Source organism: Tepidanaerobacter acetatoxydans Re1, from assembly GCF_000328765.2.
Classification (GTDB): Bacteria; Bacillota; Thermosediminibacteria; order Thermosediminibacterales; family Tepidanaerobacteraceae; genus Tepidanaerobacter; species Tepidanaerobacter acetatoxydans.
Genome location: NC_019954.2, coordinates 2,037,960 through 2,095,630, shown reverse-complemented (window position 1 = coordinate 2,095,630; position 57,671 = coordinate 2,037,960). Strand labels below are relative to the sequence as shown.

The following is a 57,671-nucleotide window of genomic DNA, read 5'->3' as shown; positions in this document are numbered from 1 at the left end:
CAACTGACGTTTTTAAAGGTACAACTGGCAGAATTTTGGGTATGAGCGGCTGTATTTTCAAAGGAACTTTTGAGTGAATGAAAAATATAAGCTATAATAAATGTGAATGTAATTTTTGATAGAGGGGTGTATGTGATGAAACTCGGAATTTGTCAGATGGCCGTTTCAGAAAAACTTGATGTGAATTTGAAAAAGATTATAGAATTTATAGAACAAGCTGCCGGACAAAACATTGATATTGTCGGATTTCCTGAAATGGCACTTACGGGATATACAGTAGAAGTTCTAACAAATAAGAATATGAATGATATGGTAAGTGAGGCTCTTTCACAGATCAGGGAAACTTGTGAGGGCTTTAATACTGCGGCCATTATTGGCCATCCCTATAAAAAAAGTGATAAACTTTATAACAGTACCTCGGTATTTTTACCCTGTGGAAACATTTATACATATGATAAAAAGTATCCAACAAATGCAGAATTGGAGTATTTCGAGCCGGGTAAAAAAGATCCGCTGATATTCGATTACAATGGCAAAAAAATCGGTGCCATGATATGTCGGGATCAAAACTACCCTAACCTTGCTGCAGAATTAGTTAATGGTGGAGCAAGCTTTATTTATATACTTTCAGCGCATTTTTATAATCCTAAAGAAGCTAGATGGAAGCTGGAAAAAAATCGTGCCATTCCCATAACGCGAGCAGTAGAAAATGGTGTTCACATACTGCTTGCAAATTTCATCGGCTCACATTTGGGGATGATAAGCTTAGGCAACAGTCTTATTGCCGACCCTGAAGGGGCAGTGGTAGCATCGGCCGGTGAAAGTGAGGAAACCTTGCTTTCAGTTTCTATATTATAAACAAAGTCAATTATTACAAAACTTAAATGCTGCAAATTCCAACTTTGATTTTGCCGTGAAACTTTCCTAAGGAGTTGCTATTTTCGTCGGAGATGTTTTCTAAAGTAGAATCGACTTTGTATCTTTTACCTATTTTTATTAGTCGAACTTGCCTATCAAATGAGTTTGGTATTCCAGAATAAAGAGTTTGATATATCAAACCAGCTTATAATCCAGTATAAATAGGCTTTATATGAATTCTTATATAAAATGAGTTCGATTTTACGAACCAATTTAACGTAATGAGATTATAAAAAATTTATCAAACTTTGAAAAATTTATTTCATCAAATCTTGCACATATAAGGCTTACTCAATGAATTGATCTCATGATTGTCGCTTATAACTATATTGGCACTATTTTTGCATGACTACAATATACAGAAAACTACTCATTTGTAGTAGGAGAGGAGGACAATTTTATTTATGCAGAGAGTAAAAGTTGCAATAATTGGCTTTGGAAATGTAGGTAAAGAAGTTATGGGAGCTGTCATTGAAAGCCCTGATATGGAGGTTGCAGGCATAGTCGAAGTTCCAAAAAAAGTTGAATGCATGAAAGGCAAATTTCATAATTTTCCAGTAACATCCAATGTAGAAAAATTGGATAAAGTTGATATTGCAATTCTTGCGGTAGATAGCCGATGTGTACCTCAGATAGCCCCGTATTATCTTGAAAGGGGGATAAATACTGTTGATGCTTTTGACATACATGGTGATTCCATTATTAGGCTTAGAGAGGAATTGACCTTAGTAGCAAAAGCTCATGATGCAGTGGCGATAATTTCCGCCGGTTGGGACCCGGGAACCAATTCGGTAGTTAGAACCATAATGCAGACTATAGCTCCAAAAGGCATAACATATACTAACTACGGGCCCGGGATGAGTATGGGACATACGGTGGCTGCTAAAGCAGTTGAGGGGGTGGCTGATGCGGTTTCGCTGACGATACCGGAAGGAAACGGTATTCATAAACGTTTGGTTTATGTAAAGATAAAGCCAGACTATGATTTTAAAAAAATTGAAGAAGCTATTAAGAATGATTCTTATTTTAAGCACGATACGACTATTGTTTATAATGTTGATGATATAGAAAACCTTATAGACATGGGGCATGGCGTCCATATTGAGCGCAAAGGGGTATCAGGGAGAACGCATAACCAGCGCATGGAGTTTATTATGCAAGTTACTAATCCGGCGGCTACGGCACAAGTTATGGTATCTGCAGCCCGAGCCAGCCTTAAGCAAAAGCCGGGAGCTTATACTTTAGCGGAGATTCCTCCCATAGATTACCTACATGGTAAAAAAGAGGAAATTATTCTCAAGTTGCTATGATGATGTTGTTAGCAGTTTAAAGGATGGAAGAGAAGAAATAAACAAAGCCTATAAGCAGCAAAGCTCAAAAAACTACCATTCTATTGGCAGAGCAAAATGCTAAAAAGGCTTTAGAGATAGCCGATAAAGCATATGTTTTGGAAACGGGCCGTGTGGCTCTACAAGGCTGCGGCAAAGGCATCTTGGCAAATCCAGCCGTTCAAGAAGTATATTTAGGAGTAAGGCATACGATAATTTAAAATGATAAATACTTAAAAATGGCGTTTCGTTCATCATGTAAATGTAAATCAGCGGAACGCTTTTGAATTTTGATATCAATGTGAAAATACATCTTGACAGAGTCAACTGAAAATTGTTAAAATATAAATGTCAGATGTCAGACTTTTAATATAAGAAAGGGGGCATGGTCATTTACATAATATGGATGCCTACTTATTTATAAAGGATTTACAAAAAATTACGGGGGGAATTTTGAGTGAAGATTCGCAAGTTATTAGCTTTAAGCTTGGTTGTTCTGCTGGTTTTAGGTCTTATGACCGGCTGTGGTCAAAAGGCTGAGCCTCCAAAAGAGGAAAAAGAGCAGCAAGAGCAGAAGCCTGAAGAGAAGAAGATTAAAGTCGGTTTAGTATATGATATTGGCGGCCGCGGTGATCTCTCATTTAATGATAGTGCTTATGCCGGATTGAAGCGGGCAGAACAGGAGTTTGGTTTAGAAGTTACTGATTTGGAACCTTCAAGCGGCGGTGAGGACCGAGAGCAGCTTTTGAGACTTTTGGCCGAGGACGGCTATGACTTGATTTTTGGTGTCGGGTTTATGTTTACAGACCATATTGCAAAAGTTGCCGAAGAATTCCCTGATGTAAAATTCGGCCTCATTGATGGGGCTGTGGAAGATATTGATAGCAGCTCTAACATTTCATGCCTATTATTTAAAGAACATGAAGGTTCTTTCTTGGTTGGTGCAGCGGCGGCGCTGAAATCAAAAAATGGCAAGGTTGGTTTCATCGGCGGTATGAAATCACCTCTTATTGAGCGATTTGAATACGGTTATTTAGCAGGGGCAAAATATGTAAATCCTGCTATTGAAACCTTTTCGGACTATGTAGGAACTACCGGCGAAGCTTTTAAGGATCCGGTAAAAGCTAAGGAATTAGCATTAAAGCAGATTAAAGCTGGTACTGATGTAATTTACCATGCTTCAGGGGCCTCGGGCGTCGGCATGCTGGAAGCGGCGGCAGCCAATAAAGTGTGGGCCATTGGCGTAGACTCGGATCAGTCTTTAACTGCAACCGATGAGCAAAAACCTTATATACTGACAAGCATGCTAAAGCGGGTTGATAATTCAGTGTATGAAACTATAAAGGATTTTATTGAAGGCCGCTTCGAAGGTGGATACAGAGTGTTTGGGCTTGACGATGACGGTGTAGGCTATGCGGTGAATGATTTTAATAAGGACCTCATTAGTGATATACAGCCGAAACTGGAAGAGCTTAAGGAAAAGGTTGTAAATGGCGAAATAAAGGTACCCGCGGACAAAAACGAATATGAAGAATTTTTGAAGACTTTAAAGTAAACAATGCTGCGGGGTGACTCTTATTCGGTCACCCCGTTGTTATTATTGAAAGAACCCCAAGGGAGGGAGAAATTTTGGAAGAAGCCGTTGTTTTAAAGAATATAACTAAGCGCTTTCCCGGAATTGTGGCAAATGACAGAATAAATTTGCAAATACAAAAAGGCGAAATCCATGCTATTGTAGGTGAAAATGGTGCGGGCAAAAGCACTCTGATGAAAATCTTGGCAGGCCTTTACCAACCAGATGAAGGTGAAATTTATATTTTTGGGAAAAAAGAAAGAATCTCTTCGCCTAATAAGGCTATTGAACTTAAGATAGGCATGGTGCACCAACATTTTATGTTAATTGACCGTTTTACAGTTTTGGAAAATATTATTCTCGGAGCTGAAAAAAAGAAAGGCGTTGCAATTGATAAAAAAACTTGCAGACAAACCATTAAAAAGCTTCTAGACTTGTACAATTTTAACTTGGACCTTGATGCGAAGTTAGAAAATATTTCGGTAGGCCATGCACAGCGAGTGGAGATAATCAAGGTTTTGTACAGAGGTGCCGATATACTCGTATTGGATGAACCAACAGCAGTTCTGGCTCCGCAAGAAGTTGATGAGCTTTTTGTGAATTTACGCAGGTTAAAAGAAGAAGGTAAAACCATCATTTTTATCAGTCATAAGCTGGATGAAGTGCTTAATATAGCTGATAATATAACAGTTTTGAGAAGAGGCAAGGCGGTAGGCACTGTTTCGGCAGATTCGGTGACAAAAGAAGAATTGGCCAAAATGATGGTAGGGAAACCTGTTTTAATGAAACTTGATAAAGCTGCAGCCGAAAAGAGTGATGTAAAGCTTTCACTGCACAATATAGTAATGAAGGGTAACGGCGGGAAGAATTCCTTAAATGGTGTTTCACTGGAAGTCTGTGGTGGAGAAATCTATGGTATTGTCGGTGTGGAAGGCAATGGCCAAAAAGAATTGGCTGAAGCCATTATCGGCCTTAGACAAGATTACCAAGGTGAGATAAAGGTTTGCGGCAAGCCAATTCATGGATTGTCTATAAAGCAGATAAGAGATTCAGGAGTGGCATTTATTCCGGAAGATCGCCATCGTCAAGGTTTAGTGCTGCCTATGAAGGTTTGGGAAAACAGTATTTTAGGCTTTCACAGAAAGGATAAATTTAAAAAAGGAATGTTTATCGATATTAAGAAAGCTGAAGAATTCACGTTGAATAATGTTAAGGAATTTTCCATAATGATAAGTTCAATACATCAAGAAATTGAAGGGCTTTCCGGTGGAAATCAGCAAAAGGTTATTTTAAGCAGGGAACTTTCTCAAGAACCTGAGGTCATTTTAGCTGCCCAACCAACCAGGGGGTTGGATATAGGTGCTATGGAATTTGTTCACCGACAGCTTTTGCAAAAGCGCCAGGAAGGCAAAGCAGTTCTTTTGATATCAGCTGATTTGGAAGAGGTTTTATCGCTTGCGGACAGGGTTGGTGTAATTTTTGACGGTGAGATTGTAGCCGAATTTGCACCTGAAGAAAAAACTTTAGAGGATATAGGAGTATACATGTTGGGCGCACATAGGAAAGCAGGTGAAAGTGCATGAAAAAGGATTATAACTATAAAATATTAGCGCTAAAGATAGCTGCACCAGTCATAGCTATGATTTTAGCAGCACTTATCAGCTCACTGATTATTTTAGCTATTGATAAAAATCCACTTCAAGTGTTTTATACTATGTTTAAGTTTAGTTTTAGCCGTCTTGACAGTATAGCGATTATTTTTTTTAATGCAACACCCTTGATATTTTCCGCCCTGGCTGTGTCTATAGGGTTTAAAATGGGGCTTTTCAATATAGGTATTGAGGGGCAATACTTAATAGGAACTTTTTTAGCCGCACTGGTAGGTTTTTCTCTAAAAGGGCTTCCTGCTATAATTCATCTGCCATTGGTCATAGCGGCAGGTATGGTCGGAGGTATGCTGTGGTCTTTTATCCCTATTTTTCTTAAAGTAAAGCGGGGTGTTCACGAAGTAATAAGCACAATAATGCTCAACTATGTGGCCTATTCACTGATACATTATCTCATTGCTGATGTTTTTAGAGATAAACATCAGTCATTGATAGAAGGTTTAGGCAGCGTGCTGGTAAGAACTCCTAAGCTTGCAGAAAGTGCTCTTATCCCAAAGATGCATGGATTTTTTGCTCTTTTTGGTGTGGAATTGCCAAAACATGTATATCTTAACTGGTTCTTTCCTATAGGTATCCTGCTGGCTATTGGGATATATTACTTAGTTCTATATACTCCGTTTGGCTATGAACTTCGAGCTGTCGGCCATAATCCCGAAGCTTCTAAAATCGCCGGCATAAAGCCGGACATAGTTTATTTAAAAGGCTTTTTACTAAGTGGAGCTGTTGCGGGTTTAGTTGGACTATCCGACCTTTTAGGATATTTTAAATATATGGACATGGATTTTCCCCAAGGATATGGATTTGATGGTATAGCAGTAGCCTTGATAGCTCAAAATAATCCCTTTGGGATTATAGCATCAGCGATGCTTTTCGGGTTTTTAAAACGCGGTTCAGAAGGAATACAGGCTCTCTTAAAGGTGCCTATGGATACCATTGTAATTCTGCAATCACTTATGATTATATTCATTGTTGTTATAACTAAAATTATTAATGACTATGTAAAACGCTTGGAAAAGAAGGAGGCGGCATAAATGCTTACAGCAGAACTTTTAGCATCAAGTCTTAGGATGGCCGTGCCCATATTACTTACGGCTATTGGTGCCGTCTATACCGAAAGAGCAGGTGTTGTTAATATTGGCCTTGAAGGTATGATGATTGTAGGTTCATTTTGGGCCAGCGTCGGGGCTTACTTTTATGGCCCTTTTGTGGGGATACTTTTTGCTATGCTGGCAGGTGCGTTTCTTGCGCTCATACACTCAGTGACGACGGTAACTTTTGGCGTCAATCAGGTTGTAAGTGGTGTGGCATTAAATATTTTGGCATATGGTGCTTCTAGGTTTTTGAGTCTGGTAATTTTCGGTAAAGCCACTACATCCCACCACGTATCGGGATTTAAACCGATAGACGTTCCTATACTGTCAGATATACCTTTTTTAAAACTGTTATTCACGGATATTTCACCAATTGTAATAACAGCATTGATTTTAGTGCCGATTTCAAAATACATCATCGATAATACGGTATTTGGTTTGCGATTGCGCGCAGTAGGGGAGAACCCTTTGGCTGCCGATACCCTAGGGATAAATGTATTTGCCATGAGGTATGCCGGTGTTATTATAAGCGGTATGCTTGCAGGGATAGCGGGAGCATATCTTACAATGGAGCATACGGGCATGTATGTTGAAGGTATGACACAGGGTAAAGGGTATATTGCCATGGCTGCCATGATATTTGGAAACTGGACACCAACAGGCACATTATGGGCATCACTGCTGTTCGGCTTTGCGGAGGCCTTAAGCTTAAGAGCCGGTGAAGGCAGTATTATACCATATCAGTTTATAAAAATGATTCCATATCTGCTGACATTAGCAGTTTTAACCGGTATAGTAAAGAAAGCTACGCCTCCTGCGGCTAGCGGTGAAGCTTATAATCGCAGTAATGGATAAGGAGATTGATGAAACATGAATATTAATGTAATACAGCTTATGTCACCACTTCATGGTGAAGAAAATGTTATAAACAGTTTAAGACCCTCTATGAACTTTTTGGAAGACAATTTTGACGTGAACTATAACTCGCAGGAAAATTCGGATGGAATTACGGTAGTTTGGGTTATGACCGGCGGTGTGGAAGGAAAATTCAAAGAAATATATCCGTGGCTCAAAAAACCAATAATTCTATTGGCTGAAGATATAAACAACTCATTGCCTGCAGCTTTAGAAATAATGGCATATGTTCGCAAACAGCAAGAGAAAGCATATATTTTACATGGCGGATTTGATGAAATAAAACAGGAAATAGAAAAACTTTATTTTTTACAAGAAGCGGCAAAAAAGATAAAAGATGCTAGGATAGCCAGCATTGGCGGGCCGTCTGATTGGCTTATAGCAAGCCATGTGGATTTTCATAAAGTTTCCGAAATATGGGGTTCTAACTTTGTGTATATACCAATGGAAGACTTATTAAAATCAATCAGTGAAATCGAAATTGCAAGCCAAGATGACTATTTTAGCAAAGCTGCTGCAGCAATTGGAATCCAAGAGACAGATGTGCAAGCAGCAGACAGGATTTATCGCGGTTTAAAGAAGCTTGTACAAGAAAAAAACATAACAGCTTTAACCTTAAAATGCTTTGACCTTTTAGACCCTCTTAAAAATACAGGATGCCTGCCGCTTGCTCGTTTAAATGATGAGGGAATTATTGCCGGCTGTGAAGGAGATATGCCTTCACTATTTACGATGTTGTTAGTATATATCCTTACAGGTAAGCGTTCATTTATGGCAAACCCTTCTAAAATAGATAAGAAGGCAAATACTATTTTATTGGCACATTGTACCGTTCCCACTAGTATTGTAGAAGAGTATTCTTTAAAAACCCATTTTGAGTCAGGCATCGGAGTAGCAGTGGCAGGCAAGTTTGCCGAGCAGCCTGTAACCGTAGTTAAACTTGGCGGTAGGGCTCTAGATAAGCTTTATATTGCCGAGGGTGCAATCGTAAGCAATACTTATGATGAGCATAGGTGCAGGACTCAAATAAAAGTTCAGATGGAATATGGATTAGATTCCTTACTGAAAAATCCGCTGGGTAACCATCTGATTATAGTACCTGGCAAAATTGAAACGCTATTTAGAGGATTTATGGATTACATGGAAATAATTTATTAGTGTTTTATAAGGAAGTGCGTATATGGCTTTTGCACCTAGGTACGAAATAGTTGTAAAAAAAATAAAAGAGATGATACGAACAGGTGAGCTCTTGCAAGGCGAAAAATTGCCTTCGGAAATCGAAATGGCTAAACGGCTAAATGTCAGCAGAGCTACACTAAGAGAAGCCTTTAGGATATTGGAAGATGAAGGCGTGATAAACCGATATCATGGCATTGGAACCTTTATTGCCAAATCTCCTATCATAAAAAGCGGTATGGAAGAGTTGATAAGTATAACAAAACTCATCGAAAAACAGGGTATGAAGCCAGGCACAAAGGATATAGAGGTATCGCTAACACAGCCGGGTGAGCGCGAGGCAACCATATTAAATCTTTTGCCAAATGAAAAGATATACCGCATTGAGAGAGTAAGAACTGCTGACGGAGAACCGGTTTTATTCTGTATTGATAGGATTCCGGAAAAATACGTGCATAAAAATTTTGAGTTTAAAGAGGAATCTCTATTTAAGTATCTGCATAAAGATTTAGGTATTTATATATCATATGCCGTATCGGATATAATACCTGTAAAGGCACAGGCAGCCGATGTCTATAAAAAGCTAAAGATGAAATCAAAGTCAAATGTGGCTTTGCTCTTGGAACAACTCCACTATGACGATAAAGACAATCCAATATTTTACTCGTCAAATTATTTTTCGCCTGAGAAGTTTCGGTTTTATATTGTCAGGAAGCGAATTTAACAACATTTAGAGGTGAATGTTTATGATACCGTTAGATGAGAAAGAGCTTGTGAGGAAGGCTTTATCTGCTATGAAAAATGCTTATGTCCCTTATTCTAAGTTTCCGGTGGGGGCTTGTGCGGTTACCGCCGATGGAGAAGAAGTTTTGGGGTGCAATATTGAAAATGCATCATATGGACTTACTATATGCGCTGAAAGAGTTGCACTTTTTAAAGCTTATTCAGAGGGAAAAAAAGATATTGTGGCTTTAGCGGTTGCTGCAAATGTAGATGAACCGGTTTCTCCCTGCGGAGCCTGTAGGCAGGTTATATCTGAACTTGCTCCCAAAGCTATCGTGTATCTTACCAACAAAGATGGCTCCAAAATTAAAAGAATGACAGCAGAGGAGTTACTGCCATATGGATTTAAGCTGTAGTTTAAGTCGGATTTTAGCTGCTATATTGCTATAAAAGGTAGGTGGTTATATGTTCTTTGTTCCCGACATTATAGAAAAGAAAAAGCGAGGATTAAAGCTTTCTAAAGATGAGATACAGTTTATTATTGATGGTTATGTAGGTGGAAGCATTCCGGATTATCAGATTTCAGCTTTACTCATGGCAATTTATTTTAAGGGCATGGATGAAGAAGAAACAACTGATTTAACCATGGCTATGGCTCATTCCGGTGAGATGGTAGATTTATCTTCTATCGATGGCATCAAGGTTGACAAACATTCCACCGGAGGTATTGCAGATACTACAACACTGGTTTTGCTGCCACTTGCATCGTCTGTGGGTATAAAGGTTGCCAAGATGTCGGGGCGAGGCCTTGGACACACCGGAGGAACAGTCGACAAACTGGAATCCATTCCGGGCTTTTGCTGCGAACTTGATACCAAAACTTTTATAGATTCCGTAAACACTATTGGTGCTGCGATAACAGGCCAGTCGAAGAACCTTGTTCCGGCAGACAAAATGTTATATGCTTTAAGGGATGTAACGGCAACAGTGGATTCCATACCGCTTATAGCAAGCTCTATAATGAGCAAAAAGATTGCCGGTGGTGCCGATAAAATAATTTTAGATGTGAAGTTTGGTAATGGTGCTTTTATGAAGACCTTTGAAGATGCTCAAGAGCTTGGGCAATTAATGGTGAAGATAGGGGAACTTGCGGGCAGGGAAACCGTAGCATATATTACAGATATGGAGCAGCCCTTAGGTCTTGCAATCGGCAACGCCATAGAGGTTGTAGAGGCGATAGAAGTGTTAAAGGGAAAAGGCCATGAAGACCTTCTTGAGCTTTGCCTTGAATTTGCTTCAGAGATGATGTTATTGGCAAAAATTGAAAGTGACAAAACAAAAGCTGTTCAAAAATTAAAAGATAGTATTGAAACAGGAAAAGCACTGGCTAAATTTAAAGAAATCATAGGCAACCAAGGAGGAGATTCTAGAGTAATACAAGATTACTCACTGCTGCCAAAGGCTAAGTATCAATCAGAAGTTGCTGCGGCAGAAGATGGCTATGTAAACAAGATTGATGCTGCGCGTTTAGGCCTTACTGCCATGAAACTTGGTGCCGGCAGACAGAAAAAGGATGATATTATAGATCCTGCAGTGGGCATCTGGATATATAAAAAAGTAGGGGATAAAGTAAAAAAAGGTGAAGTTTTTGCAAAAATTTTAGCTAATGACGAAGCAAAACTTAGCTGGGCTGTCGATGAAACACGAAAAGCTTTTGAATTTACCTTGGACTCTATAGAAAAAAGAAAGGTTATTTGGGCAAAAATTACAAAGGATGAAGTTTTAAAGTTTTAAAAAGGGATGGTCATTATGATAAATAGAGTTATCTTAATAGTGCTGGACAGTGTAGGTGTCGGCGAAATGCCCGATGCGGCAAAATACGGCGATGAAGGAAGCAATACTTTAGGTAATGTGGCAAAAGCAGTGGGTGGGCTTAATATGCCTAACATGCAAAAACTAGGTATTGGCAATATTATCGATGTTATGGGAGTGCCACCCCTTAAACAACCTGCGGGTGCATATGGCAAAGCGGCAGAAAAGTCCCCCGGAAAGGATACTACTACGGGCCATTGGGAACTGGCAGGGGTAGTGCTGGACAGACCCTTCCCCGTATATCCGAACGGCTTCCCTGCTGAAATAATTAATGAGTTTGAAAAAAGAACAGGCACGAAGGTTCTCGGCAACAAGCCGGCATCGGGCACAGAAATAATACAAGAACTTGGCGATGAGCACGTGAAGACCAAAAACCCAATTGTATATACATCGGCCGATTCGGTCTTTCAGATAGCTGCACATGAAGAAGTAATCCCATTGGAAAAGCTCTATGAGATGTGTAAAATTGCCAGGGAAATACTTCAGGGAGAACATGCGGTGGCTAGGGTCATAGCACGCCCGTTTATAGGAGAATCAGGAAATTACGTAAGAACATATAACAGAGCCGACTTTTCGCTAAAACCTCCATATGAGACCCTGCTTGATAAGGTTGTTGCCGCGGGCATGGAAGTTGTCGGAGTTGGTAAAATATGGGATATATTTGCTGGACAGGGTATAACTAAGGCAATCCATACAAATGGAAATATGGATGGTGTAAATAAGACCCTTATGGCTATGGATGAATTAGAGCAAGGTCTAATCTTTACAAACTTGGTAGATTATGACATGCTTTATGGGCATAGAAATGATGCTATAGGGTATGCCCGAGCTTTGGAGGATTTTGACAAGCGCCTGCCTGAAATACTCACAAAACTTAAAAAGGACGATGTGCTTATAATTACTGCCGACCACGGATGTGACCCGACTACCAAGAGCACTGATCACTCCAGGGAGTATGTGCCTATACTGGTTTACGGTGATGTAATCAAACCGGATGTAGACCTTAAAACTTTATCCTGTTTTTCAGACATAGGCCAAACCGTAGCAGATTTTCTAGGATGTGAAAAGCTAAGAAACGGCATTAGTTTTAAACGAGTTATAACTTATAACTTATAACTTATAATAATCGGAGGAATATATTGTAAAAAAATAATCTAGAATCAAGCAAAAAATCGTAATAAATTAAAGATTTAGTTTAAATTTAATTTAATCTACAGAAATATTAATTGCTTTCATTACTATCTATGCTGCCAGCAATAGCAGCGGAATGGAGGTTTATATGTCTTATTTGAAAGAGGTGCTCCAAGCCGTAGAATATATTAAAAAGAAGATAGATACACCGCCAAAAATTGGTATAATATTGGGCAGCGGTTTAGGGGAACTGGTCAACGAAGTACAGGATAGTGTTATCATACCTTATTCAGATATTCCGGGCTTTCCCGTATCGACTGTAAAAGGGCATGCTGGAAACCTTATTTTTGGAAAATTGATGGAAAAAGATGTTGCGGTAATGCAGGGCAGGTTTCATTTTTATGAAGGGTACCCCATATCCAAGGTGGTTTTGGGCGTTAGGGTAATGGGTCTTTTAGGAATCGAAACACTGTTTGTAACAAATGCTTCCGGAGGGATAAATTCCTCTTTAGAGCCGGGCGATCTTATGGTTATAAGAGATCATATCAATTTTACCGGGGAAAATCCCGCTATTGGCGAAGAAATCACAGAATTCGGCCCTAGATTTTTTGATATGACTTTTGCCTATGATCGTAAGCTTATAGCTAAAGCTCAGGAAGTATATATAAAAAATGAAGTGCCTTACAAGGACGGCGTATATGCATTTTTAAAAGGTCCCAGCTATGAAACCCCGGCAGAAATAAAAATGCTTTCTATTATCGGAGCTGATGCCGTTGGCATGTCAACAGTGCCTGAGGTTATAGCTGCGCGCCAGATGGGCATAAGGGTTTTTGGAATATCGTGTATTACAAATATGGCTGCGGGTATCTCAAAGAATAAGCTTTCACACCAAGAAGTAGTAGAAACTTCGCAAAGGGTGAAGGAAGATTTTATTAAGATAATTGCCGATATGGTAGCTGAAATATAGCTATAGAACAAGAAAACCGAGTGTTTTAGTGCTCGGTTTTTTTAATAGATTTAGTAAGATATAAGATACACTTTAAGCTTTAATTAATTTTATTAAAATAAGGATAAACCACAAAGCATATCTTTTACAGCTTATTGCATAGGAATTACTAACATGATAGAATAAGTGTGGTATTATATGGAACAACCTGGAGGTAAATATTATATGGAAAACGTGGTTATAGTAACTGACAGCTCCTGCGATCTTCCGGAGGAAGCCATAAGTGAGTATCCCATAAAGGTTTTGCCAATGCCCGTGTCCTTAAAAGATGACCCTAGTACAGATATTTCAAATTTAACACTTAAAGAATTTTACGACTCTATTCGAAAAGGGGAAATCATACCTACAACATCACAAGTAACAGTCCCAGTCTATATGCGGTGCTTTGAAGAGTGTATAAATCAAGAAAAGGTGCCGTTGGTTTTAGGCCTTTCTTCAAAACTTACAAGCAGTTACGAGTCAGCATTACTTGCAAAGGAAAATCTGAACACCAACGATGTAATCATCATTGATACTAAATGTGCCAGTTTAGGATTAGGGCTTGTGGTGCTAAAGGCCGCCCAGATGGCAAAAGAAGGGAAAGGGCCTCAAGAAATAGCCAAAGAGATAGAACATTATGCATTACATATGGAGCATATATTTACGGTGGATTCTCTAGAATATCTTAAACGCGGGGGAAGGATTTCTGCAACTCAGGCCTTTGTAGGAGGTCTTCTTAATGTAAAACCTGTTTTGCATTTTGTTGATGGGGCGATCCACCCATTAGAAAATGTCAGAGGCCGTCGGAATATAGTCAAGCGAATGATAGAAATTATGGCTCAAAGGTCTAAAAATCCTGAAAATCAATTAATCGGTATAAGCCACGGAGATAATGAAGAGCTGGCTATGGAACTTAAGGAAGCTGTTAAAAAGGAATTTGGAGTAAAAGATATTATGATATCTTGGATAGGTCCTGTAATAGGTTCTCATTCAGGCCCGGGAACAGTTGCATTGTTTTTTCAAAATGTATAAAAGTAAAGCATATAAGCCGTAAATTAAAAAAGTGCAAAGACAGGTAGAAATACATGAAAAATTATGTATTAACCTGTCGTTTTTCTTGTGTTTATATTATATAAAAGGAAGGATTTTAAGGAACATATGTAGAATTTAATATTATGTGTGAAATGCAGTATACAATAAACACAAAAACTCTGCATACTGCCCATCCCGGAGGGTTCGCATCATACTCGCCCAATTTCAACCTTGTAGATAAATTAAAAAGAGTATGATATAATTATTCCTGTTTGTGCACTGAGGCTCAAAACAGTTGCTGAGAAAAACAAATCAAAAATCTTCAAGTATAAACTTCTGCTTGGTGCTGCTGTAACACATGCAATGTGCCAATTGTCACAATTGGTAAGCAACTTGAAGAGCCTTACATATATCATATGTGTTTAATTAAAACAAAGGAGAGGAAAAATCAATGGCAAAAGTTATGAAATCCATGGATGGTAATAATGCTGCTGCTCATGTAGCATATGCATTTACCGAAGTAGCTGCAATCTATCCGATAACCCCATCTTCGCCCATGGCAGAGTATGTTGATGAGTGGAGCGCCCATGGAAGAAAGAATATTTTTGGGCAAGAAGTTAAAGTTGTTGAAATGCAATCTGAAGGTGGTGCTGCAGGTACAGTTCATGGCTCACTTGCTGCAGGCGCACTTACCACAACATTTACGGCATCCCAGGGATTGCTGCTTATGATTCCAAATATGTATAAAATTGCAGGCGAGCTATTGCCCGGTGTATTTCATGTTACCGCTAGAGCAATTGCAGGACATGCCCTGTCTATTTTTGGTGACCATTCAGATGTTATGGCATGCCGGCAGACAGGATTTGCAATGCTGGCTTCCGGAAGTGTTCAAGAAGTAATGGATTTAGCAGGTGTGGCACATCTGGCTGCTATTAAAGGAAGAGTGCCTTTTGTACATTTCTTTGATGGTTTTAGAACATCTCATGAAATACAAAAAATAGAAGTTCTCGACTATAAAGACCTGGCAAAACTAGTTGACTATGATGCGGTTCGGGAATTTAAAAAAAGAGCATTAAATCCGGAGAACCCGGTGGCTCGCGGCACAGCTCAAAACCCCGATATATTTTTCCAAGCTAAAGAAGCTGCCAATTCTTACTATCTTGCTATTCCGCAGATAGTAGAAGAATATATGAAAGAAATCAACAAACTGACCGGGCGTAATTATGATTTATTTAATTACTATGGCCACCCCGAAGCCGAGAGAGTAATTGTAGCTATGGGTTCAGTATGTGAAACAATTGATGAGACAGTAGACTACCTAATGGCACAGGGAGAAAAGGTGGGAGTTCTGAAAGTACATTTGTTCAGACCCTTCTCGATAAAGCATTTTCTGGCTCAGATGCCTAAAACCGTTAAGAAAATAGCTGTTCTCGACAGGACTAAGGAACCTGGGTCTTTGGGTGAACCGCTGTATCAGGATGTATGTACTACTTACATCAGCGATGAGAACCGGCCGATAATTGTAGGTGGTCGCTATGGTCTCGGCTCTAAGGATACTACACCAACTCAAATCAAAGCGGTCTTTGATAACTTAAAAGCCGATGCACCCAAAAACCACTTTACTGTTGGTATTGTAGATGATGTAACAAATACATCCCTTCAATTAGGAGAATATATTGATACTATTCCAGAAGGAACCAAGTGCTGCAAATTCTGGGGTTTAGGTTCAGATGGTACTGTGGGGGCTAACAAGAGTGCTATTAAGATTATCGGTGACAATACCGATATGTATGCACAGGCTTATTTTTCTTATGATTCCAAGAAATCCGGCGGAGTAACTATTTCGCACCTGCGTTTCGGGCACAAACCCATTCGCTCTACCTATTTAATAGATAAGGCCGATTTTGTTGCGTGCCATAACCCTGCATATATAGGTAAATATGACATCTTGTCAGGTCTTAAAGACGGCGGTACTTTCCTTCTAAACTGTCAGTGGTCTAAAGAAGAGGTTGATGAGAAACTTCCTGCTTCTGTCAAAAATTATTTGGCAAAGCATAATATAGATTTCTATATAATCAATGCTGTGGATATTGCACAGGAAATAGGCCTCGGCGGGAGAATCAATATGATAATGCAGGCGGCATTTTTCAAACTCACAAATATTATTCCGCTAGATGAAGCAGTTAAACATTTAAAGGAAGCTATAGTAAAATCCTACGGTCATAAAGGTGAAAAGATTGTAAATATGAACTACCAAGCGGTAGACAAAGGCATTGAGGCATTGACTAAAGTGGAAGTGCCTAATTCATGGGCCGACGCGACAGATGAGGCTGCTGCTGCCGTATCTAACGCTCCGGACTTTATCAATAATGTTGCTGATGTAATGAATCGCCAAGAAGGTGATAAACTGCCGGTAAGTGCATTTGTAGGTCGCGAAGATGGCACTTTCCCAGTAGGCACAACTAAATATGAAAAGCGCGGTATTGCGGTAAATATTCCTGAATGGCAGGCTGAATCATGCATTCAGTGTAATCAGTGTGCATTTGTTTGCCCACATGCTGCCATAAGGCCTTTCCTACTAAATGAAGAGGAAGTTAAGAATGCACCGGAAGGCTTTGTATCGAAAAAAGCGACAGGCCGCGGTTTAGATGGATTAAGCTTTAGAATTCAAGTAAGTCCTTTGGATTGCACCGGCTGCGGAGTATGTGCCAATACTTGTCCATCTAAGCAAAAATCACTGATTATGAAACCCTTGGAAAGTCAATCACACCAGATTCCTCATTGGGATTATGCTATGGAACTTTCAAAGAAGGATAATCCTTTGAATGTTGAAACTGTGAAGGGAAGTCAGTTTGAACAGCCATTGCTGGAATTTTCCGGTGCCTGTGCAGGCTGTGGAGAGACACCCTATGCCAGATTAGTTACTCAGTTGTTTGGCGACAGAATGATGATTGCTAATGCTACCGGTTGTTCTTCCATATGGGGCGGCAGTGCACCATCAATACCTTACTGCACTAATAAACATGGACACGGACCATCGTGGGCAAACTCCTTGTTTGAAGACAATGCTGAATTTGGCCTAGGTATGTATTTGGCAGTAAAGCAGGCCAGAGAAAAATTAGCTTTATTGATGAAGGAAGCCTTAGAGTTAGATATACCGGCTGAGTTAAAGGATGCTTTCAATTTATGGCTTAGCAACATGAATGATGTGCGTACTACCAAACAAGCTGCTCTTACTATTATTCCGCTGCTTGAAAAATGCAAAACCAATGACGAAAAAGCAAGCAAACTGCTGGCTGAAATCCTTGATAAAAAAGAGTATCTGGTGAAGAAATCTCAGTGGATTTTCGGCGGAGACGGGTGGGCTTATGATATAGGATTCGGTGGTCTTGACCATGTATTGGCTTCAGGAGAAGATGTAAATGTTCTGGTCTTTGATACTGAAGTATATTCCAATACAGGCGGACAGTCATCCAAATCTACGCCTACTGCTGCTGTAGCTCAATTTGCCGCTGCAGGTAAGAATACTAAGAAGAAAGACCTTGGACGCATAGCCATGAGCTATGGATATGTGTATGTTGCTCAGGTAGCCATGGGTGCCAACCAGAACCAACTTATTAAAGCTTTGATTGAGGCTGAAAACTATCCAGGACCTTCCTTGATTATTGCATATGCACCATGTATTAACCATGGAATCAAGGCCGGTATGGGTGCAAGCCAGCTTCGCGAAAAACAGGCTGTAGAAGCCGGATATTGGCATCTGTATCGCTATAATCCACTGCTTAAAGATGAAGGAAAGAATCCGTTTATTTTAGATTCTAAAGAGCCCACAGCAGACTTTAAAGAATTCTTGATGGGCGAAGTCCGTTATGCCTCTCTTACAAAGACATTCCCCGAAAGAGCTGAAAAACTCTTTGAAAAAGCGGAAATGGATGCAAAAGAACGATATGCAATCTATAAAAAGCTTGCTGAATAATTAGGAATAATTAGGGACGGTTCCAAATTATTCAAAAAGCCCCCTGCCTGATTTAATAGGCAGGGGGCTTTTTTGCTGCTCTATGCTCAATATCCAATTCAATATTCAATTTCCACTGTTTTGGTTGCCTGATTCCAACCGACTTTTGCGCCAAGGGCTTCACTGATAAATCTTACCGGCACCATTGTCCTGCCGTTCTGGATTATGGCACTGGTATCGAATACTACGGTTTTGCCATTTATATCGGCCTTGTTTTCTCCGATTTTTAATTTTATAATCTTATCTTCATTATCAATTATAACCATTCTGTTGTCATTATCCCAACTTACCTTAGCTCCGAGACTTTCGGAAACAAATCTTACCGGAACCATGGTTCTGCTGTCTTGATTTACATAAGGCAGTTCATCAGGAAAGTTAACCTCCCTGCCGTTTACCAGCACTGAAATATCGGTAATTGTAATCGGAAAGGATTTAGATATATCTCCTACCGAAACCTGAACCGATGCAGTGCCTGCATCTACGGCTTTAAAAGCAAGGGTTTTTGTATCAAATCCTATAGGCTTTTCATAAGCAACCTTCCATTCACAGGCGTAAGGATAACCCAAAGGTATTTTGCAGCCTGTAGGACTTATTCCGTAAATCTTGAGATTGGTGGCAACACCTGCTTTAACCGTTGAAGTTTCAGATATAATCTGCTCAACTAGCGGAATGACTTGATAATTTACAATTCCGCCGGAAACATTAAATATTGCCACAGCAGGTTCAGGTGAGTTTATACTGGGCACACAGACATAATGAACTCCATCTATCGCTTTGCTGCTAAATGCTGCCGCACCGCCGCCGCTCAAAACCCATACATTGGAGCCGGAAGATTCGGCATAGTCAGTAAGGACTTTTTTTAACAATTCTCCTTCCAAAGAATCGGAAAAACTTTCTGGAGTTCTGTCCATAATGATAAAAAGAGTTTTTGTCTTGTCAAGGGAGGCCAAATCTTTTTGCAGGCTTATCCATTGATTGTAGTTTGTTGAGCGAAGGCTGCCCTTTGTTGCATCTAAGAAAATAAAATTGGCATCTTTTTCAGATAACATCGAATAACCCTTACCGCTTATTCGATAATTTTTAAAATCTGCTAGTTGTTCTTTAAGCGAATTATCGTCGGCCCAAGGTTGGCCCGCTACTATACTTATGCTGGGATTTGACTTGTTTATAATTTTTGCGGCTAAAGACAATGTTTTATCATAATCCGTTCGACTACTATCTGTTAATGGCTTTGTACCTACCACTCCAAAGGTAAAGCCGCTGCCTTTTTGATTGGCTGCATCAGTCCAAATAGGTGTTTGAGGCAGAAGTGATTCATCGTAGTTTCCGGCAATCAGGGCAGTAAGTTCATCAAAATAAACGGTTCCTTTAGTGCTTTTTTCAGGATTTGTTTCTACAACATAGATCGTCTTTAAGGTGAAAGGCTGCTTGCCGGATGGAATTGATACCTCAATCTGCTTCCATCCTTCCCAGTCTATATTTTTAGCAAGGTCAAGGATGGTTTCTTTGCCTGAAGCATCTTGGATAGCAGCTCTAAGCCATTCGCCCTGATTTTCACCGTAAACCCATAATCTAAGTTTGGTAGAACCTGACGGAAGAGCTTTACCGCTGCTTCCGAAAGCAAGATAAGCAGCCCTGGTTGCAGTTCCGCTTGTAAAGTCATAATCTAACCTGCCGGAAGATTGACCGGAATATACCGGTTCAGGTGATGAAGTAATGCCGAAAGAACCTTTTACATCGGCCGGATATGAACTAAACGATTTTTCCGCTATACTTTCAAAATCATCTACTAAATTACTATAGTAACCGGTTTGAACCAATGCTCCGGCCTTTAGCCCGGAAAACTCAGCAATTACGGCACCGCTGCCTGCAGCTTGCCCGGCAGTAAATTCAAGACCGTTCATATAGCCAATGTCACCGACTATTTCCCATTTAATATCGACAGGGTCCAATAGAGTTTTAAACCCATCTGTATCAGTCACATAAACCTTGAAGGTAGTCTTTGCACCGGGATTTACTTGAACTTTTGAAGGTTCTACGGAAAGTGTTACACTGTCTTTTAAAACCCTTATATCTTCAGAAGCTTGAATACCGCCTAAAGTAGCAATAACTTGGCCTGCCCCACTCTTTTCGGCAGTAAACATATTACCATCAAAATAACCTATATCTCCGGTAACACTCCATTTGACCTGTTCTGGGTCGAAGTCGACGAGATTATAGTTTTTATCGTATGCCTTAACCTCGAAAGTCCTGTGGCCGCCTTGAGCGATATTAAAGGAAGATGCGGTTATTTTAAGACCGTGAACTTGACCTAAAGGAGCCTTTGAAAAGATTCCGACGGCATTAGTAATCAATCTTTGGACACCTTCGGATACGCTATTGACAACTTTTGTCTGAGATTCATAGAAAGGTTTTGCTACCATGGTAGATGATCCGCCGCCATCCAGGTTTAGCGCATAGTGAGCACCAAGTTTTAACATAAGCTCAGCTAATTCTTGCTGAGTCATCCCGCGGCTCTTTGCTTGACGGCCGTCAACCACCACCATTATCATGGTCTTTTTATCTGCAGTAAAACCTATTGCAGTTCGAGGATGTGTTCCGGCAATATTATGGGAAAAAGTTTTTGGTATTGTGCCATTATCTACTAAAACAGCACCACCGCCGAGAGCCATCTTTAAATTTGAAATGTCGGGTGTAATGGTTAAATCTAGTTCAACCGGATCACCTATGGTAAAATGTGTTTTCATAAAATTGGCGCCATCACCCCAAGCCATAAGCACTAAACCGTCTGTTGGAATTTCAGCGGTTTGACCTTCAGAAATGTTTGCAACACGGTTATCTTTTACTGTTAAAAAAGTTAGATTAGGTGCGCCGGCACCGGGTTTAGGTGTTGATTTTCCGAAGTCAGGTGTATACACGAAAATATGATTATAGCTGTCGCGTATCTTATTTACGCCATCTACAAAAAAGTAACTGCGATCGGGAGCTATAAGCCGGCCGGAAAATTCCATTTGTAATATTTCAGGAATCTTATCAAATGTAAGACCTATAGCGGACATCCCCGGAAGATTTAACGGCGAAGAAACCAGCTTTCCGTTACTTACCTGAGGTCCTATTGGAGCCGAGGGTGTAGCCATAATAAAAAAGTCTCCGTTAATTCCGGCTACAGCACCGTTATCCTGCACCATTTTATTTAAGGCGGCACGCGGGGAAAGACCTTCACTACCTATAATGGTATCAATATCTACATTATCCGATGTGAGGTCAGCTCTTAAAATATGAATTTTTTGCCAGCCCAGAGAAGTAAACAAAGTTTGTTCTTCATAGGTTACACCGCCTGTTACAGGAAAACCATCACTTGCTTGGTATAGAAGTATCTCCTGAGCAAAAGCAGGCATTAATGCCGCGGTGAAAATGAGGATAGTTACAAGCAAAGGAATAAAATAATTTTTCCAATGTTTTTTTGCTATATGTAGCATTTATTTCCCTCCATATGTTAAAATGACTTTTATAAATAAGTTTTTACAAATATCCCTCCTTGCTTCTGATCCCCCACAGCTATAGCTGTTCTATGCAAGCCACATACTTTTTTTCAAAAATAAGAACCTGCTAGTCTACTATACCATATATCCATTATATATTAGACGCATAAAAATGAGAAATGTTCCATCACCGCCAAAAATGTAGTAATATTAAAATGGCTATTATATAATAATGATAGTTCAGGTTTTTAGAGCATAACATGGCTAAACAGTCGGGTCTTTGACAGTTGAATAATAAAATAATCTCTAAAGCCATTGAAAAGGCTTTATTTTTTTGTCAATTTTTAAAAATATTTATTGAGTAATATTGAGTAATATGTTATAATTAAAGGGAAGGAGGAAAATTCATAATGAGATTATCTATTTCAAAATCTAAAAATTCTACATCACTTTATGTAATAGAGTCAATTTACGAAAATGGTAAACATTCAACTAGAGTTGTAGAAAAACTTGGTACTGTTAAAGAGTTAGAAGAAAAATTAAATGGTCAGGATCCTATTGAATGGGCTAAAGAATATATCAAAGAATTGAACAAAAAAGAAAAAGAACAAAAAAGAGACGTGATTGTAAAGTATAGCCAGTCAAAGAGAATCGAAAAAGGTGTTCAAAGGTCCTTCAATGGTGGATATCTATTCTTACAGCAAATATATCATCAGTTGGGATTACATAAAATTTGCAAAGATATTTCTACTAAGTATAAATTTACTTACAATCTTGATTCCATTCTTTCTAGGTTAATTTACGGTAGAATTCTTTTTCCATCCTCAAAACTTAACACCTATCAAGAATCAAAGTGCTTGATTGAACAACCTGATTTCGAATTGCAACATGTTTATAGGGCATTAGAGGTAATCGCTAAAGAAACTGATTTTATTCAATCAGAGCTCTACAAAAATAGTTTATCTATTTTTAAGAGAAATGACCATGTTCTTTACTATGACTGTACTAATTACTTTTTTGAAATAGAGCAAGAGGATGGTTTTAAACAATATGGTCCTAGTAAAGAGAATAAACCTAATCCTATTGTGGGAATGGGACTATTCATGGATGGAGATGGTATTCCTCTCGCATTTAACATTCATAGTGGTAACACAAATGAACAAATTACACTAAAGCCTTTAGAAGAAAAGATACTTAAAGATTTTGAACTATCAAAATTTATTGTTTGTACAGATGCTGGACTATCTTCAATAGAAAATCGTAGATTTAATGATAAAAAGGATAGAGCTTTTATTACAACCCAATCAGTTAAAAAATTAAAGAGATATTTAAAGCAGTGGGCTCTTGACCCTACGGGCTGGCATCTTCCTGGTGTAAATAAATTATATGATATCAGTCTACTTGATAAAGATGAGGACAACTATGAAGAATATAAATCAAAGACTTTTTACAAGGAACGTTGGATTAAAGAGGATGGGTTAGAACAGAAACTCATTGTCACATATTCTCTTAAATACAGAGATTATCAAAGGCAGATTAGGAATAGACAGTTAGAACGTGCCTCTAAATTAATTGAAGAAAGACCAAAGAGTGTTAATAAGAAAAATCAAAATGATTTTAAACGATTCATATCATCCACTAATGTTACAAAGGATGGTGAAATAGCTGATAAAGTAATCTATAGTATAAATCAAGATGCAATAGCAAAAGAAGAAATGTATGATGGGTTTTATGCTGTATGTACCAACTTAGATGAAGATGCCAGTATTATTACAAAGATTAATCATAGACGTTGGGAAATAGAGGAATGTTTTAGAATTATGAAAAGCGAATTCAAAGCTAGACCTGTTTATTTAAGTCGTGATGATAGAATACAAGCACATTTTACTACATGTTTTCTTGCAATAGTTATATATAGATATCTTGAAAAATATCTAAGCGAAGAATTTACAAGCTCTGAGATAATTCATAGCTTAAGGAATATGGATTTCAATTACATTCCTACTGAAGGGTATATTCCAACATACACAAGGACTGACTTAACAGATATCTTACATGAAGTATTTGGATTTAGAACAGATACTGAAATAGTCAGTTTAAGGGAAATGAAAAAAATATTAAAAGATACGAAAAAGAAAAAGATATTACGCAAAATTTAAAAAATCAAGAAACTCTGAAATGCCTTATTTGCAAGGCGTTCCAGAGTTTTGTTGTCTCGCAACTGTCAAAGATGAGATTATATATTAGACGCATAAAAATGAGAAATGTTCCATCACCGCCAAAAATGTAGTAATATTAAAATGGCTATTATATAATAATGATAGTTCAGGTTTTTAGAGCATAACATGGCTAAACAGTAAATGCTGTTTGCTGCTGGCTCAGATACTATATTCTACCATAATAACAATATTTTTAAAAAGGTGGCGAGTATCTATGATAGGAAGCTTTGAAAATTTTAGTCCTAAAATTTGCCAAACATGCTTTATTGCTCCTACTGCCGATATAATAGGTAATGTTACTATCAAAGAAAAATCGAGTATATGGTATGGTGCTATACTAAGAGGGGATGTCAATACAATTGAAGTAGGTTCTTATACAAATATACAAGATGGCAGCATTGTTCATGTAGCTGAAGATTATCCCACTATTATAGGCAATAATGTTACCATAGGGCATGGAGCAATTGCCCATGGCTGCATAATAAAAGACAGTGCTTTTATCGGGATGGGTGCCATTATTCTTGACGGAGCTGTTATAGGTGAAGGAGCATTAATTGGTGCAGGGGCGTTGGTAATCGAAGGTAAGGAAATACCGCCATATTCTTTAGCTGTAGGTGCGCCTGCTAAAGTTATACGACATTTGTCCGACGAATACATACAAATGACCAAAAACAGAGCGGTAGAATATGCAAAGTTGGCTGAGAAGTATGTAAATAAAGCATAAATTATTCTAATATTTATAAATGCTCAATGCCTACAGTTTAAAGCCTGTGAATGGTTCTAAGTAACAGATGGTATTGACCTGTGATTTGCGGATAAAATATAATGAAGCTACAACATGTCCACGTAATAAGGACAATTTTTATCAACAAACTAAGACTGGAACACTTATCACACAAAATATTTTATCTGGGAGGGTCAACAATGAAAAGATACTCTGTTGGTGTTGTTGGTGCCATGGGCGCTGTAGGCACGGAAATGCTGAAGATTTTAGAGCAAAGGGATTTTCCGGTAGGAAATATTAAACCGCTTGATGTAAAGGAAAATGAGGGCAAAAAAGTATATTTTAACGGCAGAGAAGTTGAGGTTCAAGTGGCCCAAGAAGGAGCTTTTGGAGATTTAGATATAGCTTTATTTTCGGCAGGTGAGGCTGCAAGCTGCGATTTGGCACCGGCAGCAGTTTCAGAGGGGTGCATTGTTATTGACAACAGTAACGCCTTTCGAATGGATTCCAAAGTGCCGTTGGTGATTCCTGAGGTCAATCCAGAAGATGTTATGTGGCATGAGGGCATCATTGCAAACCCCAATTGTTCTACTATTCAGATGTTGGTGGCTTTAAAGCCTCTGCATGACAGGTATACAATCAAAAGAATTGTAGTTTCAACATATCAAGCAGTATCAGGCAGCGGGCTGCCGGGTATTTTGGAGCTGGAAGAGCAAGTCAGGGCATATATTGAAAACCGAGAACTCAAGGTGAAAGTATACCCACATCAAATAGCATTTAATGCAATTCCACATATTGACACATTTACGGACAATGCTTACACTAAAGAAGAGATGAAGATGGTTCATGAGACCCATAAGATATTTCATGATGAAAAAATACGTGTAAGTCCCACTGCAGTGAGGATTCCGGTAATTCGATGCCACTCCGAAGCTATTAATATTGAAACCGAAAAACCTATCGAGGCACAAGAGGCGAAAGAAGTATTGAGCAAAGCCCCAAGCATTAAAGTCATAGATGATATATCAGCTAATGTATACCCTTTAGCAGCGGAACTTAAAGGAACAGATGAAGTATATGTAGGAAGGATACGGCAAGATTTTTCAGTGAAAAACGGACTTAATATGTGGGTGGTGGCTGATAATTTAAGAAAGGGAGCAGCATTGAATGCTGTTCAGATTGCGGAAACTCTGATTAAATATAAAAAAGTTTAGGAGGTAGATGAATGGCCATTATCGTGCAAAAGTTCGGGGGTACATCGGTCAAATCCCCTGAAAATCGCAAAGCCGTTCTAAATCATATTCTTAAAGCTAAGGAAAAGGGCTATGATGTAGTGGTAGTTGTATCAGCCATGGGACGTTTAGGTGACCCATATGCTACAGATACATTGATAAATCTTTTAAAAGCTCAGGGAGGAGAGATTTGCCCGAAAAAAAAGGACTTAATCATGTCTTGCGGTGAGATTATTTCGGCTGCCGTTATGGCATCTTACATAGAAGCTCAAGGTGTGAAAGCTGAAGCCATGACCGGGTTTCAGGCAGGGATACTGACAACTGCGGATTTTGGAAATGCTGAGATATTAAGAGTTGACCCTTTACCGATTACTGAAAAGTTAAAAGAAGGCAATGTAGTAGTAGTTGCAGGGTTTCAAGGTCAGACGGAAAAAGGCGAGATTACAACATTGGGCCGAGGCGGCAGCGATACTACCGCAGTAGTATTGGGAGGGTATTTAAAGGCGGACTTGGTGGAAATTTATACAGACGTTCCCGGAATAGCTGTGACAGACCCCCGTGTTCTCCCTGAAGCACCTTTTATTTTGCAAATATCCTATGATGAAGTTATTGCAATGGCTGAAAACGGTGCCAAAGTTATCCACCCAAGGGCAGTTAGAGCTGCTAAAGAGTTCGGCATGGCTTTGAGAATAAAATCTACTTTTGATGAGGGAGATGGCACCCTGGTGGGGCCAGAAGAAAGCGACCTTGTTATCTCAGGCATTACGTCTCAAAGTGGTTTCACCGCAGCCAAATTTGAAAGCGAAGATGAATTTAGCAGCGATGATATCAAAGAATTCCTTAAGCTCAGTTGTGACAGTTCAATATATTTAAGCAGTGTCGGAGAAAATATCATTTTAATCGAAGAAGAGAAAAAGGATATGGCTGCAAATCTTGCAAAAGAACTAAAAAGCAGTGCGGAATTTTGTCATGATATGGCCAAGGTTTCTGTTATCTGTAAATCAACAATCAACATTAAAGCTTTAACGGAAAGCATTGCTAATTTGCTTTTAAAAAATGGCGTGCAAATAGTTGCTGCAGCAAATTCAAACAACTGCAGCAAGTATATAATAAAAGGTAAGAATGCATCAAAAGCTGTAAGCATCATTTTTAATGAATATTTTTCTAGTAAAAATTGATTCAGGTGCAAAAATTCATTTTTTAGTTTAATTATCAATATTATAGTATGGGCGGCCCGTGGCCGCCCGCTTTTTTATTATTATAGTGTCAGATTTGTTGTGCACATGCAATATCCAAACTAGCAAAATTATTTAAAAAAAAGGATATTCGAATATAATGTCGAATATATTATGCTAATGTTTCTTATAAGAATACAAATGTGCATATATGGCGTACAAATTTACAACTATGTTTTTAACAGAAAAATCTTTAAAAACTATTGATTTTGAGCAGTTACTATATTACAATATTCATCATATAATAAAATGATGAGTAACGTTGCTCACCGAATAGCATATTCATATCATAATATTAAAAAATATATTAAGGGGTGCTGATAATGAAAAAATACAATGTAGCCGTAGTTGGAGCCACAGGAGCAGTAGGTCAAACAATATTGAAGATTCTAGAGGAGCGCAATTTTCCGGTTAAAAACATTCTACCTCTGGCTTCGGCCAGATCCAACGGCAATACGGTGGAATTTAATGGGGAAAAAATAAAAGTGCAAGAGGCAATGCCTTCTTCCTTTGCGGGTATAGATATAGCCCTTTTTTCTGCTGGTAGAGTTGTAAGTGTAGAACTTGCTCCAGAGGCTGTTAAACGTGGAGCTGTTGTAATAGATAACAGCAATGCTTTTAGGATGGATCCTGAGGTACCGCTGGTTGTTCCTGAGGTCAATCCCGAACATATCAAAAAACATAAGGGTATCATTGCTAATCCAAACTGTTCTACGATTCAGATGGTGATTGTATTAAAGCCAATACACGATGCTGCAAGAATAAAGAGAGTGGTTGTTTCTACTTACCAAGCCGTATCAGGCACAGGGCTTGAGGCCGTTGAAGAATTAAAGGAACAAATAAAGGCAATTCTAAATAGTGAAAATCCCAAAAATGAAATATATCCTTATCCGATAGCTTTTAATACACTGCCGCATATAGATGTTTTTGATGATACAGGTTACAGTCTTGAAGAATGGAAAATGCTATATGAAACAAGAAAGATACTGGATGATGATAGTATTGGAGTAACAGCTACTACTGTAAGGGTTCCTGTGCTAAATTGTCATTCGGAATCCGTGAATATCGAAACTGAAAAAAAACTTACAGCTAACATGGCAAGGGAAATTCTTTCAAAGGCACCGGGTATTAAGGTAATAGACGACCCGCAAATGAAACGCTATCCATTGCCTAATGAAGCATGTGGGAAGGATGAGGTATTTGTAGGAAGGATTAGGGAAGATTTTTCTGTAAATAACGGATTAAACCTTTGGATAGTGGCTGATAACTTGCGAAAGGGTGCTGCCTTAAATGCTGTGCAAATTGCTGAATGTATGTTGGATAATGCCCTAATATAGAATCTTTATTGAAGCATTAAGCTTGATAGTCCTTTTCCCGCCCATTTGAATATGATATAAAGAAGAATTGATTTTTATGTGAAAGTTTTTGTTCGGGGGAGGGAAAGGCAAATGAGGCAAGCATACCAACTAGAATGGGCAAGTAAGGACCTAGGACAGGAATCTCGAGTGGCTTTAGGAAATGTGGCCGGTTCTGGGAAAATGAACATTATTGCAGGAACTACTGCATCATCAGGGCAGCAATCGAATTTGTATGTATTTCAGTATAGAAATGAGAATTATCACCAGTTGGCTCAGGTATCATTAGGCAATAATGATACTCATTGGATAGGTTGCCATGATATAGATAAGGACGGTCTTGATGAAATAATTGTTGGTACAACATGTGGTATTTATATATATAAGATGCTGAAAGGCCAACTTATTAAGATTGCTGAAAGTACTCAAATAAGGGAAGCTGTAGTTAGCATAGCTGTAGCGGATATAGACAAAGATGGGAAATATGAGATTATAGCTGTAGTTAAAGGTAAACCTCAAATACTCATATTTCGCTATGATGAAAGATTAGTGCTTGTAAAGTCGGAGATTTTTAAGCATCAAGTTTGTTGTGTTGCGGCAGCGGATACCGATGGCGATGGCTGTCCTGAAGTGATTGTAAAAACCCATGGGCCACAGGGGTGCATGCTATATGTGCTGTCTTTTAGAAGCGGTCAGAGGTGTGAAAGGTGGAGCAGCCATATTCCCGATGCCGGGAAGGCGTTTCTTGCAGTTGGTGATTTTGACTTGGACGGAAAACACGAAATAGTCCTAGATTGTACCGGCAGTAAAGCCAGGGTTCTGCATCATGTGGGAGGCGCATATAAAACATTTTGGGATAGCCCTGCCCACGATCAAAGCATCAAGGATGTGGCTATATATGATATTGACGGTGATGGGCAGAAAGAATTGGTAGTAATTTGTTTAAGCAATGTTTATATTTACAGTTGGAAATCCGGAAAAATTATTTTGGAATGGACTCAGACAGTGCCTAACGGTGCCTTTTGTGTAGCAGCCGGTGAATTGAATCAGCAAGGCTATGGCGAGATAGTCGTAGGTACCATTTATGGATATATTTATGTATTCGAAGCCCGACGTGACCGCCATCATGGCAAACTTTGGATGGGAAAAGTTCAAGCAATAATTCAGGATACTGTGACTATACCTGACGGAAAACCCGATGCGGAACGCGGAGTTGAAGCCAAGGCTAAATTTTGCATTGATGAAGTAAGAGTGCTGTGTGACAAGATTATAGTCGATGGTGAAGTTATTGCCAAGATTCTTTATGTAGCTGCTTTACCAAGTCAGCCGGTGCACTTTTTTGAGGCGAGGATTCCTTTTTTGGAATTTATTCATCTTTGCGGCGCATCGCCAGGTATGCAGGCTCTGGTATATTTCAATGTAGAGCACATAAATGTGTGTGCGGTAAGCCCTAGGATGGTGAAAGTTACAATATTGTTTGAGATGCTTGTAAAATTAGTACCATTTTGTTATGACCCATAAAAGCTAAGATGGATACGGAGACTATTTATTATAGTAAAGCAGGTGGCCAATGGCCACCTGCTTTACTAATGAGTGTGACAAAAAAACGCATATTACTTGGTTTGCTGATTAATCTGTTCTATTTGTGCAAGACTATCTTGGCATTTTGTTATTGAATCAAACATTTTATCAACTGCTTGACTTTGGAGTAGACTATTTTGAGCTTGAGCCATAGAAGATATGGCTTGCTGCAAAGATTGGACCACTTGTGTATCAGTGGCTACTTGCTGCTGATGACAGTCCTTCTCCATCTGTTCAATCATTGTTTTATACTGCTCTATATTTATTTGAAGATTTGAAATGCCTAACTGTGCTGCCTGTTGAAGCCTTTGAGCATTACCATAAAGGGTTTCCAGGCGTCCGGAGTCGATAAGATTTGTAGAAGCTTGATTGAGAGTGGATTGAAGCTGCTGCTGTGACGACATCTGCTGTTCTCGAGCCGAATTTACCAAACAATTGATTTCTTGTGAAAACTGCTGATGCTGCGGATTTTGATATTGAGTATTTTTTAGCCGCTGGGTTTCATCGGCGATTTCCTGAATCCGGTTGACTGTGTTGGTGCCTAATTCTTGGCTGATTTCATTCATAACCTTGTCTGATTTATTGTTTTGTGCGGCATCTTTTTTATCTGTCATATAATTCCTCCTCGAAAATAGAAATCATCGTTAAATAATATTCCCTTTTTTCGTATTAACCATGCAGAGAATAGTTTAAAAGAAATAAGGATAGAATAAGATTGATCTAAAATCATCGCAAGGAGGATGCTCGTAAAAATGGTAAAAACTGTTATCGGAGTATTTGATAATTATGATCAAGCTGAAAAAGCCGTAGCACAGCTTAGGAAATCCGGATATGATACCAACGAAATATCAATTGTAGCAAAGGATAAACAGGCCGACCGAAATAGTGGCAACGGTGAAGATGATACTGCCTTAAATATGGGTACGATTGCCGGCGGCACTGCTACGGGCGGAGCTTTGGGCGGCCTTGCCGGTCTTGCCATGGGTGCAGGTGCTTTGGCAATACCGGGCTTCGGACCTATTATCGCGGCAGGACCAATTGCAGGGCTGCTGTCGGGGGCAGCAACAGGTGGTGTGGCTGGAGGCCTTATCGATTGGGGAATACCCGAAGAACAGGGTAAACATTATGAAGATGAAATTAAACAAGGGAAAATATTGGCCGCTGTAAGGACGCATGAACAGAAAGTCGAAAAGGCAGCTGACATTTTCAGACAAAATGGTGCTAGCGATGTTAATATAAAGTAATATAACCCAATAAATGTTTGTAATTAACAATAAGAGCAAGGAGAAACTGAAACCAGTTCCCTTGCTTTTTATATTTTACACTATTGCCTATTCCGATAACCTTCTCAATTAACTTACTTTATGTTACAATAATATTGATTCGACATATTTAGATAATTTATTACAGTATATTTCATAATATAAAATTTGTTTAAAACTCATGAAAAAAAGAGGGAAAATTAATGTTCTTATAGAATATATAAATATATATAATTATATAGTCAATATATTATTTACAATTATTTATATATGTTTAATTTTTTTAGGCTCCATATGTAGTAAAGTTTATATATATTATGTAGTGGCGGTCGCTGACCGCCCGCAAGTATAAAGTTTATTTTAGGGCATATATTTGGGGGTATAAAAATGCAGATGAATTTCAGTCTGAAACTATCACAAACCCAAAAGCTTGTCATGACTCCAGAGCTGCGGCAGGCTATAACCATTTTGCAACTTTCGACTCTTGAGCTAGACCAATATATAGAAAATCAGCTTTTAGAGAATCCGCTTCTAGATGTAAATGAAGATATTTTTAAAAATGATGATACTGCTGAAGCTGAAAAGGTCGAAGAAAAGGAAGACGACAATATTGATTGGGATGAGTATTTTCAAGACGAAGCTAACAGCACTCCGATTAGAGTGCAGCGTGAGCGAAAAGAAGAAGGAGTAGGGTATGAAAATTTTGTATCATCAACGCCTTCTTTGCAAGAGCATCTGATGATGCAACTGCATATTTCATCAGTATCAAAGACAGCTCTAAAAATTGGGGAGTTTTTGATAGGCAACTTAGACAAAAACGGCTATCTTGCAATAACTATAAAAGAAGTGGCCAGGCTTTTAAAAGTAGGGGAAAATGAGGTAGAAGAGGCATTGAAAATCATTCAATCATTTGACCCGCCAGGTGTCGGAGCCAGAAATCTGACCGAATGTTTACTTATACAAATAGAGCAAAAAGGTATTAATACTCCCAAAATCAAGGATTTGGTCAAAAATCACCTGATAGACCTTGCGGAAGCACGCTTTCCACGAATAGCCGAAGCATTGAATATCAGCTTGACTGAAGTTCAAAATTTAAAGGATATTTTAGTTACCCTTGACCCCAAACCAGGAAGAAATTTTACGTCTGCAAATGATGTCCATTATATAATTCCAGATGCGGTCATTGAAAAGGTAGGCAGCGAATACTTGGTAATCATGAATGATACTGTTTCTCCAAGGCTCTCAATAAACGCCTATTACCGTTCACTGCTGACTTCTGAAGATAAGGAATCGAACATCGCAAAGTTTTTATCTAATCGACTCGATTCAGCTTTATGGCTTATAAAAAGCATTGAACAAAGACGCATAACCCTTCATAAAGTAATACAATCTATTGCTGATGTTCAAAAAGATTTTTTAGATAATGGCCTTATGTATCTTAAGCCACTTACAATGAAGCAGATTGCCGATATGGTGGGGGTTCATGAATCTACCGTATCCAGAGCTATCAGCGGCAAATATGTTCAGACTCCCAGAGGGGTTTTTGAATTAAAATTTTTCTTCCAAAGCGGTCTTGACAATGTCAACGGTACCACTACTTCTTCGGAAAGTATCAAAAAAATGATGCAGGAAATGATTGAAGAAGAAGACCCCTACAATCCCTTAAGTGACCAGAAAATTGCAGATATATTGAAAGAGAAGGGAATCACTATATCCCGAAGGACAGTGTCTAAATATCGGGAAGAAATTGGCATATTATCTTCAACAAAAAGAAAAAGATATTAAAATTGATTTTTGAAGAAGGATTTTGGGATTTTTTGTTGAATTAGTTAATATAATATCAGCAATATTTCCCTTTAAATATTCTTATATTAGGTGTTTTTGTTCTAAACAAAAACCCATTTTTTTAGAAAGCTCGGGACAATAAATATGCACAAGGGACATAAATTGACCCTTTATAACAAAATATTTAAAGTTACAGTGAATTTGAATAAAATCCGAGCTGTTAAGTAAATCCTAAATAGGGGAAGTAGTTTTTTAAGTTTTCCAATCAATAAATACATAAAAATTATCATTTAAGGAGGAATTTTTTATGTCTATCAAAGTAGGTATCAATGGATTTGGCCGCATAGGCAGAAACGCCTTAAAGGCTGCATTCTCAAAACATCCGGAAATTGATATAGTAGCTATCAATGACCTTTACGACACAAAGACTTTGGCACATCTTCTAAAATATGATTCAGTATTTGGAACGTTTGATGCTAAAGTTGAGGCCAAGGAATCTTCCATAATAGTGAATGACAAAGAAATTAAAATTTTTGCGGAACGAGATCTAACTAATATTCCTTGGGGTGATCTTGGAGTAGACATTGTAGTAGAGTCTACCGGCGTTTTCACTTCAAAAGAGAAGGCAGTGGGCCATATTGAGGCGGGTAAAGCTAAAAAGGTTATCATCAGTGCACCTGCAAAAGGCGAGGATATTACTATAGTTATGGGAGTTAATGAGGAAAAATACAATCCAAAAGAGCATCATGTAATCTCTAACGCCTCATGTACTACCAACTGTCTTGCACCTGTAGCTAAAGTGCTCATGGACAACTTTGGAATTGAAAAAGGTCTAATGAACACGATTCACTCATATACTAATGACCAGCGTATCTTGGATCTTCCACACAAGGACCTTCGGAGAGCTCGGGCCGCTGCACTAAATATAATTCCAACTACAACAGGTGCGGCAAAAGCAGTGGCATTAGTAATTCCTGAACTCAAAGGCAAGTTGAATGGATTTGCCCTTCGGGTGCCCACACCCACAGTCTCTATTGTAGATCTTACCTGCCAACTTTCCAAGAGTGCAACGGTCGAACAGATAAATGAAGCCTTGAAACAAGCAGCGGAAGGCAAGATGAAAGGTGTCTTAGGATATACCGAAGAACCGCTGGTATCTATGGACTTCAAAGGATGTGAACTTTCATCCATTGTTGACGGCTTATCTACAATGGTGATCGAAGATGATATGGTAAAGGTTGTTGCATGGTATGATAATGAGTGGGGTTATTCAAACAGAGTCATGGACCTTGTTGAATATATAGCGGCTAAAGGATTCTAAGAGTGTAAGAACCATGGCTGGAAAATGCTTGCTTTCAGGCAGGTTTTTTCAGCCATTTCTTACATATGCTACTTTTTTAAGGAGATTAACATATGGAAGAATTGGTGAAATTACTACAGCAGATAGCTCCTGAAATAGCGCTTACTATAGAAAACCGCTATACCATACTGCGAAACATATACTTTAATCAACCAATTGGCCGAAGGGCTCTGTCATCGATTCTTTCATTGTCTGAACGGCAGCTCAGGACAGAAGTGAAGCGGTTAGAGGAGCAAGGGCTGGTTAAAATAAGCTCAAAAGGTATGGAACTGACCAATACAGGTGAAAATATAATCTTTAGATTAGAGCATTTCATATATCACTTAAGAGGTTTAAATCCTATAGCTCAGAGTATAAGACAACTGTTTAACTGCGGTTATGTTTCTATAGTTCCGGGAGATTCGGATGAAGATGAAACTATAAAGATGCAATTGGGCAAAGAAGCGGCGCAATATCTCAAGAAAACCATAAATAATGGTGATATTGTAGCAGTAACAGGCGGGACTACCATGGCTCAAATTCCTCGGGCTATGGAAAATATTTCCAGCCTTAAAGATATTACCGTAGTTCCGGGTAGAGGCGGTTTAGGAGAAAAGGTAGAAATTGAATCGAACACCATAGCGGCTGAACTTGCAAAAAAACTCAAAGCACAATATAAGCTATTATATATTCCGGATAATCTAAGCCCGGAAACCATGGAGTCGGTTATTAACGAACCGGGAATTCGAGAGATACTAAAGACTGTGCGCAGTGCCGATATTTTACTGCATGGCATCGGCGGAGCCGAGGAAATAGGACAAAGGCGCGGCCTGTCAGAAAAAGAAATCGCTGAAATAAGTAAAAAGGGTGCTGTGGCGGAAGCCTTTGGGTTTTACTTCAATAAAGACGGTAAGGTTGTCCATACTACTACTAGTGTGGGCCTTACCATAGCAGACCTTAAGAATATTAGGATTGTTATTGCTATAGCCGGCGGTGCAAATAAAGCTCCTGCCATACAAGCGTTTTTGAGATATCACAGTCCGACGGTTTTGATTACTGATGAAGGAGCAGCCCGAAAATTGTTAGAACTTGAAGGAGGTAGAGATGATGAACAAAAAGATGCTTGAAGACTTTGAAGTGAAGGATAAAAGAGTTCTGGTCAGAGTGGATCTGAATGTGCCTATAGATGAAAACGGCGATATAACCGATGATACCCGTATAAGGGCCGCATTGCCTACAATAAACTATCTTATAAGTAAGGATGCAAAGGTTATACTCGTATCACATTTTGGCAGGCCCAAAGGCAAGGTAAATCCAAAATACAGTCTTGCACCTGTAGCCAAAAGACTTTCAGAGCTTTTAGATAAAGAGGTGGTTATGGCGCCGGACTGCATAGGAGAAACAGTAGAAAATCTTGTAGCCCAAATGAAACCCAAAGATGTAATACTTCTAGAAAATGTCAGATTCCACGAGGGCGAGGAAAAAAATGATCCGGAATTTGCCAGAAAACTTGCCAAACTTGCTGATATCTTTATAAATGATGCTTTCGGCACGTCGCATCGTGCTCATGCATCTACCGTAGGTGTTGCAAAATTTCTGCCGGCAGGTGCAGGGTATTTAATGCAGAAAGAAATTGAGATAATGGGCAATGCTTTAGAAAATCCCGAAAGGCCTTTTGTGGCCATTTTAGGTGGTGCTAAGGTAGGAGATAAAATAGGAGTTATAAAGAATTTGCTGAGCAAAGTTGATGTATTGCTTATCGGCGGCGGTATGGCCTATACATTTCTAAAGAGTCAAGGTTATGAAATAGGTAAATCCCTGCTGGAATCGGACAAGATTGAACTTGCCGCATCGCTTTTAAACGAGGCGAAGGAAAAGAATGTGAAGCTGCTGCTTCCGGATGATGTGGTGGTTACTTCAGAATTAAAGGAAGGATTACCGTATGAAACGGTTTCAATAGCTGATATTCCAAAAGATAAGATGGGTGTCGATATAGGTGAAAAGACTCGGGAGAAATTCGCAGATATCATAAAAGAGGCTAAGACTGTTATATGGAACGGTCCGATGGGAGTCTTTGAGATAGAAGAATATGCTGCCGGAACTCTAGCTGTTGCAAAAGCAATGGCCGAATCAAAAGCCGTAACTATTATTGGCGGAGGAGATTCGGCTGCGGCAGTGGAACAGATGGGTCTTGCCAAGTATATGACTCATATTTCTACAGGCGGTGGCGCATCGTTGGAGTTTCTTGAAGGCAAGGAATTACCGGGAGTAGCTGCCTTAAACGATAAGTGATATTGGCAGCATCGGCATAAAATAAACCGGAGGTGCTTATTTATGTCCAGAAAACCCCTGATAGCGGGAAATTGGAAAATGAACAATACTAAAACAGAAACCATTAAGTTTTTGGAAAGTTTTTTGCCGAAGGCTAAAGGGCTTTCGGTCGATATTGTCATATGCCCACCCTTTACAAATCTTTTCGTGGCGGCTGAAAAGCTTGAAGGTACGGATGTTAAGCTAGGGGCACAGAACATGCACTGGGAAGACAAAGGTGCTTTTACCGGAGAGGTTTCACCAGTAATGTTAAAAGAGATTCCATGTGACTATGTAATTATTGGCCATTCGGAGCGCCGGCAGTATTTTGCAGAAACAGATGAAACTGTCAATAAAAAGATAAAATCTGCTCTGCAGCATGACCTTCTTCCTATAGTTTGTGTAGGGGAGAGCCTTGCTCAGCGTGAAGAGGGTATTACTATGTCATGGATAATGTCGCAGGTGGAGAATGCATTAAAAGATATATCTTCGCAAGAATTAGAAAAAATAGTATTTGCATATGAACCTATCTGGGCTATTGGGACAGGCAAGACTGCCTCGGCTGCTGATGCTCAGGAAGTAATCTCAGCCATAAGAAAGAAGATTGCACAGATGTACTGCAGTGATACTGCAGAAAAGGTTAGAATACTTTACGGCGGTAGTGTCAAACCGGAAAATATAAAAGAACTTATGCAAGAGGCCGATATTGACGGAGCCTTGGTAGGCGGAGCAAGCCTTAAACCGGACAGTTTTTATGCACTTTGCACCTTTAATCTATAGTAGGAGTTGAAAATAGTGTCGAAAAAACCGCTGATGCTAATGATTTTGGATGGCTGGGGATTAAACCCTGAAAAGAAAGCTAATGCCATATTAAATGCTAATACACCTAATTACGACCGATTGATAAACCATTATCCCAACACCATATTAGAGGCATCCGGGCTAGCAGTAGGATTGCCGGAGGGACAGATGGGTAACTCCGAGGTAGGACATTTAAATATGGGGGCAGGGCGAATTGTATACCAGGACTTTACCAGAATAAGTCAAGACATAAAGAACGGCGGATTTTTTAAAAATCCCGCATTGGTTTATGCAATGGATAACGCACTAAATAACAATAAAGCTCTTCACCTTATGGGGCTTTTGTCTGACGGTGGAGTTCATAGCCATATAGATCATGTTAAAGCACTGCTTGATATGGCAAAACAAAAAGGTTTAAAGAGGGTTTATTTACATGCTTTTTTAGACGGCAGAGATGTACCCCCAGCCAATGCTTTAAAATATATTAAAGAAATAGAAAATTACATGGATAAAATTGGTGTAGGAGCTATTGCCACCATATCAGGTCGCTACTATGCCATGGATCGAGATAAAAGATGGGAAAGAACCCAAAGAGCATATGATGCCATGGTTTTGGGTCAAGGTATGAAAGCGAGTAGTGCAGAACATGCCCTATTGCAAAGCTATGAATGTAAAGAAACGGATGAGTTTGTAACACCATCTGTTATTACTGATAGCTGCGGAGAACCAGTGGCGACGGTGCAATCGGGAGATTCAATTATTTTCTTTAATTTTAGACCCGATAGAGCCCGCCAGCTAACCTACGCTTTCTGTGATGAAGAGTTTAAAGGATTTCAGCGGAAAAAAGGGTATTTTCCCGTCTGTTATGTTTGTATGACCGAATATGACGCAACGATAAAGAATGTAATGATAGCATATGGCCCCGAATCAATGCATAATATCCTAGCTGAAGTGCTGTCTAAAAATGGTCTTACACAGCTTAGAATTGCCGAAACCGAAAAATACGCACATGTTACATTTTTTTTTAACGGAGGGTCGGAAAAGGCTTATCCCGGTGAAGACCGTGTACTGATTCCATCACCTAAAGTAGCTACATACGACCAAAAGCCCGAGATGAGTGCATATGAAGTAGCCGATGCAGTAATAGAAAAAATAATGGAAGATATTTACGATGTAATAATATTAAACTTTGCAAACCCGGATATGGTAGGCCATACAGGTATTTTTGAGGCAGCCGTAAGTGCCATAGAGGCAGTAGATAAATGCATAGGGAAGGTAGCAAAAATCATTGATGAAAAAGGCGGGACACTGCTTGTGACCGCAGACCACGGCAATGCCGAGCAAATGCTTGATTATGTGACCGGCGAGCCTTATACGGCACACACATGCAATCCGGTTCCGTTTATTCTTGTAAGTGATAAGGCATATAAGCTTAAATCAGGCAAATTAGCAGATATAGCACCAACTATGCTTGAACTGTTGGGAATCGTGCAGCCTGAAGAAATGACAGGAGAATCATTGATAGTATAAGTGCCAGGGAAACCTCTGAAAAAGTGAAACATTATTGCAAATAATAAAAACCGTCATCCTGAGTGATAGCGAAGGATCTATTCTTAGAGCGGCTTTTAAGATTCTTCATTCCACTTCGCTTCATTCAGAATGACATAAACCCGGGATTTTCAGAGGTTTCCTAGGCACTATAGATACAAGGGATAAACGTAGCAGGGGCTGTGTGCAGGATATAATGATTAATAAGGATAAAAAATTACTTTAATAATATAATTTAGAAAGGTGAATGCTTATGTCAATAATTTTAGATGTCTTTGCTAGAGAAATATTAGATTCGAGGGGTAACCCCACCGTAGAAGCAGAAGTTATACTTGAAGATGGAACTATGGGCAGAGCTGCAGTTCCATCAGGTGCGTCCACAGGTAAGTTTGAAGCGGTGGAGCTTCGAGATAAAGATGTGGCACGCTTTGGCGGTAAGGGCGTTTTAAAGGCGGTTCAAAATGTAAATGAGGAAATTGCTCCCGAACTGCGGGGCATGGATGTCCTTGATCAGGTGGCAATCGATCAGCTTTTAATCGACCTTGATAACACTCCGAACAAAGGCCGCCTCGGTGCCAATGCGATTTTAGGCGTATCCCTTGCAGCAGCTCATGCGGCAGCTAATTATTTAGGCGTCAGCCTGTATAAATACATCGGCGGTGCAAATGCCAAGGTACTGCCGGTTCCCATGATGAATATATTAAACGGCGGCGAGCATGCGGATAACAATATAGATTTGCAGGAATTTATGATTATGCCGGCTGGTGCTAAAAGTTTTGCACAAGCTCTCCAGATGGGAGCTGAAACATTCCACACATTAAAGAAAGTTTTAGGCGACAGAGGTCTGTCTACAGCCGTTGGGGACGAGGGAGGTTTTGCACCAAATCTTTCCTCAAATGAAGAAGCAATAAAATATATAATTGAAGCTATCGAGAAAGCCGGATATGTTCCCGGTAAAGATATATTCATTGCACTAGATCCTGCTTCTTCCGAATTTTATAATGACGGTAAATATCAGCTCAAAGGTGAAGGCTTAGAGTATGATGCAGCAGGCATGGTGGATTATTACGCACGCTTGGTAGAAAAATATCCTATAATCTCCATAGAAGATGGTATGGCTGAAGAAGACTGGGAAGGCTGGAAACTTCTTACAGATGCTATAGGCAGCAAGGTGCAGCTTGTTGGCGATGATTTATTTGTCACAAATACTGAGCGGCTAAAGCGCGGTATTGAAAAAGGAGTGGCTAACTCAATATTAATTAAGTTGAATCAAATCGGAACGTTGACCGAAACCTTAGATGCTATTTCTATGGCCGAAAGGGCAAAATATACAGCAGTAGTTTCCCATCGTTCCGGTGAAACCGAGGATACTACCATCGCTGATTTGGTGGTAGCGGTCAATGCCGGCCAGATAAAAACAGGAGCTCCATCCCGCACCGACCGGGTAGCTAAGTACAACCAACTTTTAAGAATTGAGCAGGAGCTTGATACCACAGCCCGGTATCTCGGCATCGGCGCATTTTATAACATTAAACGATAATAAACGATTGATTTTTATATGCATAGTTTTGCTTGATGTTGTCAGGTGATGCAGTTTGCTCTCTTGCATCATCTGACAACTATTGTTGCTATATATGCATACATATTTACAAAAAAAGTTGGCAGCGAGGGGGCTTTGTATGAAGGAGTTAATTGTATACCCCACACCATATTTGGTTAAGCAGCATACAGCAGCACAGTTGAAAGGCAAACAAGGAGTGACCGGAGAATATCCGGTCACTTATGAAATTTTTATAGAAAAATGCATAAAAGATAATATAGCCTCAAAGACCTTTTTAGGAGATTTTAAGAAAAACCTTATTATCGAAAGGATATTTAGGAAGCTTAAAAAACAGAATAAACTGAAATATTTTGATACACCCCGTCCGGGTTACATACACCGCATCGGAGAGGTCATAGGAGAACTCAAGCAACAGAATATCGATGCTGAAACTTTTGAAAACATTATAGATGAGAAGGCCTGTCATCAAGACATTTCAATACTCTATCAAACATATCAAGATTTTCTTGAAAGAAATCAATTCTATGATAAAGAAGACCGCTATATACTGTGTAAAAAACATGTCCGAAAAAGTAAATTTATTGCACATTATGATACTATACATTTCAATGAATTTCATAAATTTTCCATAATCCAGGAAAAAATCTTAGAAGCTTTAAGCAGTAAAGTTAAGATTACTGATTCCGATTTAACGGTAAATATGAGACAGGTAAAGGCAGTAAAGGCTCAAAACCGCAGGACTGAAATTATAAATCTTGCTCACGTTATTTTACAGGACCTGCAGGATGGGCTTTTGCCGGAAAATATATGTATTGTCTTGCGCAATAGAGGTGCCTATGAAAATCTCCTCCTTGATATCTTTGATGAAATGTGTATCCCAATCTCCTTGGATAAGCAGGCAGTCCTGCTGCAAAATCCATTTATCAAAGCACTATTAAGACTGCTTTTTTATGGGGAGCTTACCGACTATTTTTCTGAAGAATGGGCAAAAGATAGCTCGGCAAGCAAACCGATAAGCGAGTGGATAGCTGATTTGGAGAATTTTCTAGAAGTCCAGGGCTATCCTGAAAAGTTTTGCCATATTCATGATAATAACCTTGCTGTAGTAAAGCGTGATATAGATGCATTCCAGTCGCTTCAAGGTGTTTTGACTGAATTGAATGAAACCGATAAAATGATTTCTAAAGAAGCCGTATCATTTACTGATTTTGCAACCGTTTTAGATACTCACCTACAAAGTTGTGTTTATAGCTACAGCTCTTTGAAAAACGGAATATGGGTAATTCCTCCGGCCATGCTCAGAGGTTTAAGGTTTGATAAGATTTATGTTCCGGGCATGGTAGAGGGAGAATTTCCAAGAGATTTCCGACCGGATTGGCTTTTAAAGGACAAAGATAGGGCAGAATTCAATCGTAAAGGATATAAGTTTGATACGCTGGATTTATTACTTGAAAGAGAGAGGGAGTCCTTTGATTTTTTAATATCATCAAGTCAGGCAGGGTATTTTTCTTATCCGATGATATTAGAAGACAATACTTCTTTACTGATGTCAATTTACCTTGAAGAACTGTGCCAGAAGTCGGCTGCTACTATAGAAAATGTGAGGTTTGAGTCGGTGTATTGCGGTAAAAAGCTAGAAAACATCATTGCACAAGAGCGAGGAGTTATTACCGGGAATACGAAACAGCGGCTAAAGGAGCATTTTTGCAATACACCTTTCAGTACTACAGCACTTAATATGTATGGCGAATGTCCGTATAAATTTTTCCTCGCAAGAGTTTTAAATCTATCGCCTGTCGAGGAAGAAGACGAGTATACGGCAATAGCTAGGGGGACAGTTATACATAAAATACTTGAAATATTTTTCAAAAGACATCGGGAGAAATTGGACGCTGCAATGCTTGATGAATATACAAATGATATAAAGGCTCTTGCTGATGAGGTTATAAAGAACTATAATCTCCAAGACAGCTTTGCACACCCACTGCTGCTTGAAATTGAAAAGTGCGGAATTATAACTAATATTGTCAACTATTTGGCATGGCATATAAAACAGATGGGAGATTTTGTACCTGCCTTTATTGAACTTGGCTTCGGATATAAAAACGACTTTTCCCTGCACTTTGCTCCGGATATTCAGCTTGTGGGTAAAATCGACAGGATAGATGAGGATTCAAAGGGCAGATTGGTAATTTTTGATTATAAGGTAGGTTCAACACCGGATATAAATAAGATAGAAGACGGCACAAATCTGCAACTACCTATTTACATTATGGCGGCTGAGCAACTACTTAAAAAAACTGTGGCAGGCGGAGTATTTATTTCAATAAAAAAAGGTGCCGTTGATAATATCTTAGTTAAAGACGACGAGGATTTACCATTCATATCAAGGCGCCGGAAAAAAGGTATCTTGAGCCAGCAAGAATGGAATCATATGATGGAAGCAGTGAGAGCTACCATTAGGACATATGTGGATGATATAAGGGAAGCGAAGTTTTTGCTAAACCCCAAAAGATGTCCAAAGGTTGATGTTTACGGCAGTTTTTGTGATTTTACCGGAATATGTCCTTGGGAAGGTGAAGACTGATGGAATATACTCCTGAACAAAAAAAAGCCATTGAAACCGTAACGCAAAATCTGGTTGTAACAGCCGGAGCCGGAGCCGGCAAAACCAAGGTGCTTGTTGATCGAATTCTCTATATTTTAGAGCAAGGCCTTGTCGACATAGATGAAATTGTGGCCATTACATATACAAAAAAAGCGGCATTAGAAATAAGAGAACGCCTTCGCAAAGAGATGATAAAACGGAAAGATGAAGGTGATTTTTCAAGATGCCTGGAAAAATTGGGCGTTGCATATATCGGCACAATACACAGTTTTTGCATGAGACTTCTTATGGAAAACCCCGTAGAGGCCGGTATTGATTCTGATGCTAAAGTTATAGAAGAATATAGGTCTAAAGCATGGATGAAAGAGAGTATCCGAGAAACAATAATAGATAATCTTGAAAATAAATCTGTTTTTCAACTTACATCAGAATTAGGCTTTTCAAAACTGTCGTATGAGATTTATGAGCTAATGAATAAAATGCAAAATCAAGGTCTGCGTCCGTCCGTTATAAATACTATGGCTGAAACTGAGGATGAAAAAGCTATTGCCCTGCTTATTGAAAAGACATATAAATTGTATAATTTTAAAAAAGAAGAGCAGTTCTTTTTGGATTATGAAGATATTTTACAAAAAACCTTGGACTTGCTTAAAGAAAATAAGGCAATACTCAGTGAATACCAAAAAAAATTTAGGTTTATTTTAATTGATGAATATCAGGATTTAAACTTTGTTCAAGATGAAATTTTGCGTCTGCTGGGCAAAAATACTAATATTTTTGTTGTGGGTGATAAAAAGCAATCCATATATGGGTTTAGAGGAGCTAGAGTTGAACTTTTTGAAAAGCTGCGAAAGGACTTGGAAAGGCAAGGACAAGCTCTAACATTAAAAGATAATTTTAGAAGTGATGATCGGATAATCGAACATGTAAATCAAAGCTTCGAAAATCTTATAGAGGGATATGAACCTATTAAAGCAAATCGTCGCCACGGTGGTCAAAATAACATATGCTTTTTAACGATGGAAAGTCAGGGAACTATGAGTGAGCGGCGACAGAAGGAAGGTGAAATGATAGCAAAAAAGATTCTCGAGATGATTTCCGATGAATCTGTAAAGGTATTTGACAGAGAAACCCAAAAATATCGAAGACCTAGCTTCAGGGATTTTGCGGTACTTCTTAGAAGGAAGACCCATATAAAGCACTATGTAAATGCATTTAAAGCCCATGAAATACCGTTTTATGTGGCCGATACCGGAAGCATTATGGAAGATTCCAGTGTAAAAAATATACTCTGTGCATTAAAAACCGTGGCTTTTCGAGATAACATAAATTTATATGGAACACTTTCACACCTTTTTAAAATAAGTGATGAGGAACTGGCGGAGTATGTACTTATGCGGCAAGAGCTGATATCAGGTCTTGAAGAAGATGCAAGCTATGACGATATTCCTGAAAGTCTTGCCGAAGCCTTTAAATTAATCCTAATGTGGTGTAAAATAAAAGATAGAGCAACACTTAGAGAATTGGCTCAGAGGATTGCGGATGATACCATGCTTTTAGCTGCTGCAGCTCAAAATGACTTGCTTGAAGTCGAGAATGTGTTTAAGTTTTTGGATTTATGCAGGGATTATGATGAACAGGGTTATACTTTAAGAGAGTTTTTAGAAGAACTTTCGGATTTTGGCTGGGAGCAGCAGGAAGCCATAGATGTGTCCGAAGAGGAAGATGTAGTAAAATTCGTTACTATACATTCTTCCAAAGGCTTGGAGTTTCCCATAGTTATTCTGGCGGACAGCGGCCAAGAAATATCAGGTATTTTTACGGAAATACTGTTCGAACCTAAAATAGGTTTGGCACTGAAAAAAGACAGAGACAAGTGGGAAATGCTGAAAAAATACTTAAATCAAAAGGAGATTGAAGAGGCTAAAAGACTGTTATATGTTGCACTTACTCGTGCACGAGATTATCTCCTGATTTCAGGTGAGATGAAATCCGATAAAAAGGACAGCTTTTTAAAATGGCTGAACCCAGAAAGTATTACAGATTCTGTAGATGATGGAATTTCTATACAAACAATTTGGGAGTTGTCGGATGTTGCTGTAAATACTGTAAATTTACAGGAAAATAAACCAAAACTTGGGAAAAAACAAATTTATTTAAATAAGCACATTAGTGTTCCAAGGAGTTTTTCAGTAACCTCAATAGGAGAGTTTGCAAGATGCCCCAGAAGATATTATTTAAGTAATCAGATGGGTATACCCGAGAGACTTTTTTATAAAGATTGCGGCGATTTATCAAGACTTTCGGCAAGAGAAAGGGGCACAATCGTCCATGAATTGATAGAAAAAATCCATAAAGAAAATATCAAAGTGAATAATAAAGAAAAAATTTTGGCTATTAACAGCTATCCCTTAAATTTTCAAGACAGAAAATTTATTGAAAGCTGCCTGCAAAATTACCTTGAAAGCGATTTGTACAATACGTCGGGTGTTGTTTATTCCGAAATGCCATTTACATATCATTTAGGTGAGAGGCGCTATATAACGGGAAAGATTGACCGTCTGATACTTGAAGAAGATGGGGCTACAGTAGTAGACTTTAAGACCAATTCTATGATAGGTTCAGATTTGATGAAAGCTTATCACTTGCAAGTAATGGCTTATGCTTGGCAGTATCTGAAATTTGCGGCATAATACCAAAGAAAGCTGTTATCGCATCACTATTTGAAGGGAAAATCGTGGAACTAGATATTTTACTATCTTCATTAGAAAAATGTAAAGCACAGATTTGCAGCATCATAAACCGGATAGAAAACGATGATTTTAATGGAAAGACACAAATAAAAACTAATTGTGACACTTGTGCATATAAAGGGGTATTATGTGAATAATTATTGGAAAGAGGGTGGTCTTAGGGGATATTTATTAAGCAGAAGTTAATCTAAAGCTAAAACTCAAAATGACATATCATCAGGTTATTATATTTTGTAATAGAACAGTATTAAGTGTTTTAATGTGTAATATAAAATATAGAGTAGCACATATATAGATAACATGGATGTATTAGTACATCATTTATGATAAATGTGTTGTGTTTTAAAAAACCTTGTGTTATAATCACTAATATTAGCTTATACGGGAGGTAGGCGGCATGGAAATATTCTTGACAATAGTTTATCTACTAATTTGCATTGGCCTTATTGCACTGGTTTTGTTGCAGTCGGGCAAGTCTGCTGGTATGGCCGGAAGTATTGCCGGCGGTGCTGAAAAGCTGTTTGGCAAGAAAAAAGGCATCGATGATAAGCTGGCCAAATACACAGAGATTCTGGCACTTGTATTTCTGGCTATGTCGATTGTAATGATTGTTTTTTTGCGTTAGTATTTAAACACTTTCAATACTTTCAATAATCTGGAGGGAACTATCAAATGGAAAACCTGGTGATATGGGCCCCTGTAATGGGGATTGTAGCTCTAGCTTTTGTCTTTATACTTGCCGCTAGGGTGACTAAAAACCCTGCAGGCAATGCTAAGATGCAGGAAATTTCCGGTGCCATTCATGAAGGAGCTATGGCATTTCTTTTCCGGGAGTACAGAATCTTGTCAGTTTTTGTAACTGTTATGTTTGCAGTAATAGGCTTTTTTATCAACTGGCCTACAGCTATATGCTATATTACCGGCAGCATTGCCTCAATATTGGCAGGCTTCATAGGTATGAATATAGCTACAAAAGCAAATGTCAGGACTGCCAATGCTGCTCGCGAAAGCCAAAACAAGGCCCTCAGCATTGCCTTCTCAGGCGGGGCAGTTATGGGTATGTCGGTAGTTGGTTTAGGTCTTTTAGGCCTCGGAATTCTTTATTATTTATTTGGAGATCCGTTGGATGTCAAGAGCTTTGATGTCATAAATGGTTTTGCCTTAGGTGCAAGCTCCATTGCCCTCTTTGCTAGGGTGGGTGGAGGTATATATACTAAAGCCGCCGATGTAGGTGCCGACTTGGTTGGTAAAGTAGAGGCGGGCATCCCAGAGGATGACCCTAGGAATCCTGCAGTTATAGCTGATAATGTAGGTGACAATGTAGGTGATGTGGCCGGTATGGGAGCTGACCTATTCGAGTCATATGTAGGCTCCATTGTTTCTGGTATGGCCATAGGAGCTGTGGCTGTGTCGGCTACTACCGGAGAAGCCTTCGGCATAAAGGGAATTATCCTTCCTCTAATGCTTGCGGCAGCAGGTATTTTAAGCTCAATTATCGGTACATTTTTTGTTAATGCTTCAAGTGGAACTGATCCACAAAAGGCTCTTACAAATGGGACTTTAATCAGTGCAGTTCTGTCCATAATTGCTACCTACTTTTTAAGCCAATCCATATTGGGCGAGCTAAATGCATTTTTTGCCACTACCTCAGGCATAGTTGCCGGAAGTATTATCGGGATGGTGACCGAATATTATACATCGGCAGATAAACCTCCGGTAAAAGGAATTGCAGAGTCTTCTCAAACGGGAGCGGCCACTAATATAATATCGGGACTTGCGGTGGGAATGAAAAGCACGGCATTGCCTATATTGTTTATTGCAGCTGCCATTCTTATTTCATATAGATTTTCGGGGTTGTATGGAATAGCACTGGCAGCTATAGGCATGCTTTCTACCACAGGTATGACTGTTGCAGTTGACGCCTACGGGCCAATTGCAGATAATGCCGGCGGAATTGCAGAAATGGCCGAGCTTCCTCATGAAGTTCGCGAAATTACCGATAAACTTGATTCAGTAGGCAATACCACTGCTGCCATAGGAAAAGGATTTGCTATAGGTTCTGCAGCACTGACGGCGTTGGCATTGTTCTCTGCTTACACTACAGCAGCAGGTTTAAAGGAAGGTATTAATCTTTTGGAGGCCGATGTCATTGTAGGACTTTTAATAGGCGGCATGCTGCCATTTCTATTTTCCGCAATGACCATGGAAGCGGTGGGGAAAGCTGCCTTTGAAATGATAGAAGAAGTCAGGCGTCAGTTTAAAGAGATTCCCGGCATTATGGAAGAAAAGGCAAAACCTGATTATGCTAAGTGCGTGGATATCAGTACAGCAGCGGCACTAAAAGAAATGATAGTACCGGGAATGATGGCGGTTATCGCACCTCTTGCTGTAGGACTTCTGTTTGGAGCTGAGGCACTCGGAGGCCTCTTAGCAGGGTCTCTGGTGACAGGAGTAATGTTGGCTATTCAAATGTCCAACTCAGGCGGAGCTTGGGATAATGCCAAAAAGTATATTGAATCAGGGCATTTTGGCGGGAAAGGAACCCCCACTCATGCTGCTGCGGTTGTCGGAGACACTGTGGGCGACCCTTTCAAAGATACATCAGGACCTTCTTTAAATATTTTAATAAAGTTAATGACCATTGTAGCCCTGGTGTTTGCACCGTTGTTTATATAAATATTTGACAAATGGTTTCTGCTTTCAAAAAATAGTGGTTTACAAAAAAATGCGGAAATACGAACAATTATGGGTTGACAGACATAGTAACTTGTTGTAAACTGAAGATATAATTTAATAAAGGCAAAGCCTCACTTTTCACAAGTGGGGTAGAGGAGCAGCGCTTAACGATTCTTAGTGAAGCTTGAGAGCAAAGCAATGACATTAAGGAGAAGGAAGTGTTGCCGAAGCAGATAATATTCTCTCATGTTATTTGCTGGGCCTGCAGTTAAGAGCTGTAGGACTGTCTCAATAAACAGCCCGGTTTATTGAGTTGAGCTATCTCAATTGGGAAAGGGGAGGAATTTGGGAAAACGCGTATATTAAGACCCGAGTTCATCTCGGGTCTTTTTGTACTTGTCATCCTGAATGAAATGAAGGATCTTTTTTCCTTAATTTAAATTTTAAAAAGGAGTGTATTGTTTATGAATAAGAAAGTATTATCAATAATGTCAATATTTTTATTAGTCATTATGTTGTCGGCGGGATGTGGATCAAGTGACAATTCACAAAATGCAAATTCACCGGAGGTGGGGGATACAACGGAAGATAAAACATTCAAAGTAGGGCTTGAATGTGATTATCCGCCGTTTAACTGGACTCAACTTGATGATTCCAATGGTGCGGTGCCAATAGATGGTTGTGCTGAATATGCAGCTGGGTATGATATAGAAATTGCAAAAAGAATCGCCGATGGCTTGGGAAGAGAACTGGTTATTGTCAAAACTGAGTGGTCTGGTCTTTTGCCCGCATTAACTTCAGGTAAAATTGATGCAATTATCGCAGGTATGTCACCTACGGCGGAGCGAAAAGAAAGCATAGATTTTTCGACAAATTACTACAAATCAGATTTAGTCATGGTTGTTAAAAAAGGAGGAAAGTATGAAGGAGCTACCTCTATCCAAGACTTTAAAGGTGCAAAAGTAACTGCTCAAATAGGCACATTCCACTATACAGTGATTGACCAAATCGAAGGTGTGATAAAGGAACCGGCCATGGATGATTTCTCTGCAATGAGGGTTGCCCTTGAATCAGGAATGATCGACGGGTATATTTCGGAGAAGCCGGAAGCTGTCAGTGCGGAGGCTGCCAATGAAAACTTTACATTTGTTGAATTTGACGATGGTTTTGTAACATCTGATGATGATACTGCCATTGCTGTGGGTCTTGTGAAGGAAAGTGAATTAATTGAGGAGATAAATAGGATATTGGCAGGCATTTCGGATGCGGAAAAAGAAGAACTCATGAATGAGGCTATCAAAAATCAGCCGAAAGAATAATATTTATCCGATGGTTGCCATTGCTTATCCATCTGCTTCTGTAAGCAGCAGGGTAAGTGCTGGTATGCCTAGACTGATAACTTTTAAGGAGCACGAATTCATACATTTGTTTATATGTAAAAAGTCTTAGTTTAAGAAAACGAGAATCTAGACAGAGCGGTGTCAAAAGGAGGAAACTTATATGAGCTTTGAGCAGATAATCAGAATCACCTTAAAATATTGGCCCATGTTTCTGCGTGGAGCCGGTATGACACTTTTGATTTCCATAACGGGCACTATTATAGGGTTTTTTATCGGTCTATTAGTTGGTGTTATACGCAGTGTTCCTATACCTGAATCAGGAGTAAAAAAACTAATTTTAAAATGTATCAATGCCTTCTTAAATGCTTATGTGGAAGTATTTCGTGGGACACCGATGATTGTTCAAGCCACGGTAATCTATTACGGCTCTGCTCAGGCATTAGGCCTTGACATGGATAAATTGACAGCAGCTTTTTTGATTGTATCTATTAATACAGGTGCTTATATGGCTGAAATTGTTCGAGGTGGAATTGTTTCCATAGATAAAGGACAATTTGAGGCAGCTCATGCTGTAGGTATGAATCATATGCAAACTATGGTTAATGTGATATTACCGCAAGTAATTCGCAATATCTTGCCGGCAACAGGCAATGAGTTTGTAATAAATATTAAAGATACCTCAGTACTTAACGTAATTTCTGTAACAGAATTATTCTTCCAAACAAAATCAATTGTTGGCAATAACTACAAGTATTTCGAAACTTTTTTTATTGCTTCTGTTATATATTTTGTTATGACTTTTACAGTGACAAGAATATTACGTTATTTGGAAAGGAAAATAGACGGTCCGGAAAACTTTACAGTGATTGGCAATCCAATGCAAATATAATACCGAACCGTGAAATATAAATTGTGGGACTCGCCATTGTCGATGGTAGAGGAGGGGAATTATGGAAAAGATAATCGAGATATTACATTTAAGTAAAACTTTTGGAACTCATGAGGTATTAAAGGACATTAATTTTTCGGTAGATAAAGGAGAAGTTGTCTGCATAATCGGTTCGTCAGGCTCAGGCAAGTCAACTCTCCTTCGCTGTATTAACCTTTTGGAAAAGCCAAGCGGTGGTAAGATAATTTATAAAGGCAAGAATATGTTAGAGGGTAATCATGATATCTACGCATACCGCACTAAATTAGGCATGGTATTTCAACAATTTAATTTATTTAATAACCACAATGTTTTAAACAACTGCACGGTAGGGCAGATAAAAGTATTAAAACGCTCAAAGGAAGAAGCGAAGAAAGTTGCTATGAAATACTTGCAAGTTGTTGGAATGGAACAATACATCAATGCAAAACCGAAACAATTATCAGGCGGGCAAAAACAAAGGGTTGCAATTGCCAGAGCTCTCTCGATGGAACCGGATGTTATGCTGTTTGACGAACCTACATCATCCCTTGACCCCGAACTGGTGGAAGAAGTTCTCAAGGTCATGAAAAAACTTGCCCAAACCGGTTTAACCATGCTGATTGTGACTCACGAAATGGAATTTGCAAATGAAGTAGCTGATCGCGTAGTATTTATGGATAAGGGCGTTATTGAAGAAGAAGGTAACCCTGAGCAAATCTTTAATAACCCGATAAAAGAACGAACCAGAGAGTTCTTAAGACGAACCTTAAAACAGATGTAACATCAAAAACCATACATCTTCAGCACTATAAGTTTTTAGCTTTTTCTGCAAAGATTATAATATGTGATACTTTTTCATTTGTGACCGATATGTGCCGTACAATAATGTCGGTAAATCTAGACTTTTATTCAGATCTATTCTCCTTCGATGAATCAAAAGGAATCGTTCCTAAATATTCACATTTAAAGAAGGATTTTTTGGTATTATGTAGAAATTTGATAAATATGAGAATATATTTAGGGAAGTAAAAAGGTGGAGAAGATGAAAAGGTTAACTTGAGGGCAGTGGGAGGCAATATAGTTGGTTTGCTTGAGGAGGTTTGACATGACTGACTACAAACTAACAGATGTTATTGATAAAATTAAGCTTCGGGAGATGCTGGCAAAGTTTACCGAAGCTACGGATTTGGCTGCCATTCCTTGTGATTTGACCGGTAAAAATATAACGGATCCCACCAATTTTACAAGGCATTGTCATATGGTTCGTTCCACTGAAATGGGGAAAAAACTGTGCTATGCGTCAGATGAGGAGCATGGCAGGGCATCTATGGAGCAGGGGAAGCCAATCATATTCCCATGCCACTGCGGCCTAATGGACTTGGCTGCACCTATTGTGGTTGAGGGGAAGTGTTACGGCTATATTCTATGCGGCCAGGTTTTTTTGGAACCTCCTGAAGCCGAAAACATAAGGCAAGCCCGGGTGAGGGCAGAAAAGTTTGGCTTGGATGTGAACGATTATGTTCAAAGTTTTTTGGAGGTAAAGGTTTTTACGAAACAAAGACTGATTTCTGCTACAGAAATGTTAAATATTTTTTCCAACTACATAGTAGAATTGGGAATAAATAATCTTATGCAGCAGAGGCTTTTAGAAGAAGAACGACTTCGGTTACAACTGGAAAATACATTACACGCTATGGAATTAAAGGTTTTGCAATCACAGTTAAATCCTCATTTTCTTTTCAATACATTAAATACTGCTGCTAGACTTTCCTACCTTGAAAATGCAAAAAGAACGGAAGAAATTATATATTCCCTTGCAAGTCTTTTAAGGTATTCCCTAAGAAATCTAGAACAATTTGTATCATTAAAAGAAGAAATTACTTATATACAGCATTACCTACATATACAAAAAGCAAGATATCAAGATCAGTTAAAAACCACAATTGATGTTCCGGAAAAGTTACAAGATATATTGATTCCCGTCATGACGCTGCAACCCTTAGTTGAAAATGCCATAATTCATGGCTTGGAGCAAAAAGAAGACAATTGGGAACTTATCATCAAGGCTTATGAAGAACAAGAAATGTTGATAATAGAAATCATAGATAACGGTGTTGGAATGGATAGCAAGACACTAAATGAATTAAATAATTTTACAAGAAAGGGCAAAGGACACATAACGGGAATAGGAATTCCAAATGTAGATATTCGAATAAAACGATATTTTGGGTCAGAATACGGTATAGAAGTTGATAGCAAATTAGGAAATGGAACTGTCACAAGATTAACACTTCCAAAAAGTTATATGGAATCAACTTTTTACCCAATAAATCAATAAAACTGAGAAAGTATATCAATAAGCCACTTAGATTATACTTTTTTACTAAAATAAAGCTGTGCTAAATACTCGTGGGAGTTTCTTTTTAAACTTACATTACACGGATTGTATGATATCCTTCGTGTACTGCATTAATGATTTTCCTAGGAGCTTGTGCATCTCCTATAACCGTTAAATTTTCTATTTTATCCTCTAATGCCTTTTCTAACTGATTATTTGAACGAAAACCGGCAGCAACAATTACTGTATCACATTCAACCACATATTCTTTTCCGTCTTTTGCATAACTGATGCTGTTCGGAGTTATTTTGGTGACTTTTGCATTAACAACTACCCCAATATTTCTTTCTTTAATCATTGTTCTTAACGCTTGGTCATTGTTTAAGCAGTGGTCAGCAGTTGCTAAAATGTCTCCCAGCACCTCAATAATTGTAACTTCATCGGCGCTTTCTTTCATGTATGCCGCCGTTTCGCAACCGACAAGGCCGCCGCCAATTACAACGACTTTCTTACCAGGCTTTTTTAGACCTAACAAATAGTCAATTGCAGTAGCAGCAGTTTCAATTCCCTCAATAGGAGGCATAATTGGCGTTGAACCGGTTGCTAATATAACCTTATCATACTTGCCGCCTAATATAGCTTCTGCTGTTGCCTCTTTATTCAATACAACCTTAACTCCAAGTTTTAACACTTGACGCTCCATATAAGTAATTAATCTTAAAACATCATGCTTAAATGTAGGTAAACCCGCTGCCCATAAATTGCCGCCCAGACGTGATGATTTTTCCCATATTTCTGCATCGAATCCGCGCTTGGCAGCCGCAATGGCAGCTGACATACCACCAGGACCGCCACCGATAACCAATACAGATTTTTTTACATCACTTTTCTCAGGAAGCTGAAAAGTGTCTTCAGCATAGCAAAGCGGATTTACGCTACAGTAATAATGCTTTCCTGAAAAACCTGAAAGCAGGCATTCATTGCATCCAATACAAGGGACAATGTCCATAGTATTTCCGCTTTTAACCTTGTTCGCCCATGCCGGATCTGCTAACATCTGATGCGATAATACTATATAGTCGGTTTTTCCTTCTACAAGAGCTTGTTCAGCTTTTACCGGATCAAACATTTTACCCTGTCCAAATACTGGTAATGATACCGTCTTCTTTACAGCTTCAACAACATCCATTTGGTGTCCTTCTGGTTCGTATACAGTAGAGATTGCCTTGTGCCAGACCTCATAACAGCCAACATCGACATGAAGCGCATCTATATTTGCACTTTCAAGTATTTTAGCCATTTCTAATCCTTCATCTAATTCACGACCACCTTCGACCCGATGCACCGGTGTGAATTTAACAAAGATAGGGAATTCTGGTCCAACATTTTTATGAATAGCATCGATGCACTCTAATGTAAATCTCATGCGATTCTTCAGACTGCCACCATACTCATCGGTACGGTTGTTCCATTGCTTCGAATGGAATTGATCTAATAAATACCCTCCATATGCATGCAATTCAACTGCATCTGCACCTGCCATTTTTGCAAGTGATGCAGAATAACCGACTTTTTCTACAATATCATGTATTTCTTCTATGGAAAATGGTTTACATTTCAGAGAAGGAAACCAGAAAGAATTGCATTCACTGGCTGAATAAGGTGGCGTAAACGGATCTGTAAACTGCTGACGACCTAAACCGGGTGAAATCTGAACACAAACCTTAGCGCCGTAATGGTGACAGCGATCTATTAGCATATTTAATCGCTCAACGTGATGAAAATTACTAAGTTCAGTGCAGGGACGGGGTTCGTATTTCGTTGTAACAACATTGGCGCCTGTAATTATTAATCCCACTCCCCCTTTGGCGCGTTCTTCAAAATAGCGAATGCCTTCCGAGCAATATGAGCCGTCTGCTTCACCGGTAGTTCCCATTGGCCCCATAACAATACGGTTTTTAAGCTTCATACTACCTATTTGTGTTTTTTCAAATAATTTAAACATAACTTTTCCTCCTTACCATGGTTATAATTTATATTACCCTAGTAATATAATATTGCTTTCTAAAAAAAATGTCAATTTTGATTTTAAAAAAAGAATGTGCTATATTATATACAGTGATATCAGATGGTGCTCGGGTTTATTTGGAGGCAATCATGTCAAACTCTACTAGAGATTTAATAATAAAAACAGCCAATCAATTATTTCTTGAAAAAGGTTATCAGAACGTTACAGTTGTAGATATCTGCAAGGCATGCAATATTTCTAAAACTACATTTTATTATCATCTAAAATCCAAAGAAGATATTATCTTAAGTTTTTATGATGCAGTGACTCATAACATCAGCCAGCATCTTCTATCTATTCTATCAATGGACAACTATTGGGAACAATTAATGGTATGTTTTGAATCCCTTGTAGAGGAAGCATATAAGTACGGAACTGACTTTTTCAGTCAAATGATGATCAGTAATTTAAAAAAAGACTATGGCAGCTATGATTTAAGAGATGAATTAACTAAGATAGCGGTATCCATTATAGAAAAAGGCCAGAAATCAGGACAAATCAGAAACAGGAGTAATGCAGAGACCTTATACATAGCGTCAGCCTATGCATTTTTAGGTCAGGAAGTAACTTGGTGCATTAAAAAAGGTAAATTTAATTGGCGAATAGAAATGCGAAAAGCCTTAGAAAATATTTACGATGTAGCCCTCGAATATAGAAAATACTGAATAGCTGAAATAAAGTAAGTGCTATGGAATGAAAAGGGCAAAAATTAGGACAGGGACATTTGAATAGCAATTATCAACGGATATAAAATATTCAATGTTGGCTGCTGCAACCGAAAGCACGAATAATTTTTAATAAATAAAAAGCTGTACCTAAATATTCGATATTGACAAAATATTATTATTTATATATAATGTATACATCAACATCCTACGTAGGATGTAGGATAATAAAAAGATGTTAATCTCATAACAACTCAACTACATAAAAAAGTTGGCATGGTTTGGAGCTGCAAAATACTCTATACCAAATAACATATAAAGGAGCTTTTATATGAAAGTTGCAGTAATTTATACTAGTACTACTCCTGAACTGATTGAAATGATAAATGATCAGTTAAAAACTCAATTAAGCGGTAAAGAACTGATAATTCAGAGCTATCAGGACCCAAGCATTTTGCAAGAAGTGATTGATAACGGATACCCAACTCATGGCTGTGCTCGTCGATTGATGAATATGTATGAGCAGGCAGTAAAAGACGGAGCAGATATTCTGCTAAATGTCTGTTCCTCTGTTGGAGACATTGCTAAGCTGGCAAAACCTTTGTACGAGATGACGGGGGTAAAATTTGTGCGTATGGATGAAGAAATGGCAATGCAGGCTGTTTGTGCAGGCAAACGTATTGGGATTATTGCCACACTTCCTACGGCATTAGAACCTACAAAACGTTTGGTGCAAGATTGCGCCGATTCACTTGGAAGAAAGATTGATATAGTTGATGCATTAGCCGAAGGAGCCTTTGGTCTTGACCAAGAACAATTCAAAAAAATGCTGATAGCTACCGGTGCAAAGGTAAAGGATAAAGTAGATGCACTGGTATTTGCACAGGGCTCAATGTCATATGCCGAGGAAGATGTTTCAAAAGCTTTAGGCGTACCGGTATTTTCCAGCATAAAGTATGGAATTGCTGATGTTAAAAAGGCTGCAGATTCCTTAGAATAAAATATCAAAGCATTTATAGGGAGAGATATCATGAGGATGATAGAAAAAGAGCAAGCCGTAATTAAGCACTGCAAGGCTCGTACAATTTATGGCATGATTGAAGATGGCGGTGTTATTAAAAGCGATCAAATGACAATGGGTATTGCCAGGTTTGACAAAAACCTGGGGCCTATGAACCCCCATGCTCATCCGGAAGAAGGTATGTATGTAATAGATTGCGCAAATGCTTATATTCGTTGGGGAAGTCCTGCTGATGCTCTTGGAGAACGTGAGCTTATTAAGCCCGGCATGATCATTTTTGTGCCGGAAGGCGAGTGGCACGTATTCGAGTTTGAAGATGGTGGATTTTTAGATATTGTCTTCTGTCTGCCGGTCGGTTCTATTGATCGGCCTGAGTGATAGGCATTGACAATATATAATTAAAATTTGTTTTCATATGCGAAAGTGATAATG

At 38.9% G+C, this 57,671-nt stretch carries 43 protein-coding genes, 1 pseudogene and 1 riboswitch; of the genes and pseudogenes, 41 read left to right on the top strand and 3 right to left on the bottom strand.

What is annotated here, in order from left to right:
• Positions 1-135: 135 nt before the first annotated feature.
• From TEPIRE1_RS09975 to nifJ, 15 genes and pseudogenes are all read left to right on the top strand, one after another.
• A complete protein-coding gene (locus TEPIRE1_RS09975; protein ID WP_013779050.1) occupies positions 136-858 on the top strand; it encodes a carbon-nitrogen hydrolase family protein in 723 nt (240 codons plus the stop codon).
• Between the two features lie 464 nt (positions 859-1,322).
• Entirely contained in the window at positions 1,323-2,228 is a 906-nt protein-coding gene (locus TEPIRE1_RS09970; RefSeq protein WP_013779049.1) for a diaminopimelate dehydrogenase, read from the top strand.
• A gap of 65 nt (positions 2,229-2,293) precedes the next feature.
• Positions 2,294-2,467: pseudogene (locus tag TEPIRE1_RS13515) on the top strand (ABC transporter ATP-binding protein); the annotation flags it as partial.
• Positions 2,468-2,703: 236 nt separating this feature from the next.
• Positions 2,704-3,801, top strand: a complete 1,098-nt coding sequence (locus TEPIRE1_RS09965; protein WP_013779048.1) for a BMP family lipoprotein — start codon at positions 2,704-2,706, stop codon at positions 3,799-3,801.
• A gap of 74 nt (positions 3,802-3,875) precedes the next feature.
• Positions 3,876-5,402 carry an ABC transporter ATP-binding protein gene (locus tag TEPIRE1_RS09960; RefSeq protein WP_013779047.1) on the top strand — a complete coding sequence of 509 codons (1,527 nt, stop codon included), beginning with the start codon at positions 3,876-3,878 and terminating at the stop codon, positions 5,400-5,402.
• Complete coding sequence (locus TEPIRE1_RS09955; protein ID WP_013779046.1) at positions 5,399-6,517, top strand: ABC transporter permease; 1,119 nt, start codon at positions 5,399-5,401, stop codon at positions 6,515-6,517. The genes TEPIRE1_RS09960 and TEPIRE1_RS09955 overlap by 4 nt, the downstream gene beginning before the upstream one ends.
• A complete protein-coding gene (locus TEPIRE1_RS09950; protein ID WP_013779045.1) occupies positions 6,518-7,432 on the top strand; it encodes an ABC transporter permease in 915 nt (304 codons plus the stop codon).
• A gap of 15 nt (positions 7,433-7,447) precedes the next feature.
• The gene (locus tag TEPIRE1_RS09945) at positions 7,448-8,650 is read left to right on the top strand and encodes a fucose isomerase (protein ID WP_013779044.1); all 1,203 of its coding nucleotides are present in this window, start codon (positions 7,448-7,450) and stop codon (positions 8,648-8,650) included.
• Between the two features lie 22 nt (positions 8,651-8,672).
• Complete coding sequence (locus TEPIRE1_RS09940; RefSeq protein ID WP_013779043.1) at positions 8,673-9,392, top strand: GntR family transcriptional regulator; 720 nt, start codon at positions 8,673-8,675, stop codon at positions 9,390-9,392.
• Between the two features lie 22 nt (positions 9,393-9,414).
• The gene (cdd, locus tag TEPIRE1_RS09935; RefSeq protein WP_013779042.1) at positions 9,415-9,807 is read left to right on the top strand and encodes a cytidine deaminase; all 393 of its coding nucleotides are present in this window, start codon (positions 9,415-9,417) and stop codon (positions 9,805-9,807) included.
• 49 nt (positions 9,808-9,856) lie between these two features.
• Positions 9,857-11,185 carry a pyrimidine-nucleoside phosphorylase gene (locus TEPIRE1_RS09930; protein WP_013779041.1) on the top strand — a complete coding sequence of 443 codons (1,329 nt, stop codon included), beginning with the start codon at positions 9,857-9,859 and terminating at the stop codon, positions 11,183-11,185.
• A gap of 15 nt (positions 11,186-11,200) precedes the next feature.
• Positions 11,201-12,379, top strand: coding sequence for a phosphopentomutase (locus TEPIRE1_RS09925; protein ID WP_013779040.1), 1,179 nt, complete (start codon positions 11,201-11,203; stop codon positions 12,377-12,379).
• A 163-nt stretch (positions 12,380-12,542) separates the two neighbouring features.
• Positions 12,543-13,361, top strand: a complete 819-nt coding sequence (locus TEPIRE1_RS09920; protein WP_013779039.1) for a purine-nucleoside phosphorylase — start codon at positions 12,543-12,545, stop codon at positions 13,359-13,361.
• A 204-nt stretch (positions 13,362-13,565) separates the two neighbouring features.
• Positions 13,566-14,411, top strand: a complete 846-nt coding sequence (locus TEPIRE1_RS09915; protein WP_013779038.1) for a DegV family protein — start codon at positions 13,566-13,568, stop codon at positions 14,409-14,411.
• A 451-nt stretch (positions 14,412-14,862) separates the two neighbouring features.
• Positions 14,863-18,387, top strand: a complete 3,525-nt coding sequence (gene nifJ, locus TEPIRE1_RS09910) for a pyruvate:ferredoxin (flavodoxin) oxidoreductase (protein ID WP_013779037.1) — start codon at positions 14,863-14,865, stop codon at positions 18,385-18,387.
• 98 nt (positions 18,388-18,485) lie between these two features.
• On the opposite strand, the gene TEPIRE1_RS09905 is transcribed toward nifJ, so the two are convergent.
• Positions 18,486-21,905, bottom strand: a complete 3,420-nt coding sequence (locus TEPIRE1_RS09905; RefSeq protein ID WP_013779036.1) for a phosphodiester glycosidase family protein — start codon at positions 21,903-21,905, stop codon at positions 18,486-18,488.
• Between the two features lie 413 nt (positions 21,906-22,318).
• Between TEPIRE1_RS09905 and TEPIRE1_RS09900 the strand changes: the two genes are divergently transcribed.
• The 6 genes from TEPIRE1_RS09900 (at position 22,319) to TEPIRE1_RS09875 (ending at position 30,194) form a co-directional block, all read left to right on the top strand.
• Positions 22,319-24,067, top strand: a complete 1,749-nt coding sequence (locus TEPIRE1_RS09900) for an IS1634 family transposase (protein WP_013778385.1) — start codon at positions 22,319-22,321, stop codon at positions 24,065-24,067.
• Positions 24,068-24,341: 274 nt separating this feature from the next.
• Positions 24,342-24,851, top strand: coding sequence for a gamma carbonic anhydrase family protein (locus TEPIRE1_RS09895; RefSeq protein ID WP_013779035.1), 510 nt, complete (start codon positions 24,342-24,344; stop codon positions 24,849-24,851).
• A gap of 200 nt (positions 24,852-25,051) precedes the next feature.
• Complete coding sequence (locus TEPIRE1_RS09890; protein WP_013779034.1) at positions 25,052-26,065, top strand: aspartate-semialdehyde dehydrogenase; 1,014 nt, start codon at positions 25,052-25,054, stop codon at positions 26,063-26,065.
• Positions 26,066-26,076: 11 nt separating this feature from the next.
• Positions 26,077-27,261, top strand: a complete 1,185-nt coding sequence (locus TEPIRE1_RS09885; protein WP_013779033.1) for an aspartate kinase — start codon at positions 26,077-26,079, stop codon at positions 27,259-27,261.
• Between the two features lie 380 nt (positions 27,262-27,641).
• Positions 27,642-28,655, top strand: a complete 1,014-nt coding sequence (locus TEPIRE1_RS09880; protein WP_013779032.1) for an aspartate-semialdehyde dehydrogenase — start codon at positions 27,642-27,644, stop codon at positions 28,653-28,655.
• A 111-nt stretch (positions 28,656-28,766) separates the two neighbouring features.
• The gene (locus TEPIRE1_RS09875; RefSeq protein WP_013779031.1) at positions 28,767-30,194 is read left to right on the top strand and encodes an FG-GAP-like repeat-containing protein; all 1,428 of its coding nucleotides are present in this window, start codon (positions 28,767-28,769) and stop codon (positions 30,192-30,194) included.
• Between the two features lie 92 nt (positions 30,195-30,286).
• Here the strand turns inward: TEPIRE1_RS09875 and TEPIRE1_RS09870 are convergent, their stop codons facing one another.
• Positions 30,287-30,868: a hypothetical protein gene (locus TEPIRE1_RS09870; RefSeq protein WP_013779030.1), complete on the bottom strand. Its 582-nt coding sequence runs from the start codon at positions 30,866-30,868 to the stop codon at positions 30,287-30,289.
• 138 nt (positions 30,869-31,006) lie between these two features.
• Here TEPIRE1_RS09870 and TEPIRE1_RS09865 point away from each other — a divergent pair, with 138 nt between their 5' ends.
• The 17 genes from TEPIRE1_RS09865 (at position 31,007) to TEPIRE1_RS09790 (ending at position 53,485) form a co-directional block, all read left to right on the top strand.
• The gene (locus TEPIRE1_RS09865; RefSeq protein ID WP_013779029.1) at positions 31,007-31,498 is read left to right on the top strand and encodes a general stress protein; all 492 of its coding nucleotides are present in this window, start codon (positions 31,007-31,009) and stop codon (positions 31,496-31,498) included.
• Positions 31,499-31,903: 405 nt separating this feature from the next.
• Positions 31,904-33,301, top strand: coding sequence for an RNA polymerase factor sigma-54 (gene rpoN, locus TEPIRE1_RS09860; protein WP_013779028.1), 1,398 nt, complete (start codon positions 31,904-31,906; stop codon positions 33,299-33,301).
• Between the two features lie 307 nt (positions 33,302-33,608).
• Positions 33,609-34,622 (top strand): type I glyceraldehyde-3-phosphate dehydrogenase, encoded by a 1,014-nt coding sequence (gene gap, locus TEPIRE1_RS09855; protein ID WP_013779027.1) that lies wholly within the window; start codon positions 33,609-33,611, stop codon positions 34,620-34,622.
• A gap of 92 nt (positions 34,623-34,714) precedes the next feature.
• Positions 34,715-35,767, top strand: a complete 1,053-nt coding sequence (locus tag TEPIRE1_RS09850; protein ID WP_013779026.1) for a sugar-binding transcriptional regulator — start codon at positions 34,715-34,717, stop codon at positions 35,765-35,767.
• Positions 35,748-36,932 carry a phosphoglycerate kinase gene (locus TEPIRE1_RS14145; RefSeq protein WP_013779025.1) on the top strand — a complete coding sequence of 395 codons (1,185 nt, stop codon included), beginning with the start codon at positions 35,748-35,750 and terminating at the stop codon, positions 36,930-36,932. The genes TEPIRE1_RS09850 and TEPIRE1_RS14145 overlap by 20 nt, the downstream gene beginning before the upstream one ends.
• Positions 36,933-36,974: 42 nt before the next feature.
• Positions 36,975-37,730 carry a triose-phosphate isomerase gene (tpiA, locus tag TEPIRE1_RS14140; RefSeq protein ID WP_013779024.1) on the top strand — a complete coding sequence of 252 codons (756 nt, stop codon included), beginning with the start codon at positions 36,975-36,977 and terminating at the stop codon, positions 37,728-37,730.
• Positions 37,731-37,745: 15 nt separating this feature from the next.
• On the top strand, positions 37,746-39,281 hold the full coding sequence (gene gpmI / locus TEPIRE1_RS09835; RefSeq protein ID WP_013779023.1) for a 2,3-bisphosphoglycerate-independent phosphoglycerate mutase: 1,536 nt from the start codon (positions 37,746-37,748) through the stop codon (positions 39,279-39,281).
• Between the two features lie 271 nt (positions 39,282-39,552).
• The gene (gene eno / locus TEPIRE1_RS09830) at positions 39,553-40,839 is read left to right on the top strand and encodes a phosphopyruvate hydratase (protein WP_013779022.1); all 1,287 of its coding nucleotides are present in this window, start codon (positions 39,553-39,555) and stop codon (positions 40,837-40,839) included.
• Between the two features lie 139 nt (positions 40,840-40,978).
• Positions 40,979-43,447, top strand: a complete 2,469-nt coding sequence (locus TEPIRE1_RS09825) for a PD-(D/E)XK nuclease family protein (protein ID WP_013779021.1) — start codon at positions 40,979-40,981, stop codon at positions 43,445-43,447.
• A complete protein-coding gene (locus tag TEPIRE1_RS09820; protein ID WP_015295683.1) occupies positions 43,447-46,161 on the top strand; it encodes a UvrD-helicase domain-containing protein in 2,715 nt (904 codons plus the stop codon). Before TEPIRE1_RS09825 ends, TEPIRE1_RS09820 begins: the two co-directional genes overlap by 1 nt.
• Positions 46,134-46,358, top strand: coding sequence for a hypothetical protein (locus TEPIRE1_RS13690; RefSeq protein WP_015295682.1), 225 nt, complete (start codon positions 46,134-46,136; stop codon positions 46,356-46,358). The genes TEPIRE1_RS09820 and TEPIRE1_RS13690 overlap by 28 nt, the downstream gene beginning before the upstream one ends.
• Before the next feature lie 260 nt (positions 46,359-46,618).
• Complete coding sequence (gene secG, locus TEPIRE1_RS09815; RefSeq protein WP_013779019.1) at positions 46,619-46,846, top strand: preprotein translocase subunit SecG; 228 nt, start codon at positions 46,619-46,621, stop codon at positions 46,844-46,846.
• A gap of 47 nt (positions 46,847-46,893) precedes the next feature.
• Positions 46,894-48,897, top strand: a complete 2,004-nt coding sequence (locus TEPIRE1_RS09810; RefSeq protein WP_013779018.1) for a sodium-translocating pyrophosphatase — start codon at positions 46,894-46,896, stop codon at positions 48,895-48,897.
• A gap of 142 nt (positions 48,898-49,039) precedes the next feature.
• Positions 49,040-49,226, top strand: a riboswitch (Lysine riboswitch).
• Positions 49,227-49,361: 135 nt separating this feature from the next.
• The gene (locus tag TEPIRE1_RS09805; protein WP_013779017.1) at positions 49,362-50,216 is read left to right on the top strand and encodes a transporter substrate-binding domain-containing protein; all 855 of its coding nucleotides are present in this window, start codon (positions 49,362-49,364) and stop codon (positions 50,214-50,216) included.
• Positions 50,217-50,397: 181 nt separating this feature from the next.
• A complete protein-coding gene (locus TEPIRE1_RS09800) occupies positions 50,398-51,126 on the top strand; it encodes an amino acid ABC transporter permease (protein WP_013779016.1) in 729 nt (242 codons plus the stop codon).
• Positions 51,127-51,187: 61 nt separating this feature from the next.
• Positions 51,188-51,928: an amino acid ABC transporter ATP-binding protein gene (locus TEPIRE1_RS09795; RefSeq protein WP_013779015.1), complete on the top strand. Its 741-nt coding sequence runs from the start codon at positions 51,188-51,190 to the stop codon at positions 51,926-51,928.
• A gap of 324 nt (positions 51,929-52,252) precedes the next feature.
• Positions 52,253-53,485, top strand: coding sequence for a sensor histidine kinase (locus TEPIRE1_RS09790; protein ID WP_013779014.1), 1,233 nt, complete (start codon positions 52,253-52,255; stop codon positions 53,483-53,485).
• 91 nt (positions 53,486-53,576) lie between these two features.
• Here TEPIRE1_RS09790 and TEPIRE1_RS09785 read toward each other — a convergent pair whose 3' ends face one another.
• Complete coding sequence (locus TEPIRE1_RS09785; RefSeq protein ID WP_013779013.1) at positions 53,577-55,490, bottom strand: NAD(P)/FAD-dependent oxidoreductase; 1,914 nt, start codon at positions 55,488-55,490, stop codon at positions 53,577-53,579.
• A 152-nt stretch (positions 55,491-55,642) separates the two neighbouring features.
• Between TEPIRE1_RS09785 and TEPIRE1_RS09780 the strand changes: the two genes are divergently transcribed.
• The 3 genes from TEPIRE1_RS09780 to TEPIRE1_RS09770 all read left to right on the top strand — a co-directional run bounded on the left by TEPIRE1_RS09780 (position 55,643) and on the right by TEPIRE1_RS09770 (position 57,617).
• On the top strand, positions 55,643-56,218 hold the full coding sequence (locus TEPIRE1_RS09780; protein ID WP_013779012.1) for a TetR/AcrR family transcriptional regulator: 576 nt from the start codon (positions 55,643-55,645) through the stop codon (positions 56,216-56,218).
• A gap of 331 nt (positions 56,219-56,549) precedes the next feature.
• Positions 56,550-57,218: an aspartate/glutamate racemase family protein gene (locus TEPIRE1_RS09775; RefSeq protein ID WP_013779011.1), complete on the top strand. Its 669-nt coding sequence runs from the start codon at positions 56,550-56,552 to the stop codon at positions 57,216-57,218.
• 30 nt (positions 57,219-57,248) lie between these two features.
• Positions 57,249-57,617 (top strand): cupin domain-containing protein, encoded by a 369-nt coding sequence (locus tag TEPIRE1_RS09770; protein WP_013779010.1) that lies wholly within the window; start codon positions 57,249-57,251, stop codon positions 57,615-57,617.
• Positions 57,618-57,671 lie beyond the last annotated feature (54 nt).

Excerpts from the sequence above, each read along its gene's own strand:
- TEPIRE1_RS09975 (WP_013779050.1), top strand. The coding sequence starts at position 136 with ATGAAACTCGGAATTTGTCAGATGGCCGTTTCAGAAAAACTTGATGTG.
- TEPIRE1_RS09970 (WP_013779049.1), top strand. The coding sequence starts at position 1,323 with ATGCAGAGAGTAAAAGTTGCAATAATTGGCTTTGGAAATGTAGGTAAA.
- TEPIRE1_RS09955 (WP_013779046.1), top strand. The coding sequence starts at position 5,399 with ATGAAAAAGGATTATAACTATAAAATATTAGCGCTAAAGATAGCTGCA.
- TEPIRE1_RS09950 (WP_013779045.1), top strand. The coding sequence starts at position 6,518 with ATGCTTACAGCAGAACTTTTAGCATCAAGTCTTAGGATGGCCGTGCCC.
- TEPIRE1_RS09945 (WP_013779044.1), top strand. The coding sequence starts at position 7,448 with ATGAATATTAATGTAATACAGCTTATGTCACCACTTCATGGTGAAGAA.
- TEPIRE1_RS09940 (WP_013779043.1), top strand. The coding sequence starts at position 8,673 with ATGGCTTTTGCACCTAGGTACGAAATAGTTGTAAAAAAAATAAAAGAG.
- cdd (WP_013779042.1), top strand. The coding sequence starts at position 9,415 with ATGATACCGTTAGATGAGAAAGAGCTTGTGAGGAAGGCTTTATCTGCT.
- TEPIRE1_RS09930 (WP_013779041.1), top strand. The coding sequence starts at position 9,857 with ATGTTCTTTGTTCCCGACATTATAGAAAAGAAAAAGCGAGGATTAAAG.
- TEPIRE1_RS09925 (WP_013779040.1), top strand. The coding sequence starts at position 11,201 with ATGATAAATAGAGTTATCTTAATAGTGCTGGACAGTGTAGGTGTCGGC.
- TEPIRE1_RS09920 (WP_013779039.1), top strand. The coding sequence starts at position 12,543 with ATGTCTTATTTGAAAGAGGTGCTCCAAGCCGTAGAATATATTAAAAAG.
- TEPIRE1_RS09915 (WP_013779038.1), top strand. The coding sequence starts at position 13,566 with ATGGAAAACGTGGTTATAGTAACTGACAGCTCCTGCGATCTTCCGGAG.
- nifJ (WP_013779037.1), top strand. The coding sequence starts at position 14,863 with ATGGCAAAAGTTATGAAATCCATGGATGGTAATAATGCTGCTGCTCAT.
- TEPIRE1_RS09905 (WP_013779036.1), bottom strand. The coding sequence starts at position 21,905 with ATGCTACATATAGCAAAAAAACATTGGAAAAATTATTTTATTCCTTTG.
- TEPIRE1_RS09900 (WP_013778385.1), top strand. The coding sequence starts at position 22,319 with ATGAGATTATCTATTTCAAAATCTAAAAATTCTACATCACTTTATGTA.
- TEPIRE1_RS09895 (WP_013779035.1), top strand. The coding sequence starts at position 24,342 with ATGATAGGAAGCTTTGAAAATTTTAGTCCTAAAATTTGCCAAACATGC.
- TEPIRE1_RS09890 (WP_013779034.1), top strand. The coding sequence starts at position 25,052 with ATGAAAAGATACTCTGTTGGTGTTGTTGGTGCCATGGGCGCTGTAGGC.
- TEPIRE1_RS09885 (WP_013779033.1), top strand. The coding sequence starts at position 26,077 with ATGGCCATTATCGTGCAAAAGTTCGGGGGTACATCGGTCAAATCCCCT.
- TEPIRE1_RS09880 (WP_013779032.1), top strand. The coding sequence starts at position 27,642 with ATGAAAAAATACAATGTAGCCGTAGTTGGAGCCACAGGAGCAGTAGGT.
- TEPIRE1_RS09875 (WP_013779031.1), top strand. The coding sequence starts at position 28,767 with ATGAGGCAAGCATACCAACTAGAATGGGCAAGTAAGGACCTAGGACAG.
- TEPIRE1_RS09870 (WP_013779030.1), bottom strand. The coding sequence starts at position 30,868 with ATGACAGATAAAAAAGATGCCGCACAAAACAATAAATCAGACAAGGTT.
- TEPIRE1_RS09865 (WP_013779029.1), top strand. The coding sequence starts at position 31,007 with ATGGTAAAAACTGTTATCGGAGTATTTGATAATTATGATCAAGCTGAA.
- rpoN (WP_013779028.1), top strand. The coding sequence starts at position 31,904 with ATGCAGATGAATTTCAGTCTGAAACTATCACAAACCCAAAAGCTTGTC.
- gap (WP_013779027.1), top strand. The coding sequence starts at position 33,609 with ATGTCTATCAAAGTAGGTATCAATGGATTTGGCCGCATAGGCAGAAAC.
- TEPIRE1_RS09850 (WP_013779026.1), top strand. The coding sequence starts at position 34,715 with ATGGAAGAATTGGTGAAATTACTACAGCAGATAGCTCCTGAAATAGCG.
- TEPIRE1_RS14145 (WP_013779025.1), top strand. The coding sequence starts at position 35,748 with ATGAACAAAAAGATGCTTGAAGACTTTGAAGTGAAGGATAAAAGAGTT.
- tpiA (WP_013779024.1), top strand. The coding sequence starts at position 36,975 with ATGTCCAGAAAACCCCTGATAGCGGGAAATTGGAAAATGAACAATACT.
- eno (WP_013779022.1), top strand. The coding sequence starts at position 39,553 with ATGTCAATAATTTTAGATGTCTTTGCTAGAGAAATATTAGATTCGAGG.
- TEPIRE1_RS09825 (WP_013779021.1), top strand. The coding sequence starts at position 40,979 with ATGAAGGAGTTAATTGTATACCCCACACCATATTTGGTTAAGCAGCAT.
- TEPIRE1_RS09820 (WP_015295683.1), top strand. The coding sequence starts at position 43,447 with ATGGAATATACTCCTGAACAAAAAAAAGCCATTGAAACCGTAACGCAA.
- secG (WP_013779019.1), top strand. The coding sequence starts at position 46,619 with ATGGAAATATTCTTGACAATAGTTTATCTACTAATTTGCATTGGCCTT.
- TEPIRE1_RS09810 (WP_013779018.1), top strand. The coding sequence starts at position 46,894 with ATGGAAAACCTGGTGATATGGGCCCCTGTAATGGGGATTGTAGCTCTA.
- TEPIRE1_RS09805 (WP_013779017.1), top strand. The coding sequence starts at position 49,362 with ATGAATAAGAAAGTATTATCAATAATGTCAATATTTTTATTAGTCATT.
- TEPIRE1_RS09800 (WP_013779016.1), top strand. The coding sequence starts at position 50,398 with ATGAGCTTTGAGCAGATAATCAGAATCACCTTAAAATATTGGCCCATG.
- TEPIRE1_RS09795 (WP_013779015.1), top strand. The coding sequence starts at position 51,188 with ATGGAAAAGATAATCGAGATATTACATTTAAGTAAAACTTTTGGAACT.
- TEPIRE1_RS09790 (WP_013779014.1), top strand. The coding sequence starts at position 52,253 with ATGACTGACTACAAACTAACAGATGTTATTGATAAAATTAAGCTTCGG.
- TEPIRE1_RS09785 (WP_013779013.1), bottom strand. The coding sequence starts at position 55,490 with ATGTTTAAATTATTTGAAAAAACACAAATAGGTAGTATGAAGCTTAAA.
- TEPIRE1_RS09780 (WP_013779012.1), top strand. The coding sequence starts at position 55,643 with ATGTCAAACTCTACTAGAGATTTAATAATAAAAACAGCCAATCAATTA.
- TEPIRE1_RS09775 (WP_013779011.1), top strand. The coding sequence starts at position 56,550 with ATGAAAGTTGCAGTAATTTATACTAGTACTACTCCTGAACTGATTGAA.
- TEPIRE1_RS09770 (WP_013779010.1), top strand. The coding sequence starts at position 57,249 with ATGAGGATGATAGAAAAAGAGCAAGCCGTAATTAAGCACTGCAAGGCT.